This window comes from Siccibacter colletis, assembly GCF_000696575.1.
In the GTDB taxonomy this organism is placed as follows: Bacteria; Pseudomonadota; Gammaproteobacteria; order Enterobacterales; family Enterobacteriaceae; genus Siccibacter; species Siccibacter colletis.
Window position 1 is genome coordinate 1 of the sequence record NZ_JMSQ01000013.1, and the last position, 55,815, is coordinate 55,815.

The following is a 55,815-nucleotide window of genomic DNA, read 5'->3' on the forward strand; positions in this document are numbered from 1 at the left end:
CAAAGGAGGTTTCGCTAAATTAATATCGGTGAAGTATTGTGGATCGAATAACTCTTTTTTTGATTAATTGTGCGGTGGGGAAATGATATTATTTTTTAAATAATTATTTATTATGAGTTGAGTCTGTTATATACGTTTACCAGATAATATTAATTAAACATTTATCGGTTATTTATATATTATAAAAAATAAAGGGGCAAGGTTTAGTGTCTTTAAATAAATTCCTGGATGTTTCTGGGTCGCTGATTGCATTTTGTCATGTCGGTCATTAAGATCTTACGTAATAAGGTTTTACGCATACAGGGCTGGTTATTTTTTAGATTATATAAGGAGGATGTGTGGATAAACGGAAGCGCGAATCAGGCGTTTGAATATTTTTCCGTTTCCGGCATCCAGCGCTCTACCAGCGCCGCCGCCTGCTCGGGATAACGTTCATGAATATGACGAGCGATACGCTGTACCTCAGGAATTAATGCCTGGTCACGCAGCAGATCGGCGACTTTGAATTCGGCGTTACCGGTTTGACGAGTGCCGAGCAGCTCGCCGGGCCCGCGGATCTCCAAATCCTTCTGAGCGATAACGAATCCATCGTTACTGTCGCGCAAAACCTGCAGACGCATCTGGGCAGTTTTTGACAGCGGCGCTTTATAGAGCAGCACACAGTGGGACGCCACCGCGCCGCGGCCAACGCGCCCCCGTAACTGATGGAGCTGTGCCAGCCCCAGGCGCTCCGGGTTTTCGATGATCATCAGACTGGCGTTAGGTACGTCTACACCCACTTCAATCACCGTGGTGGCGATAAGCAGGTGAATCTCGCCCTGCTTAAATGCCTGCATCACCGCCTGTTTCTCCGTGGGTTTCATCCGGCCATGCACCAGCCCGACATTCAGCTGTGGCAGGGCGGTTTTCAGCTCTTCCCAGGTTGCTTCGGCGGCCTGCGCCTCTAACAGTTCGGATTCTTCAATCAGCGTGCAGACCCAGTACGCCTGACGTCCCTCTTCGCTGCAGGCGTGGCGCACGCGCTCGATGATGTCGCTGCGACGGGTATCGGGAATGGCAACGGTGGTCACCGGGGTACGGCCCGGGGGCAGTTCGTCGATCACGGAGGTATCAAGATCGGCGTAGGCCGTCATCGCCAGGGTGCGCGGAATGGGCGTCGCAGTCATGATCAGCTGGTGAGGATGGAATCCCTGCTGCTGACCCTTTTCGCGCAGCGCCAGGCGCTGATGCACGCCAAAGCGGTGCTGCTCATCAATAATCACCAGCGCCAGGCCATTAAACTGCACCTGCTCCTGGAAAATCGCGTGGGTGCCGACCACCATCTGCACCTGGCCGCTGGCAATCGCTTCCTGCTGAGCAATACGCGCTTTTCCTTTCTGCTTACCGGCCAGCCAGCCGACTTCCACGCCCAGCGGGGCAAACCAGCTGCGGAAGTTACTGGCGTGTTGCTCCGCCAGCAGTTCAGTCGGAGCCATCAGCGCCACCTGCTTGCCGTGGGCGATAGCACGCAGCGCGGCCAGCGCCGCCACCAGGGTTTTACCTGAGCCGACATCGCCCTGTACCAGACGCATCATCGGAATGTCGCGCGCCATATCCTGTTCAACTTCTGCCACCACGCGCTGTTGCGCCCCGGTGGGCCTGAACGGCAGGGAAGCCAGCAGCTGATTTTTCAGGTCGTCATGAAGGCCAAGCGGCAGCGCGTGGAACCGTTGCGCGCCGGCGCGCAGCGCCAGCATGCTCAGGTTGTGTGCCAGCAGTTCTTCGAGAATCAGGCGATGCTGAGCCGGATGTTTTCCGGTTTCCAGCTCCGTCAGCGTCAGGGTCGGCGGCGGGCGGTGCAGGGTACGCAGCGCCTCCGGCAGGCTCATCATGCCCTGTGCCAGCTCCGGCGGTAGCAGTTCGGTGATAGCGCAGGTATCCAGCAGATCCAGCGCCTGGTCAGTCAGCTTGCGTAACGTAGCCTGCCGCACGCCTTCTGTGGTCGGGTAAACCGGTGTCAGCGTTTCCTGCATCTCCGGCGTTGAGCTGTCGCCCTGAATACGGTACTCGGGATGGATCATCTCTGCGCCATACTTCCCGCGCCGGGCTTCGCCATAGGCCAGTACGCGACGACCCGTGGCGAGGCCATTTTTCATCGCGGCGTTGAAGTTGAAGAAGCGCATGGTCAGGATGCCGCTACCGTCGCTGATCTGGCAGGTCATCATGCGGCGTCCGGCAAAGGTGACGCTACTGTTCAGCACTTCACCCTCGACCGTGGCGTAAATGCCCGGCAGCAGATCGCCAATCGCATAGAGCTGAGTGCGATCTTCATAGCGCAACGGGAGATGAAGCAGAAGATCCTGCACGGTATGCAGGCCGATTTTCGCCAGCTTGCTGCTCTGACTGGCACCGACGCCGGTCAGCGAGCTTAGCGGGACGGCATCCAACAGGCGGCCGCGCATGGCTTAACCCGCAGACTGCATCGTTGACCACCACGCGGCATCGGCGACAATGTCGCCGTTATCATCCACGAGAGGGTAGGGCAGGCCTTTGCGCTTTGCCACACGGGCCAGCACCGGATAACCGCCTTCAAACAGCAGGCGCTGCTGCTCGGCGACGGGAAGGGTACTGTTTTCGCGCTGGTACATACCGGCGTTCTGACGCTGGCGCTGCGCTTCATAGAGAATAAGCGCCGAGGCCACCGAAACATTGAGCGACTGCACCATGCCGGTCATCGGGATGATGATATCCCGATCCGCCAGATCCAGCGCTTCGCGTGTGATCCCGGTTTTCTCCTGCCCCATCAAAATGCAGGTGGGGCGGGTGTAATCGATATCGCGGAAATCTACGGCGCGGTCAGAAAGGTGTGTGGCGAGGATCTGCATGCCGCGACCCTTAAGATGAGTAACCGCATCCCCAATAGTCCGGTGGGTTTTCACCTCCACCCAACTGTTACTGCCGGCGGCGGAAGAGGCCATGGTCCGCATCCGATGTCCCGGCCAGACGGCATGCACTTCGTGCACGCCGACGGCATCGGCGGTACGAACAATCGCGGAGACGTTATGAGGCTTATGAACCTGCTCCATGCAGACGGTCAGGTCGGGTTGCCGCCTGGCGAGCATCTCGCGGATCCGTGCGTAACGCTGAGCATTCATGCCGTCAGTTTCGGTTTCGGGTGACTTTAATGACATCCGGCATTACGCGGATTTTGCGCATAATGTTTGCCAGATGAACGCGCTCGCGCGCCGAGAGACGGATGAAGGCGCTGTATACGCGGCCATCTTTCTCTTCGGTATTGAGGCTGTGGATATTAGAACCTGCAGTGTTAATTGCCGCCGTCAGGTTCGCCAGCGCACCCTGGTGGTTGAACATATCCACCTTGATCTCGGTGATGAACTCCTGCTCGGTCTCTTTATCCCACTCTACCGCCATGAATTTCTCAGGTTCTTTCTGGTAGCCGCGAATGTTGCGGCACGATTCATGGTGGATAACCAGCCCTTTGCCTGGGCTGACGTGAGCGACAATCGGGTCGCCGGGGATAGGACGGCAGCACTTGGCAAACGTAATCAGCACGCCATCCGCGCCTTTGATTGGCAGATGGTTGGTGCCTGATGTGGTCGCAGGGATTTGCTGGCCGGTAACGCTGGCATCGCCCTGCGTCAGGTTTTTCGCCACCACCACGCTCATTGCGTTACCCAGGCCAATTTCCGCCAGCAGATCGTCAAGCGTCGCCAGCTTCATACGGTCCAGCTCACGCTGCACGTGCTCTGGAGGGATCTCAGCCAGTTTACGGCTGCCGCCCAGAGCATGGTTGAGCAGACGCCGCCCAAGGCTGACGGAGTCATCACGCTTAAGGTTTTTCAGCATCTGGCGGATTTTGGCGCGCGCTTTGGAGCTGACGACAAAGTTCAGCCATGCGGCGTTTGGACGCGCACCCGGCGCGGTGATGATTTCTACCGTCTGGCCGCTGGTGAGCGACTGCGACAGAGGATAGGGCTGACGATCGACGCGCGCGCCGACGCAGGCGTGCCCGATATCGGTATGCACCGCGTAAGCGAAGTCGACCGGCGTCGCGCCCGCAGGAAGTTCGACAATACGACCTTCCGGGGTGAAAACATAAATCTCATCCGGGAAGAGATCAGATTTAACGCTCTCGATAAATTCAAACGAGCTGCCCGCGCTTTGCTGCAGTTCAAGCAGGCTTTGCATCCAGCGCTGCGCGCGGATTTGCGCCGTAGTGCTGCTCTCGCCGTGCTCTTTATAAGCCCAGTGTGCTGCCACACCCATTTCAGCCATCTGGTCCATATCTTCAGTGCGGATCTGCACCTCGACCGGTACGCCATGCGGGCCAATCATGGAAGTATGAAGCGACTGATAGCCGTTCGCCTTCGGGATGGCGATGTAATCTTTCATCCGGCCCGGACGTGGTTTGTAGAGGCTGTGCATCTGGCCAAGTACGCGATAGCAGGTATCCACATCCTTCACGATCACGCGGAAGGCGTAGATATCCATGATCGAGTGAAAACGTTGCTCTTTAAGCACCATTTTGCAGTAGATAGAGTAGAGATGTTTTTCACGACCGCTGACGCGGCAGGGAATTCCCGCTTCCTGAAGACGCCCTTCGATTTCTGAAAGGATCTTCTGAATCATCTCTTTACGGTTGCCGCGCGCCGCTTTTACCACTTCTTTAATGACGCGGTAGCGGTTAGGGTGCAACGCCTCAAAGCCCAACTCTTCGAGTTCGGTTTTCAGGTGATGGATACCCAGGCGGTGAGCGAGCGGGCTGTAAATTTCCAGGGTCTCGCGTGCAATACGACGACGTTTATCCGGACGTAACGCGCCCAACGTGCGCATATTGTGGGTACGGTCGGCGAGCTTGATCAGAATGACGCGGATGTCCTGCACCATCGCCATGATCATCTTGCGAAAGTTTTCTGCCTGCGCCTCTTTCTTATCCTGGAACTTAAGCTTGTCGAGCTTGGACACCCCTTCTACCAGTTCGGCAACGCTTTTACCGAACAGTTGCTCCATATCCTGATATGTCGCCGGGGTGTCTTCAATCACGTCATGCAGTAGCGCGGCCATCAGCGTTTCGTAGTCGAGTTTCATCTCGGCCAGAATGCAGGCCACCGCTACCGGGTGCGTGATATAAGGTTCGCCACTTGAACGTGTCTGGCCCTCGTGAGCGTCACGTGCAACGAGATACGCTTGCTGGAGACGCTTAATCTGGTCTTCCGGCAAGTATTGTTGAATCAGCTGATTCAGGCTTTCAAACAGATACAAGGGCTACCCGCTGGTTATTAACGACGGCCTTCAGCAATCGCGGTGACAGCCTGCAGTTCTGCGGCTTCCTGCTCCTGCTGTTCCTGGCGCTCACGCACGTCAAGGATCTGGTTGTTGATCAGACCTTCTTCGATTTCACGCAGCGCGATCACCGTAGTTTTATCGTTTTCTTCCGCTACCAGCGGATCTTTACCGCCAACCTGCATCTGACGAGCGCGACGCGCGGCGACCAGCACCAGGTCAAAACGGTTACCAATTTTCTCAACAGCGTCCTGAACAGTTACGCGTGCCATAATTAAAATGCTCCACAGGTGAAGAAATGACTGGGCATGATACTGAAACTGGGTTCAGTCTGCCAATAGTTTGGTGATTAAAGCGTCATGGCGTTGCTTCTGACGACCCATGCGCAGGCGCTCAGCGCGAAGGATGATCTTCAGATCGGCCAGCGCCGTATCAAAGTCATCATTCACGATAAGGTAATCGTACTCGGCGTAATGGCTCATCTCCGCTACCGCCTGCGCCATACGTTTTGCAATAACCTCTTCGCTGTCCTGGCCACGACCACGCAGGCGGCGATCCAGTTCCTCTTTCGATGGCGGCAGGATAAAGATGCTCCGTGCCTGAGGCATTTTCTGACGAATTTGCTTCGCGCCCTGCCAGTCGATATCCAGGAAGACATCCACCCCGGTTGCCAGCACGGTTTCGATGGTTTGACGCGAGGTTCCGTAATAGTTACCGAACACCTCGGCGTGCTCCAGAAACGCGTCTTCCGCGATCATAGTGCGGAATTCATCATGGTTTACAAAGAAGTAGTGCTCGCCATGATTTTCACCGGGACGCGGACCGCGCGTGGTATGAGACACCGAAACCTGTGAGTCATACAGCGGTTGCGTCTTCAAAAACGCCTGAATAAGGCTGGACTTACCCGCTCCGCTGGGCGCGGAAATAATATAAAGCGTACCTTGAGCCATCTGTGTTTTACGTCAGTTGAAATGCCGAAAAGAGATGCGCGTATCTGTTGCGGTTATCCAAATGACGCGCTCAACGCGCAATCATTTATGGATAAAACCGTTCTACCCGCACTGCAAAGTATGGTGGAGATCACGACTTATTATACACACCGCCGCTTCGTGACGTAGCTTTTGTCATGACTTTTAACGCAATTGCGAAGCGCTTTCCCGCTGCGGGATAGCGTTGCAGCAAATTAAACAATCCTTCTGAAAGCGCCTCGCAGTTCACACCTTTCCCAATCGATCCCGAATAAACAACGCGTTATATCTGTGCGCATTAACAGGGAGGCTCGAATGATAAGGACTGTTATTGCATTAATACTCATGCTGTTAACTGCAGGGACTGGCGCTACTTGTCCGGCCTGGAAAAGCTCGCAGGCCAGACAGGAGATAAACCGTCTCTCAGCGCAGCTAAATAAATGGGATGAAGCTTACTGGCTGCGCGGGCAGAGCCTGGTAAGCGATGCCGTATACGACGACATGCGCGCACGATTACGTCAGTGGTCTGGGTGCTTTTCATCGCAGCGGGCAAACTTGCAGCCGGAAATACCTTCGCAGGGTAAGACTGCGCATCCAGTTTTTCATACTGGCGTTAAAAAACTGGAGAATAAAGAGGCGCTGACAAGATGGATGCATACGCATCGCGATCTTTGGGTCCAGCCTAAAGTAGATGGTGTTGCAGTAACACTGGTGTACCGGCACGGGAAACTGAGCCAGGCCATTAGCCGCGGCAACGGGCGTAGCGGTGAGGACTGGACTGAACGGGTGCGCGCTATTTCTGCTATCCCGCAGCACGTAAGCGGTGCGCTGGCTAACAGCGTATTGCAGGGAGAAATATTCTGGCAACGCCAGCAGCATGTGCAGAAACGGGACGGCGGCGCAGGCGCGCGGGCAAAAGTCGCGGGGGCGCTGATGCGTAAAGCTAATACCGCATTGCTTCGAGAGTTTAACGTCTTCATCTGGGCATGGCCGGGTGGACCTGTCGATATGCAGGCTCGTCTCGAAGCGCTGGATAAAAATGGATTCTCGCTTACGCGACAGTGGACGACCGCGGTTCAACACGCCGATGAAGTCGCTATTCTGCGAGATCGCTGGCTGGCCGAGCCGTTGCCTTTCGTCACCGATGGTGTGATCGTACGCAGCGGGCGTGAACCCCCTCCAGCCAGCTGGGTTCCTGGCGAAGGTAATTGGGTCGTCGCGTGGAAGTATCCGCCAGCCGAGCATATTACCGACGTGAAGCAGATCCATTTTACCGTGGGGCGGACCGGGAAAATTGCCGCCGTTGCGGAGCTGGAGCCTGTAAAAATCGATGACAAGAACGTGTCTCGTGTGAGTATCGGGTCGGTAGATCGCTGGCGCAGACTGGATCTGTTAGCGGGAGACAGAGTGGTGATACGCATGGCCGGTTTGGGTATTCCCCATATAGAGCGGGTCGTCTGGCGTATGGCGCAGCGCAACAGACCTGTGCTACCCGCAGCGGATCAGTTTCATCCATTGAGCTGCTTTTTTGTAATAAGCACATGTCGCGAACAGTTCCTTGCACGTTTGCGCTGGCTTAGTCACGGAACGGTACTGGATATTCATGGTGTGAGCGAAGCGACCTGGCTGCAATTACATCAGGCCCATCGATTTGAACACCTGTTTTCCTGGATGGCACTGACGCCAGAAATGCTTGCTACTACCCCAGGATTTTCTGAAACCCGCGCCCGTATGGTTTGGCATCGTTTTTCTCTGACGCGACGCAAGCCCTTCCGGCAATGGCTAAAAGCGATGAGCTTTCCTTTACCTGATATGACTCTTGAAGCAATGCCAGATCAACACTGGTGGCATGTCCGCAATCGTAATGAGCTGAGCTGGCAACGTTTGCCGGGTGTGGGCAAAGCGCGGGCTAAAAAGCTGGTAGCTTTTGCCCGTCACCCGGATATTACGCGGCTTACAGACTGGCTGGCCGCGCAGGGTATCGATGGTTTCGCTGAACCTCAGTGAGTGCTGTGACGATAGTGGAAAACAGGGAGTCCGAGGCGAAAGCGTAGCGCCAGCAGTCGGGCGGTGAAACCGAAGAGCAGCGTGGCGATAACCACAACATCATGGCTGGAGACATAATACTGGAGGGCGACATAGAGAACCGCAGAAGCAAAGGCGATACCGGCGTACAGCTCTTTCTGGAATACCAGCGGGATGCGCTTACAGAACATGTCGCGCAGTACGCCACCGAAGACGCCGGTGATCACCGCTGCGATAACCGCAATTACCGGGCCTTCGCCCATATCAAGAGCAACCTGTGCGCCAATGATGGAAAACACGACCAGGCCGAGGGCATCTAATATTAAAAAGAAGCGGCGCAGGTGGGGCATCACCGGCGCAAAAATGGTGGTTAGTACCGCAGCGGTAGCCACGATGATGACGTACTCAGGATGCGCTACCCAGCCGAGCGGATAGTGGCCGAGCAAAATATCCCTTACCGAGCCGCCGCCAAGCGCCGTTGCTGTGGCAATGATAATAACGCCGAAGGTGTCCATCCTGCGGCGACCGGCAGCCAGCGCACCCGTCATTGCCTCGGCGGTGATGCCAATCAGATAAAGAATATGTAGCAGCATGGATCCCCCTAAAAAAGGAGCAGGGTAGCGATTCACGGTGGTTATCACGACTGAGTTTTTCTAAATCGCAATAATTTGGATTAGTTTTACTTATGGGTGAACAATGTATTAACCTGATTATTAAGTAACAAAGTGAAAGTGGTTAGATAAAAAGAATAAATTTTATAAGGGCTAAAAAGAGAGGATTAGCGTCTCTGAGGCACCAGATAAGTAAAGCCCGCCGGGAGGCGGGCTTGAAACTAATTTCTGCCGGGATTTACTCAATATTCTGGATCTGCTCGCGCATCTGCTCAATAAGCACTTTTAGCTCGATAGCCGAATTGGTGACGTCGGCATTGATAGATTTAGAGGCCAGGGTGTTCGACTCACGATTGAATTCCTGCATCATGAAGTCGAGACGGCGGCCAACGGCTTCTTTCTTCCTCAGGATGTTATAGGTTTCTTTAACGTGCGCTTCCAGGCGATCCAGCTCTTCGGCTACGTCAATACGCTGTGCCATCAGCACAAGCTCTTGCTCAAGACGGTTATTTTCAAGCTGGACCTGCGCATCATCAAGCTTGCTGACGAGACGCTCGCGCTGCCACTGCATAATTTCCGGCATCCAGGCGCGCACTTTGGTGACTTCAGTGCTGACGCCTTCCAGGCGTTGCTCAATCAGGGACTTCAGAGCCTGACCTTCGGTTTCACGGGCGATAATGAAATCATCCATCGCACCATCGAATGCAGTGAGAATGTCTGCGGCAATCGCGTCCAGATCCTGCTCCTGGGCAGCCATTACGCCTGGCCAGCGCAGAATATCGACCGGGTTAATTTCACCCTCATCGCTCTGCATTTTTACCCAGTTAGCGGCGCCTACCAGCTGCTTCGCCAGTTTTTCATTAAGGATAAGCTCACCCTTTGCGCTGGCGTCCGGTTCAAAACGCAGGCTGCACTCCACTTTACCGCGCGTCAGACGAGTACGAATACGTTCGCGCACCACCGGTTCAAGGCTACGGAACTGTTCCGGCAGACGGAAATAGGTTTCCAGATAGCGTTGGTTTACGGAGCGCAACTCCCAGGCGGCGCTGCCCCACTCACCTTTGATTTCCCGGCGTGCATAGGCGGTCATACTGCGGATCATAGTCATACCCGTTGTGTAGATGAATTTGCGTGGATTATAGCCCCCGTGGCCTCACCATGATAGGAATAAGCTCGCGAAGCCCGTATAATGCGCAGCCACATTTGCCACAAGCCGGAGAATAACTCATGCGTCCATCAGGCCGTAGCGCTAATCAGGTGCGCCCCGTCACCCTGACCCGTCATTACACAAAACACGCTGAAGGTTCCGTGCTTGTTGAATTTGGTGAAACTAAAGTGCTGTGCACCGCTACCGTAGAAGAGAGCGTGCCGCGCTTTCTGAAAGGGCAGGGCCAGGGCTGGATCACCGCAGAATACGGCATGCTGCCGCGCTCTACCCACACCCGTAACGCGCGTGAAGCGGCCAAAGGTAAACAGGGCGGCCGTACCCTGGAAATCCAGCGCCTTATTGCCCGTTCACTGCGCGCAGCCGTCGATCTGAAAGCGCTGGGTGAGTTCACTATTACGCTCGATTGCGATGTCTTACAGGCTGACGGCGGTACTCGCACCGCCTCTATCACCGGTGCCTGCGTGGCGCTGGCTGATGCGTTGAATGGTCTGGTTGCGGCCGGCAAGCTGAAAGCGAACCCGATGAAGGGCATGGTGGCTGCAGTTTCCGTCGGCATCGTTAAGGGCGAAGCCGTTTGCGATCTGGAATATGTGGAAGATTCCGCCGCAGAAACCGACATGAACGTGGTGATGACCGAAGATGGTCGGATGATCGAGGTGCAGGGCACCGCCGAAGGCGAGCCCTTCAGTCACGAAGAGTTGCTTTCCCTGCTGGCGCTGGCGCGAGAGGGAATTGATTCCATTGTCGCGTCGCAGAAAGCGGCGTTAGAAAATTGATTTAAAGGCGACCGTAATGGTCGCTTTTTTTTGCTTAAAAAAGAGATGAGGAGCGAAGCCATGAAACCGTATCAGCGCCAGTTTATTGAATTTGCACTGAATAAGCAGGTGCTTAAGTTTGGCGAATTCACGCTGAAATCCGGGCGCAAGAGTCCGTACTTTTTTAATGCCGGGCTGTTCAACACCGGACGGGATCTGGCGCTGTTAGGCCGGTTTTATGCGGAAGCGCTGGTGGACTCCGGGATCGACTTCGACCTGCTGTTTGGCCCGGCTTATAAAGGCATCCCTATTGCGACCACGACGGCGGTAGCGCTGGCCGAACATCATGAGCGCGATGTGCCGTACTGCTTCAACCGCAAGGAAGCGAAAGATCACGGCGAAGGCGGCAGTGTGGTGGGGAGTCCGTTACAGGGGCGTATTATGCTGGTGGATGATGTGATCACTGCTGGCACCGCAATCCGTGAATCTATGGAGATTATTCAGGCCAATGGTGCAACCCTTGCCGGGGTGTTGATCTCCCTTGACCGCCAGGAACGCGGTCGGGCAGATATCTCTGCCATTCAGGAAGTGAAGCGTGATTATGGCTGTCAGGTTATTTCCATTATCACGCTGAAGGATCTGATCGCTTACCTCGAAGAGAAGCCGGAAATGGCCGACAGCCTGGCGGCGGTGCGTGACTATCGCGAGCAGTTTGGCGTATAGATGCTGGCCCGGCAGTCTCGCTGCCGGGTAATCTTTACAGCAACGCAGCACCCTGCGTATTTACATACAGCGAATATATAGATGTGCTGGACGCCATAAACAGGCGGTTGCGAGACGCTCCGCCGAAGCACAGGTTAGCGCAGCGCTCGGGCAGATGAATCATTCCCATGGCTTTGCCCTGAGTCGTAAAGACGCGCACGCCATCCAGCTCTTCGCTACCCATTCCCCATCCGCACCATAAGTTACCGTCAACATCGCAGGCAATACCGTCGGCAGTGCCGTTTCCGCAGTCGATGTGCACGCGTTTATTCTTCAGCGTGTTGCCCTCTACGTCCCAGGCGAGAATTAAGCGGTTCGGCGTCGCCCGGCTTTCAACGACATAAAGCGTCTTTTCGTCAGGTGAAAAACAGATGCCGTTAGGCCCTCTGACATCACCCGATACTACGCTCAGCTCGCGGCTTTCAGGATCAAGGCGATAGACGTTTTGCGGCAGCTCCGGAGCTGCTTTATGCCCTTCATAAAAACCAGCAATGCCAAAAGGCGGATCGGTAAACCAGATAGAGCCGTCAGATTTCACCGCAATATCGTTCGGCGAGTTGAAGGGTTTTCCATCGAATTTATCAGCCAGGATGGTGATGCTACCGTCATACTCCGTGCGGGTAATACGGCGGGTATCATGCTCGCAGCTAATCAGTCGGCCCTGACGATCGCGAGCGTGCCCGTTGGCAAAGCTGGATGGCTGGCGAAACACCCGGGTTTCGCCGGTAATTTCATCCCAGCGCATGATGGCGTTATTGGGGATATCGCTCCACAGCAACATTCGGCTATCGCCAAACCATACCGGGCCTTCTGCCCAACGAAAACCGGTGGCAATCTGTTCGACTTTCGCGCTGGAGAGAATATAGCCGCGGAAGCTGTCATCCAGCGCAACGATGCGCGGATCGGGATAACGGGGAGACGGCGTCCAGGCCGCATAACTTCTGGTACTGACCAACAGTGAAGCGGCGGCAATACCGCTCAGCTTTAATAGTTCTCGACGTGATGTTGCCATCAGGTCTCTCCTTATTGTGTAGGGTATTCGGCAAATTATTTTTTTAGTAAAACGAGCGTGCCTGAAGGAGAGTAGGAAATGTACCGGGCAGGAACATCTGGCAACTCAACGAATTCCGTTGGGCTTTTTCACAAATTGAAGATAAGAGAAGTGAGCAGCCGGTCTGGCTGCCTCAGAAGAATTACTGCAGCTGGGCGGCGAGCAGCGGCCAGCGCGTATCAAACTCATCGGTCGGGCTGTAGCGGAATTCACTGCGCACAAAACGCGACAGCATACCTTCGCAATAGGCCATCAGCTGGCTGGCCAGCAGCGTTTCGTCGCTGGTATAGCCTTCGCCTTCACGCATTTTGCGTTCGCGCAGCACCTGACGCAGCTGCACTTCGATGCGCTCGAAAAGCTGGTTGATACGGCCCTGCAGTCTCTCCTGTTCGAACATCAGAGCATGACCGGTAAGAATGCGTGTCAGGCCCGGGTTGCGTTCACCAAAACCGAGGATCAGCTGCACAATCAGGCGCACGCGCGCGGTCGTATCTTTTTCATCTTTCAGGATCAGGTTGATACGTGTAATGAGGCTGTCTTCGATAAATTCGATAAGGCTATCGAACATCCTGGTTTTGCTGGGAAAATGACGGTACAGCGCCGCCTCAGAAACGCCAACGGATGCCGCCAGCTTTGCGGTGGTAATGCGCTGGCTGCCATCACTGGATTCAAGCATCTGTGCCAGAGACTGAAGTATTTCCTCGCGACGATTCCGTTTCGCGGTTTGTTTTTCTGCCATGTTGTAAAATACCCCTGAAAATAAATACCTGTCAGGCTCGCACCACGTCACGGCCGCAAACCTAAGTTTGCGGCTATGTTATCGCGTAAATTATTCAGGTGATGCGATAAAAAAGGCGTTATTTACGCCCGGAATGCCCAAATCCGCCTTCGCCGCGATCGGTGGCGTCGAAGTCTTCTACCAGATTAAACTCAGCCTGCACGACCGGAACAAACACCATCTGTGCGATGCGCTCGCCCGGCTCAATCGTGAAGCTTTCCTGCCCGCGGTTCCAGACAGAGACCATCAGTTGCCCCTGATAGTCAGAGTCGATCAGGCCCACCAGGTTACCCAGTACGATGCCGTGCTTATGACCCAGGCCAGAGCGCGGCAGAATAACCGCCGCCAGTGAAGGATCGGCGATGTGGATTGCCAGACCCGTCGGCAGCAGGGTGGTTGCGCCCGGCGCGAGCTCCACTGCCGCATCAAGGCAGGCACGCAGGTCAAGACCAGCAGAACCAGAGGTGGCGTAGGTCGGCAACGGGAATTGCTGGCCTACGCGCGGGTCCAGAATCTTAACGTCGATTTTTTTCATCATAACGGGTAACGATCTCATCCAGTAATAAATGGCCAAGGAGTGCTTTCTGCTCGCGCGGTAAGACTTTATCTCCATCCTGCCAGAAAAGGTGCAACGCATTGCTGTCGCTGTTAAAACCCAACCCTGCCTGCGAGACATCGTTCGCGCAGATCAGATCGAGGTTTTTACGCACGCGTTTTTGCCGGGCGTATTCTTCCACATTATTTGTTTCGGCGGCAAACCCCACGACATAAGGGCGGTGCTCAGTAAGCGAGCCAACACCGGCGACGATATCGGGATTTTTGACCATCGTCAGGGTGATCTCATCGCCCTGCTTTTTAATTTTTTCGTTAGCGACAGTCGCGGCGCGGTAATCGGCCACAGCCGCACAGCCGATAAAAATATGCTGCTGCGCTACGCGAGCCTGTACCGCGGCTTCCATCTCCAGGGCTGTGGTCACATCCACGCGCTGAACCCCGGCGGGCGTTGCCAGGCTCACCGGCCCGGATACCAGCGTCACCGTCGCGCCGCGCGCTGCAGCTGCGGCTGCGATAGCGAAGCCCATCTTGCCGGAACTGTCATTGGTGATATAGCGCACCGGGTCGAGTCGTTCGCGGGTCGGGCCGGCGGTAATCATGATGTTCAGATGTTGCAGATCGTTTACAGCGGCAAAGTGCTTCGCGGCCAGATCAACGATGGCCAGAGGATCCAGCATGCGGCCAGGGCCGACATCCCCGCAGGCCTGGCTACCGCTGTCTGGCCCCCAAAGCAGCACGCCGCGAGATGCCAGCACCTCAAGGTTGTGTTGTGTCGCCGCAGCGCGATACATCTGCTGATTCATCGCCGGGGCTACGGCAATAGGCGCGGGTGTCGCCAGGCAGATCGTGGTGACAAGATCGTTTGCCATACCGGCCGCAACCCGGGCTATCAGGTCAGCCGTGGCGGGAGCGATGATCACCAGGTCAGCCCATTTTCCGAGTTCGATATGCCCCATTGCCGCTTCCGCCGCAGGGTCGAGCAGGCTGTCTGAAACCGGGTAACCCGAGACGGCCTGAAGGCTCAGCGGCGTAATGAAGGCTTTGGCTGCATCGGTCATCGCAACGCGCACCTCTGCGCCCCGCTCGCGCAGGCGGCGCACCAGCTCCGGCGCTTTATACGCTGCAATACCGCCGCTGACACCGAGAACGATTTTTTTACCCATTAACCCCATCATGATTGCTTCCCGTTGGATTTACCGCAGGGGGAACTTTACCACATTCAGGAGAAGGCGCGACGTGGCGGGCGTAACCACTTTGCGAGGCGCTACGCAGGAACCGCATGTCATTAGCGTGGTTCGTCAGCGGGTATGGCATTATCGCATCGGGTCAGTCCAGGGAGGCAAAATGAACAGAAAAACATTTCCGAGAGGCGGGCCGCGAGAGAAGTTACTGAAGCATGGCGTAAGCGAATTAACCGATGAAGAACTTCTGGCGCTTTTTCTCCGTATCGGCAGGCCAGGCATTCCGGTAATGCGGCTGGCATGCGATTTACTTAACCATTTTGGCTCGCTTTACTGGTTGCTGTCGGCGGATTACCGGCAGTTTGCGTCTGTCAGCGGTATTGGCGTCGCGACATATGCCCAGTTCAAAGCGATTGCCGAGCTGGCCCGCCGCTACAGCCACGCCGGCATGGCGCTTGAGGATGCGTCGCTGCTCGATACCAGTGCCACAAAAGCATTTCTACAAAGCCAGCTGGGTTGCGAGGAAAGGGAGGTATTTATGGTCATTTTTCTCGATAATCAGAACCATATGATTAAGGCGCAAAGAATGTTTTCCGGCACGCTACGCCATGTGGAAGTGCATCCACGCGAGATCGTCCGTGAGGCGATTAAAATAAACGCAGCGGCAGTTATCCTTTCTCATAACCATCCTTCAGGGCGGGCTGAACCGAGCGCTGCAGACAAAATGATTACCGAACGCGTAGTAAAAACGTGTAATATCATGGACATTCGCGTGCATGACCATATAGTTGTTGGCCGCGGCGAATGCGTTTCGTTTGCCGAGCGTGGGTGGATTTAGCACAGAACGCGCGATCCTGTGGGATCTTTATCTGTTCGGGACTTGAGCGTCGGGCCCCGGCAGCGTATACTACGCCACCTTTGAGAATCTCGGGTTTGGCATTTGGGCCTGGCAAAGCGGATTCACATTGAGAACCCGCCAGGGACCAGGCTTGTAGCCTGACGAGGCGCCAATACCCTATACGAAGCTCGAGCTAATTTGATTTTTGGAGAATAGACATGTCCCGAGTCTGCCAAGTTACTGGCAAGCGTCCGGTGACCGGTAATAACCGTTCCCACGCACTGAACGCGACTAAACGCCGTTTCCTGCCGAACCTGCACTCTCACCGTTTCTGGGTTGAGAGCGAAAAGCGTTTTGTTACTCTTCGTGTATCTGCTAAAGGTATGCGTATTATTGATAAAAAAGGCATTGATGTTGTTCTTTCTGAACTGCGTGCCCGTGGCGAGAAGTACTAAGGAGCTAAATCATGGCTAAAGGTATTCGCGAGAAAATCAAGCTGGTTTCTTCTGCTGGTACTGGTCACTTCTATACCACTACGAAGAACAAACGTACTAAGCCGGAAAAACTGGAACTGAAAAAGTTCGATCCAGTTGTTCGTCAGCACGTTATTTACAAAGAAGCTAAAATTAAATAATTTTAGATTCCTTGTACAAAAACCCCGCACTCGCGGGGTTTTTTGTTTTCTGCCAGCCCCCATATCATTCTCAGTCTGAAATAGTCCAACGCGAGAACATCTATGCCTGAATTACCTGAGGTGGAGACCAGTCGTCGCGGTATTGAGCCGCACCTGGTTGGCGAAACCATTCTTCACGCTGTGGTACGCAACGGCCGCCTGCGCTGGCCGGTATCTGATGAAATTCATGCCCTGAGCGATAAGCCGGTACTCAGCGTGCAACGGCGCGCCAAATATCTTCTGCTGGAGCTGCCGGACGGCTGGATTATTATCCACCTTGGCATGTCGGGCAGCCTGCGCGTGCTGCCGGAAGAGATGCCGGCGCAGAAGCACGACCATGTGGATTTGGTGATGAGTAACGGCAAAGTGCTGCGCTATACCGATCCACGCCGCTTTGGCGCCTGGCTCTGGACCCGTGAGCTGGAAGGTCATAATGTCCTGGCGCACCTGGGGCCGGAGCCGCTGAGCGAAGCGTTTACCGGCGACTACCTGCACCAGAAAAATGCGAAAAAGAAAACGGCGATTAAACCCTGGCTGATGGATAACAAGCTGGTGGTTGGGGTGGGGAATATCTATGCCAGCGAATCGCTGTTTGCGGCCGGTATCCATCCTGACCGGCTGGCCTCATCGCTGTCTGCGGCGGAGTGTGAACTGCTGGTACAGGCGATCAAAGCGGTACTGATCCGCTCCATCGAGCAGGGCGGCACTACGCTGCGCGATTTTCTCCAGAGCGATGGGAAGCCGGGTTATTTCGCCCAGCAGCTGCAGGTGTATGGACGGGAAGGGGAGCCGTGCCGGGTGTGTGCGACGCCGGTAGTGGCAAGTAAACACGGGCAGCGCAGCACCTACTATTGCCGCCGCTGCCAGCGCTGATTACTGGAGCTTTTCCAGCAGCGCCTGGTGAACCTGTGCCGGAAGAAAATGCGCGACATCGCCCTGATGACGCGCGACTTCTTTTACCAGGCTCGATGAAATAAACGACCACTCTTTCGACGGCATCAGGAATACGCTTTCCAGCTCCGGCATTAAATGGCGGTTCATGTGCGCGAGCTGCATTTCATATTCGAAATCCGCTACCGCCCGCAGACCGCGGATAAGAATGCTGGCGTTTTGAGTACGGGCAAAGTTTGCCATCAGATCGCTGAAGCCGACCACCTCGACCTGAGGCAGATGCGCAGTGGCGGCCTGCGACAGCGCAACGCGTTCTTCCAGGCTGAACATCGGCTTTTTACTCGGGCTGGCGGCAATCGCCATGATCACCGTATCAAACATTTCCGCTGCGCGGGTGATGATATCCAGATGTCCGTTGGTGATGGGATCAAAGGTTCCCGGGTAGATGGCGCGTCTGTGCATGGCGTACCTCAGTGCGTCTTCGGTGGAAGATAAGGCTCAAGCAACTGGAGCAGACGCTGCAGCGCGCCCTGATTCTGATATAGCACCTCGACGGCGTGGCGACCATGATAGTTGCGATAATCTTCGTCGTTGAGCAGCGATGCCACCGCTTTCACCAGCGAGGCTTCGTCCGTTACCGTAATCAGCCCGTTAGCTTCATCGAGGCGCGCACAAATATCTTTGAAGTTAAACGTGTGCGGACCCATCAGCACGGGAATAGCGTGTGCAGCCGGTTCAAGCGGATTATGACCGCCGCGTTCGACCAGCGAGCCGCCGACAAACGCCAGATCGGCAATGCCGTACAGCAGCATCAGTTCGCCCATCGTATCGCCAACCACCACCTGCGTACTGCCAGACGGCACTTCACCGGATGAGCGGGTGGTATAGCTGAGCCCGGCATCGCGCACCAGATTAATGGCATCCGGGAAACGTTCCGGATGACGCGGCACCAGAATCAGCAGCAGTTCAGGAAATTCTTTCAGCAGCGCCTGATGCGCAGCCACCACAATACTCTCTTCACCTTCGTGGGTGCTGGTTGCAATCCACACCGGGCGGTGCGGTGCCCACTGGCGACGCAGCGTTAACGCTTTGGATGCCAGCTGCGGCGTCACGGAAATATCAAACTTCAGACTGCCGGTGACCGTAAGCTGTGCGCGTTGTGCGCCGAGAACGATGAAACGCTCCCCGTCCTCTTCATTCTGCGCGGCAATCAGCGTGATACGGCGCAGCAGCGTACGCACAAATTTGCCTAATTTGGCGTAACCTGCGGCGGAACGCGCGGAAAGACGTGCATTGGCAATAACCAGGGGGATACGACGCTGATGCAGGGCGGCAACAAGGTTGGGCCACAGCTCGGTTTCCATAATCAACACCAGTTTCGGATCGATTTTATCGAGGAAACGAGCCAGCGCATCAGGCAGATCGTAGGGCAGATAAACGTGCTGAACATCGCTGCCGAAAGCTGACATCACGCGTTCTGACCCGGTTGGCGTCATGGTGGTCACGGTAATCGGCAATGAAGGGTAGCGATGACGCAGGGCGCGTACCAGCGGGATGGCAGCGAGCGTCTCGCCCACCGACACAGAGTGCAGCATTATCCCGCCCGCTTTAAGTTTCAGCGATGCCGGATAGTATCCGTAACGTTCGCCCCAGCGTTTGCGGTATGCCGGTGCTTTACGACCACGCACCCAGAGCCGTATCCAGATAACAGGCTGAATGAGATAGAGCAGTGCGGTGTAAAGCGATTGCAGCATGGGCATAGAGACTGGTTATGAATGTGAAAGGATTCTATGTATTTAGCAGGGGCTTTACCATTACTTTTACCTGACTTGAAGGGCGCAGGGTCAGGTATATGATGTAACCTGTTGTATTTAAACGTTATCTATTGATTTTTATAGGTAATTTTTAGAAATTCAACCCACAGTAGATTTTGTCTGCAGACAGAGCTTAAGAACAGTAAAAATAAACCGTAGCTAAACGCATGATAGATCGGCATTTTTGCATAAGCGCCGAAAAGCATTCAATTCGGATTGTCGGGCAACTGATGGTACAATCGTAGACAATATTTATTAAGGTGCCAGCGCGCCTGCTGCCACCGCCACGCCTGTTTCCGTGCACCGGATATGAACAACCAAGAGCTGATTGTGAATAAGCAATTTAAACGAATTCTCGTCATCAAAATGCGCTTTCATGGGGATATGTTGCTGACCACGCCGGTGATCAGCACGCTTAAACAGCGCTACCCCGATGCGAAGGTAGATGTGTTGTTGTATCAGGATACGATGCCCATTCTTTCTGAAAACCCGGAGATCAATGCGCTCCACGGGATCAAGAATCGCGGCACCGGAACGCGGGCGAAAATCGCCAATTTTGTGCATCTGCTGAAGACGTTACGGGCCAGCCATTACGATCTGGTCGTTAACCTGACTGACCAGTGGATTGTCGCGCTGCTGGTGCGAGGCCTGCAGGCTGAAACTAAAATCACGCAGGATTTTGCCCAACGTCAGTCGCGCTTCTGGAAAAACAGCTTCACCCATCTGGCACCCTATACGGGCGATCATGTGGTCGAGCGTAACCTGTCAGTGCTGCGTCCGCTGGGCATTAACGACTTTTACACTGACACCACCATGAGCTATCGCCCCGAGCATTGGGAAACCATGCGTGCCCGGCTGGATGCGCTAGAGGTGGGTGAACACTACGTAGTGATCCAGCCGACGGCTCGCCAGCTGTTTAAGTGCTGGGACGATGACAAATTTGCTCAGGTGATTGATGCCCTGCACGCGCGGGGTTATGAAGTGGTGCTGACTTCCGGTCCCGGCGCAGACGACTTAGCCTGCGTGAATAACATTGCTCGTCAGTGTCAGACCGCGCCCGTGACGGAACTTGCAGGGAAAACCAGCTTCCCGCAGCTCGCTGCGCTTATCGATCGTGCCGCGCTGTTTATCGGTGTCGATTCAGCGCCAATGCACATTGCCGCCGCGGTGAAAACGCCGATTATTTGTCTGTTCGGCGCCACTGACCATGTGTTCTGGCGGCCCTGGAGCGATAATGCCATCCAGTTCTGGGCCGGGAATTATCAGGCGATGCCGAAACGCGCTGAGCTCGACCGTAATAAAAAGTATCTGTCCGTCATTCCGGCCGCCGACGTGATCCAGGCAACCGAAACGCTGTTACCCGATACGTTTGCGCCGATCGGTTCTGCACAGAGCAACGCATCATGATTATTGCCTTTTGCCTGTTTAAATACTTCCCCTTCGGCGGCTTGCAGCGCGACTTTATGCGCGTGGCGCGCACCATCGCGGCACGCGGGCACCAGGTGCGGGTCTATGCCCAGTCCTGGGAGGGCGAATGCCCGGCCGAGTTTGAGCTGATCCTGCTGCCGGTGAAGTCCCGCACCAACCACGGACGCAACGCCGAGTATTACGCACAGGTGCAGGCGCACCTGAAATCGCATCCGGTCGCGCGCGTGGTGGGCTTCAACAAAATGCCCGGCCTCGACGTCTACTATGCTGCCGACGTCTGCTATGCCGAAAAAGTGGCGAAAGAGAAGGGCTTCTTTTATCGCCTGACATCACGCTACAAACATTTTGCTGCCTTTGAACGCGCCACCTTCGAGAAAGAGGCGAAAACGCAACTTCTGATGCTGACCGACCGGCAGATTGCTGATTTCCAGAAGCATTATCATACCGAGCCGGAGCGCTTTCATATTTTGCCGCCGGGCATTTACCCGGACCGCAAATACGATCAGCAGATCCCCGACAGCCGCCGCATCTATCGCGAGAAAAATGGCATTGCCCAGGACGCCTTTTTTATTCTGCAGGTCGGCTCGGACTTCAGCCGTAAAGGCGTTGACCGCACGATTGAAGCGATGGCAGCGCTGCCGGTTGAGCAGCGGAACCGTAGCGTGCTGCTGGTTGTTGGGCAGGACAAACCGGGCCGCTTCGCCGCGCTGGCGGAAAAGCGCGGCATCGGTAAACAGGTGCAGTTTTTTAAAGGTCGCAACGACGTCGCCGAGTTAATGGCTGCGGCAGACGTGCTGATGCATCCGGCATATCAGGAAGCCGCCGGCATTGTGCTGCTGGAGGCATTAACCGCTGGTTTGCCGGTGATTACTACGGACGTCTGCGGTTACGCGCCGCACATTGCCCGGTCAGGCGCAGGCGTGGTCATTCCTGAGCCGTACAATCAGCGAACGCTCAACGCGACGCTGGCTGGCTGCCACTCAGCGCAGCTCAAGGAATGGGGCACGCTGGCACGTCACTATGCTGACCGCGAAGATCTCTACAGCCTGCCGGAAAAGGCAGCCGATATTATTTTAGGTGGCACCCATGGTTGAACTGAAAGAGCCACTCGCCACGCGCTGGCGTGGAAAAGACGCGTTTGCGGAAGTGGAAAAACTGCACGGCGACGTGTTTCGCGCGCTGGAGACCCGCCGCACGCTGCGTTTTGAAGTGGATGGCAAAGGCTATTTCCTGAAGCTGCACTACGGCACCACGCTGAAAGAAGTGGTGAAAAACCTGCTGTCGCTGCGTATGCCGGTGCTGGGTGCCGATCGCGAGTGGAATGCCATTCACCGACTGAAAGCGCTGGGCGTGGATACCATGACCGGTATCGGCTTCGGTGAGAAAGGCTGGAACCCGATTCGCCGTACGTCATTTATCATCACCGAAGATTTGGCCCCGACCATCAGCCTGGAAGATTACTGCGCCGACTGGGCAATAACGCCTCCGGAACCGGCGCTTAAACGCATGATCATTCGCCGCGTGGCGACCATGGTGCGTGAGATGCACCGCGGCGGCGTAAATCATCGCGACTGCTACCTCTGCCACTTCCTGCTGCACCTGCCGTTCGAGAGTGACGAGTCAATGCTGAAAATTTCTGTGATTGACCTGCACCGTGCACAGATCCGTCAGCATGTACCGCAGCGCTGGCGCGATAAAGACTTGATTGGGCTGTACTTCTCCTCACTGAATATCGGCCTGACGCAGCGCGATATCTACCGCTTCCTGCGGATCTATTTTCAGCAGCCGCTGCGCACCATTCTGGCGCAGGAAGGGACGTTCTTTGCTAAAGCGGAAGCCAAAGCGGAACGTATTCGCGAGCGCACCGTGCGTCGTAAGTTGTGAAGCGAGAGTCGAGGATGAAGAAAATAGCGTTTGTCGGCGAGGCGGTGTCTGGTTTTGGCGGCATGGAGACGGTAATCGGAAACGTCATTCAGGCGTTTCGGGCAGATACGCCGTCGGTAATGAGCAAGATGTTCTTTTTCTGCCGCAAAGACCAGATGGATAAAGGCTGGCTGAACGGCATCGATGCGGCCTACTCCTTTTCCAGTAATAAGCTCGGCTTTTTGCGTCGGGCTAAACATATCCGCGCTTTCGCTCGCTGGCTGCAGCAGGAACAGCCGGATGTGGTTATCTGTATTGATCTCATCTCTTGCCTGCTGGCGAACCGCGCGCGCATTAAAAGCGGGCTGACGTTCCCCATTTTTGCCTGGCCGCACTTCTCGCTTGATCATAAGAAGCATGCTGAATATGTCACCTGGGCCGATTATCACCTGGCGATCAGCAGCGGCATCAAGCAGCAGATGATGGCCCGCGGCGTACCGGAATCCCGTATCAACGTCATTTTTAATCCGGTCGCCCCCAAAGACACCATCATCCCAATGCCGGCCCCGGGTGACGTGCCGACGTTCCTGTATGTGGGGCGCATGAAGTTTGAAGGGCAGAAGCGGATTAAAGATCTGCTTGATGGTCTGGCCGCGCTGGAAGGGCCGTGGAAATTACACGTCATTGGTGACGGCTCCGATTTTGCACAGTGCCAGCGCTACGGCCGCGAGAAAGGAATCGATGAGCGCATAACCTGGCATGGCTGGCAGGCAGATCCGTGGGCACTGGTGCGCAATGAGATCAAAACGGTATCGGCGCTGCTGCTAACGTCATCATTCGAAGGGTTTCCAATGACGCTGCTGGAGGCGATGTCCTGGGGCATTTACTGTATCAGCTCGGATTGTATGTCTGGCCCGGCAGATATGATTAGTGACAGCCAAAACGGCCGTCTCTATCCGCCAGGCGATGTCACGGCATTGACCGCTGTGCTGCAGCAGTTTATTAGCGCCCCGCCTGAGGTAAATCCGGTCGCGATCCAGCAATCCATTCATCGCTTTTATACTGACGTCTACTTTGACAAGGTAAAAGCTATCCTGCATCACGCCACCGAGAAGAGTGTTCAATGAGCCAGCAATATTTCAATGACAGCGATGTGATTAAGTCGGTAATGGATTTTAACTATACCGGCGATTGCACGGCTGAACCTTTTATCATTGCTTACGGCATCGATAAAAACTTTCTCTATGGTTGCGGGATATCCATTGCCTCTATCCTGCTGACAAACCCCGGCGTGCCGCTTGAGTTTCACGTTTTCACTGATTTTTTCAGCGATGAAGATCGCAGCCGCTTCGAGGCGTTAGCAAAACAGTACGGCACGCGCATTGTGGTCAGCATGATTGACTGCGAGAAGCTTAAATCGCTGCCAAGCACCCGAAACTGGACCTACGCGACCTATTTCCGTTTCATTATTGCTGACCACTTTGCGGGTAAAACCCAAAAAGTGCTTTATCTTGACGCGGACATTGCCTGCCAGGGCAGCATTCAGGAGTTGGTTGATCTGCGTTTTACCGACGAGGAAATTGCCGCGGTGGTCGTAGAAGGGAATACCAACTGGTGGCAAAAACGCGCCGTCAGCCTTGATACGCCTGGACTGAAAAACGGCTATTTCAATGCCGGTTTTTTGCTGATGAATATCGAGAAATGGGCCGAAGAAGGTATTTCCGTTAAGGCTATCAACATGTTACGTGACCCGGCCGTGGTGAGTAAAATTACCCACCTCGATCAGGACGTGCTGAATATGCTACTGGTAGGGAAAGCCCGCTACCTGGATAAAAAATTCAATACGCAGTTCAGCATCAACTATGAACTGAAAGAGCAGGTGGTTAATCCGGTTGATGATTCCACGGTATTCATACATTACATCGGGCCAACTAAACCCTGGCACGTCTGGGCAACTTATCCGGTTTCCCACGCGTTTTTAAACGCGAAGCAGCACTCGCCGTGGCAGCGCGATGCACTGCTCAGCCCGGCAAATGCTAATCAGTGGCGCTATGCTGCTAAACATTACTTTAAACAGAAAAAATATCTCGCTGGTGTGTCCGGCTATCTCAACTATTTCATGCATAAAGTGAAATAGGCCGGGGGCATCAGCCGCAGGGCAATTCATGATTTATAAAACTAAAACCAAAGATTTTGTCGTCTACGTCAAAGATAACGATGCCTTTTTCAAAGGCATCTTTAATGACTTTTTGCACTATCGCCTCAATATCCTCAAGGTGTTCAGAAGCATCGAAGACACTAAAGTCGTGCTGATAGATACCCCACGCGGTAAGTACGTTCTGAAGGTATTCGCGCCAAAAGATAAAAAATTTGAGCGCGTGGCCAAGTCGTTCGTTAAGGGTGATTACTACTACACGCTGTTAAAACAAACCGACCGCGTGATTAGTGAAGGGCTGCGTTTCCCGAACGATTTCTATCTACTGGCCGAGCGTAAAATTTTTAACTATGCCAGTTTGTTCGTGATGATTATCGAGTACGTCGAAGGGGTTGAGTTAGGCGATCTGGATGAGCTTAATGACGACGTGCGTGCTGAAATTGCGGATAAAATGCAGCAGTTGCATCAGCATAATATGATTTCCGGCGACCCCCACAAGGGCAATTTTATTCTGTCTGCCGACGGGATCCGCATTATCGATCTTTCCGGTAAAACCCCGAACGCCAATCGTAAGGCAAAAGACCGCATCGATATGGAGCGTCATCTGGGCATTGAGAATGAACTCAAAGACCTCGGTTACTATTCCGTGGTGTATAAAAAGCGCATGCGCCTGAAGATCAAGCGCATCAAGCAGCGCCTGAAGCTCAGCAAATAATCGTAACCAGGGTAATGAATGAGTATGGCAGAGAACACTATTTATATTACTGAGGCGGAGATCGGGACGCTCATCGGGCAAAAAACGTCCCCCGATGCCATCATTTTTCTTTCCGGACCAACATCATTAAAAACGCCGCTGTCGGTGCTCAAAGCGAATGATGTCATCACTGTAAATGGCTCTGCCCGCTACTTGCTGGATAACGGGGTTGCCCCCTTTATTTACGTGCTTACCGACTCACGCTTCCTGATCCAGCGTCGCGATGACTTTTACGAATTTTCAAAAAGCAGTCGCTTTACTATCGTCAACCGCGATGTCTACGAAGATGCTTCTGAAGAAGATAAACGCTATCTGGAGCAGCACTGCTTTATTATTCGGTCGTTATACAAGCGTGAAAAGGGCGGCGTATTTAAAAAGCTGAGTCTGCACTGGCAGGCGTCACGTAATCCACATATTCATGTACGCGTACCGCTTTCTAAACGCAAGCGGCTGGTGGGCTTTAGTACTCGTATTAGCGATGGGTACTGCTCCTGCCATACTATTGCGTTTACCGCGCTGCAAATTGCCTATTCACTGCATTATGAGCGTATAGTTTTCTCCGGGCTCGATCTTACCGGGGCCTGCACGCGCTTTTATGATGAAAGTAATAACCCGATGCCTTCGGAGCTGAGTAAAGATTTAAGGAAGATTCTGCCGTTTTTCGCGTTTGCGCAGGAAGTGGTGGGAGATTTAAACGTATATAACTTGTCGGATGATACGGCAGTGGATTACCGTATCATTCCGCACATAACACCGGATGTGTTATCAGGTTATATTCCTGCCTGAAGAAAGCTGCGGTTGCGTTAATGCAACCGCACGCTTATCAAAGCTGTTTTTGCTTCGCTCGCAGCGCCAGCGCAAAACCCAGTAATACACCAAGGTTGGATATATTTACTGTTTCAAAAGCGCCCCTGACAAAGAAGTCCCCTGCAAGTATCAATCCAAGCGTCAGCCAGGCCGCTTTTATTACGTCATCAGTACGTTTATATCCGCTGACGCACGCTTTCCCCACAGAAATCAATAAATACCAAAGTGCAGCCAGGCCGAAAATCCCACCGGCGAACCATGCTGCAAGCGTGAGATTATGCGGACCAATTGAAACCCTTGCAATCCACTGAGGGTAATCATCAACTCTGTCGTTATAAACGCGATAGAAAATTTCATCGCCGTAGCCATATCCTTTAATCGGATTTTCTTTAATTAAATCTAAAGCAGACCCCTGCGTTCCATTGCCATACCGATTGCTACTGTCAGTCTGCTGTAGTTTCGAGAAGAACTTAGTGAAATGCTCCGGGGATTTTTGATGACCTACAGCAACAAACAGAGAGAAAATAACCACAGCTAAAAGTGGGAGTTTCCACTCGCGGTTAATTATTGCCCATAAACAAGAGGTTAACGCAATAGCCAGCCATGTTCCTCTTTGCATGGTCCCAATGATTATCAAACCAAGTATTAACGCGAGTGCAGTAAAGACCAGTTTGTGTTTACTTTTCCATAAAAAAAGCAGCGCGGGCATCATGAATATAACGGCATCAGACTTATATTTATGATTGAATGTTGTTAAAGGCAGATGACCATTTTTATACTCCTCCAGATATTGCCATGCATCTGCAACCGCAAGAGGTAATATTGCAACGATTAGTGCATAAATGAAGGTGCGCGCTATATCTTTTGCCGACTCTTTATGCAATACAACGGCTATGGAAAGCGCAATCGCAATAACCTTTTCAAAAACCGCGTTACCAGCTTTGCCTATAGAGTAGTGAACATCGAAAGAAATGACTATTCCATACACTACAGATGCAACAAAGATGAGAGTAGCTAATGTGATATTATTTTTTAACGTTACAAAAAACTCAGCTTTATATTTATACAGATAGACAATCGCAGTTATAAACAGCAATGCCGATACAATATGCTTATAACGCGTCACGCCGTCTAAAAAATACAAAATAATATAAAGGCTAACTAATCCCCGGTTCCACAATGACTGCCAGTTCTGCTCCCGCTGCTGGCTCAATTGATCTAAAACCATTCTTTCTCCAAACGACTTCAAGTGCATCATCTTAATGTATTGCTATTCAGAGCTTCTAAAACAGTACTGGCGTGAAGATCTGCCAGTTGTTTTGACGGTGAACAACACGCAACCTGGTTCTTCCCGTAACCGCCAATCAAACCCGGATCCGTCGGGCCATAGAGTGTGATATTCGGGCGATCCAGCGCAGCCGTCAGATGGCTTAAGCCGGTATCAACCGAGACCACGAATTTTGCACCTGCCAGCACGCGTGCTACCTGTTCAAGGCTCATGCGCGGCAGAACGTCCACATATTTAAACCCTTCAGCCAGCCGCCGGGCGCGCGCTTCTTCATGGGGTGCGCCCCAGGGCAACTTGATGCGCAAACCGCTGTCAGCAAGCAGCGCAATAAGCTCACGCCAGTGCGCTTCCGGCCAGTGCTTGTCATCCCGGGTGGTGGCATGCAGGAATACGGCATAGGGCACGCCGTTATCATCGGCAGCGTTCAGGAAATGCTGAGCGATAGCGTAATCACCCTGCGCGTCAGGGCGCAGATAGCCGAGGCTTTTGGCAAACAGCTCACGGGTGCGTTCCACGGCGTGCTGCGCTTTGGGAATGGCGTGGCGGCGATTATAAAACAGGCTGGCCAGCGGCTCGCGCGCGCTGTGCCAGTCCATACCGTGCTTTACACCCTCTGCCAGTCGCGTCACCAGCGCAGCGCTCTTCACCAGCCCCTGGGCATCAATCACCGCATCATACTTCACCGCGCGCAACGCCGCGCGAAACGCCTGACGCTCTGCCTTTACCGGCGCGGAGAACCACGCTTTACGCCAGCGGCGGACCGCCACCGGCAGCACGCGTTCGACCGCCGGATGCCACGATGGGATCTGCGCAAACCCCTCTTCAACCACCCAGTCAAAACGAATCCCCGGGATCGCCTGCATGGCATCGGTCAGGGCAGGCAGCGTATGGAGCACGTCGCCCATCGACGACGTTTTAACAATCAATACCCGCATCGTCTACGCTTCCTGCTCAAGCAACAGCGGATTCAGTTCTTCCAGAACGCGCTGCGGGGTAATGTCGATAAGACTCTGGTGATAGCCTTCGGCGGCATCGCCTTTACGCACCTTGTGATAGCCGGTAATCAGGCGGATTACCCGCGCTTTATGCGACAGCGGCGGTGTAAAGTCCGGGCTGCTTGGCCCGTAAAGGGCGACCAGCGGGCGCTCCAGCGCAGCGGCAACGTGCATCAGGCCGGAATCGTTGGTGACCATTGCGTCGCAGGCGGCGATCAGCACGACAGCCTGCTCCAGCGCGGTTTCCCCTGCCAGATTGCGGCACCACGCCTGCTGCTCTGTGGTCAGCGCGGCGAGGATTTCGTTGCCGGCATCGTGATCTTTCGCCGAGCCGAACAGCACAACCTGATAGCCTTCATCAATAAGTTCAGCGGCCAGGGCGGCGTAATGATAGTGTGGCCAGCGTTTTGCCGGACCGAACTCTGCGCCAGGGCAGAAGCCGATCAGGCGACGTTCGTCGGAAAGTCCAAAGGTTTTACGCATCTGGACGCACTCATCCGCGCTGACCTGCAGTTTCGGCCAAAGCAGCGGCTGCGGCAGATCTTTCGCGCTCTGCATTACCCCTTTGTCATACGCCAGCGCCACATAGCGCTCAACCATCAGCGGCCAGGCCTGTTTGTCGAGCGGGCGCGCATCGTTGAGCAAGCCATAACGCATCTCGCCGCGCCAGCCGGTGCGCACCGGGATCCCGGCGAAGAAGGGAATTAACGCGGATTTGAACGAGCCGGGTAGCACATACGCGCGGTCATAGTGGCGATCGCGCAGGCTGCGGCCGAGACGGCGACGCTCGCCGAGCGCCAGCGCTCCGTGGCCCAGCGGCATTGGGATCGCCTCGTTCACTTCCGGCATACGCGCCAGCAGCGGACGGCACCACGCGGGTGCCATTACGTCAATCACGGCCTGAGGAAAGCGCGCCCGGAGCGTGCGATAGAGACTTTGCGACATCATCATGTCGCCCACCCATGACGGGCCAATCACCAGAATCTTCATGCGCTGTGCTTACGCGTCACGGTTCAGCCAGGCCATGTACTCCGCCACGCCTTCGGCGACGGTTTTAAACGGCTTATCGTAACCCGCCGCGCGCAGTTTCGTGGTATCTGCCTGGGTGAACGCCTGATAGCGGCCTTTCAGTTTTTCCGGGAACGGAATGTATTCGAGGGTGCCTTTCTGGTGGAAGGCCAGCGCGGCGTCTGCGACCGCCTGGAAGGACTCGGCGCGACCGGTACCGCAGTTGAAGATGCCGGATACGCCGTTCTGCCAGAACCACAGGTTTACCGCCGCCACATCGCCGACATAGATGAAGTCGCGCTTAAAGCCGTCGCTGCCTTCAAACAGTTTCGGGCTTTCGCCATTATTCAGCTGGGTGTTGAGGTGGAACGCGACGCTCGCCATGCTGCCTTTGTGGCCTTCGCGCGGCCCGTAGACGTTAAAGTAGCGGAAGCCGACGATCTGGGAATTGGCTTCCGGCAGGATCTGGCGCACGTACTCGTCAAACAGGAACTTGGAGTAGCCGTAAACATTGAGCGGCTGCTCATATTCGCGGGATTCGATAAAGTCGCTGGTGCGGCCGCCGTAGGTTGCCGCTGAAGAGGCGTAAAGGAACGGAATTTCACGCTCCAGGCAGTAGTGCAGCACCTCTTTGGAGTACTGATAGTTGTTATCCATCATGTACTTGCCGTCCCACTCGGTGGTGGAGGAGCAGGCACCTTCATGGAAGATCGCTTCGATGTCGCCGAACTCTTCACCCGCCATTACCTGAATTAAGAAATCTTCTTTATCCATGTAATCAGCAATATTCAAATCCACCAGGTTGACGAATTTGGTGCCGTCTTTGAGGTTATCTACCACCAGAATGTCGGTGATACCCATATCATTCAGAGACTTAACAATGTTGCTGCCGATGAAGCCGGCACCGCCGGTAACAATGATCATAAGCGTAACCTTCAATACATGACGACCTGAGACGATCTCAGGCACTACTGTTTCTTATCATACCATTTCCCTGTTTTATTGACCCTCACAATGTCAGGCAGGTTCCTTTGCCTCGTGATTTATGCTGCAAAAACGAGAATCTGTGAATCGTCATCTCGTATCAGGTTCTACCTTCAGGTAATAATACGTGCCGAAATTTGCCAGTCTGGAGAATCGCAATGCGAGGGGATTTTTACCAACAGTTGTCTGCCGACCTTGATACTGCAAGAGCGGAAGGGTTGTTTAAAGAAGAGCGCATTATCACATCGGCGCAGCAGGCCGATATCACGGTGGCGGATGGCAGCCACGTTATCAATTTCTGCGCCAATAACTATCTCGGTCTGGCGAACCATCCGGAGCTGATCGCCGCGGCGAAAGCAGGAATGGGCAGTCACGGTTTTGGCATGGCCTCTGTACGCTTTATCTGCGGCACCCAGGACAGCCACAAGCAGCTGGAACAGAAGCTGGCTGAGTTTCTCGGCATGGAAGACGCGATTCTCTACTCCTCGTGCTTCGATGCGAACGGCGGGCTGTTTGAGACTCTGCTCGGCCCGGAAGATGCAATTATCTCCGATGCCCTGAACCATGCCTCGATCATTGACGGCGTGCGCCTGTGTAAGGCGAAGCGTTATCGCTATGCCAACAACGATATGCAGGAGCTGGAAGCGCGTCTGAAAGAAGCTCGTGAAGCCGGTGCGCGTCACGTGATGATCGCTACCGACGGCGTGTTCTCGATGGATGGCGTGATCGCCAACCTGAAAGGCGTCTGCGATCTGGCGGACCAGTACGATGCGCTGGTGATGGTCGATGACTCCCACGCCGTGGGCTTCGTTGGTGAAAACGGTCGCGGCACCCATGAATACTGCGAGGTGATGGGCCGGGTCGATATTATCACCGGTACGCTCGGTAAAGCGCTGGGCGGGGCGTCTGGCGGCTATACCGCCGGGCGTAAAGAAGTGGTGGAGTGGCTGCGTCAGCGCTCGCGTCCGTATCTCTTCTCTAACTCGCTGGCACCGGCTATCGTCGCCGCGTCTATCAAGGTGCTGGAGATGCTGGCGTCCGGCGCGGAACTGCGCACCCGCCTGTGGGATAACGCGCGCCTGTTCCGTGAAAAAATGTCAGCCGCAGGTTTTACGCTCGCCGGTGCCGATCACGCCATTATTCCGGTAATGCTGGGCGATGCTGCCGTCGCGCAGCAGTTTGCGCGCGAGTTGCAGAAAGAGGGAATTTACGTTACCGGGTTCTTCTACCCGGTGGTGCCGAAAGGCCAGGCGCGTATTCGCACCCAGATGTCGGCAGCGCATACGCCTGAACAGATTGAACGTGCAGTCGATGCGTTTATCCGCATCGGTAAACAGTTAAATGTGATTGCCTGAGGGCGTGGAATGAAAGCATTAGCGAAACTGAAAGCGGAAGAAGGCATCTGGATGACCGATGCGCCGAAACCGGAAGTCGGGCATAACGATCTGCTGATTAAAATCCGCAAGTCCGCCATCTGCGGCACGGATGTGCATATCTATAACTGGGATGAATGGTCTCAGAAAACCATTCCGGTGCCGATGGTGGTCGGACACGAATACGTGGGCGAAGTGGTCGGCATTGGTCAGGAAGTGAAAGGCTTTGCCATTGGCGATCGCGTTTCCGGTGAAGGCCATATCACCTGCGGCCACTGTCGCAACTGCCGCGGCGGACGTACTCACCTGTGCCGCAACACCGTGGGCGTGGGTGTTAACCGTCCGGGCAGCTTTGCCGAATATCTGGTGATCCCGGCGTTCAACGCCTTCAAAATTCCTGACAATATTTCCGACGATCTGGCTGCGATTTTTGACCCGTTCGGCAATGCGGTACATACCGCGCTCTCCTTCGACCTGGTCGGGGAAGACGTGCTGGTGGCGGGTGCAGGCCCAATTGGCATTATGGCGGCGGCGGTGGCAAAACACGTCGGCGCGCGTAATGTGGTGATCACTGACGTCAACGAATACCGCCTTGAACTGGCGCGTAAAATGGGCGTCACCCGTGCGGTTAACGTGGCGCATGAAAATCTGCATGATGTGATGAACGAGCTGGGCATGACCGAAGGCTTTGACGTTGGGCTGGAGATGTCCGGCGCGCCGCCAGCGTTCCGCACCATGCTGGATACCATGAACCACGGCGGGCGTATCGCGCTGTTGGGTATTCCGCCGTCGGATATGGCCATTGACTGGAATAAAGTCATCTTCAAGGGGCTGTTTATCAAAGGGATTTATGGCCGCGAGATGTTTGAAACCTGGTACAAAATGGCTGCGCTTATTCAGTCCGGATTGGATCTGACGCCGCTAATCACGCACCACTTCCCGATTGATGACTTCCAGAAGGGGTTCGATGCCATGCGCTCGGGCCAGTCTGGGAAAGTTATTCTTAACTGGAATTAACAAAAAGGGCCGGCTTCCGGCCCTTTTGCTATTTATAGTAACGAGTTAGCACAGCGTTTTATCTCGAATTTATCTCGAATAGTTTATGCAATTATTCCAGGGCTTTTCTGATAATTAAATAAAAAAGAGTAATCTTAATTTCGAGGGGTAATTCGTAAATTATTGTCAATGTCATAAATATTACTTAATTGCGCTTTACTCTGATGGAGAGGCCTTCTGGCAGGCTTTATGATGAGTCATAACGCGTGATGTCATCAGCAGGTTTTAATTATTAGTGGGCGTTATTTAATTAATGCGGAGCGTTGCGTGAGAAATAAATCCTCAGACGACAAAACTTTCTCACTTAATAATTCTCTAAGGTTAAGCAGATAAAACATAACGTCATCAAACTGGTAAAACCGGATAATAAATATTTATGAATGATAGCCCGAAACTCAGTGTCATTATTCCACTGTACAACGCTGCGGAACACTTCCCGGCCTGCATGGATTCTTTGCTTGCGCAAACCTGGACGGCGCTTGAAATCATCATCGTAAACGACGGATCGACCGATAATTCAGCCGAAATAGCACAGGCTTACGCCGACGCTCATCCGAATATCCGCGTGCTCCACCAGGCGAATGCCGGTGCATCGGTCGCCCGCAACCGCGGGCTGGACGTAGCGACCGGAGAATACGTGGCCTTTGTCGACGCCGACGATCTGCTCTATCCGCGCATGTATGAAACTCTGATGGGCATGGCGCTGCAAGACGATCTCGATGTAGCACAGTGCAATGCCGACTGGAGCGATCGCACTTCCGGTCATACCTGGCTCTCAATCCCTACAGACCGTCTTACGTCCACTGGCGTACTGACCGGGCCGGAGTGGCTACGTAAAGCGCTGGCGACGCGCCGCTGGACGCACGTAGTATGGATGGGGGTTTATCGCCTGAGCCTTATTCGTGAGCTGAACCTGAAATTCGTTCCCGGCCTGCACCATCAGGATATTGTCTGGACGACAGAATTTATGTTTAACGCCCGTCGCGCGCGTTATACCCAGGAGGCGTATTATAAATATTTCCTCCACAATCAGTCCGTTAGTCGTTTAAAGCGTCAGGGCGCGAAGAACGCACATTATCAGCGTCACTATATTAAAATCACCCGCCTGTTAGATAAGCTGAATAATGATTACGCCGCTAAGATCCCCATTTATCCAGAGTTCCGCGAGCAGGTTACTCGCGAGGCACTGCGCGTTTGCCACGCGGTGCGCAAAGAAAAGGATCCAGACATCAAACAGGTTATTATTGCCGATATTTTCTCGTCGGGAATGTATAAGCGCATGATGAAAAACGTACGCAGCCTGAAACTGGGTTATCAGGCCGTACTCTGGTCATATCGTCTCAATAGCTGGCGCGATAAGCGTATCGCTGCCCGGCGCACCGCGCGACGCCCGATCCGCGTACGCTAAAACGACAAACGGCCCCGCCGGGCCGTTTTTTTTTGCTACGTGCATTAGCTCTGTTTGTTACCCCAGCCTTTCCACTGGTGCTCCAGGTATTTCACCAGCGCACTCTGTCCAATGCTTTCACTTAGCACCGCAAAGAAACGTCCGGCATAGACCGGCTCCAGCGGCTGCTTCGGCTTGCAAAGCTGTACCCCTTTGAACGGATTACGCGGTGTGGGCTGCGGCGTCTGCGCCGGCGGTTGCCGGTTTGGCGTTGAGGTATCGACCTGCGGCTCGTTCAGCAGGCTGCTCGGCGCGACCAGCGTGATGTCAGCCGGCAGGTTATAAATCATCTGCTGCAACACGCGCACCGTGGAAGGGTGAGGGTGGCCGATCGCAATGGCCGAACCGTTACGCCGCGCCAGGGCGACAGCACGATTGAACTGCGCGCGAATATCCGCCTCGTTCTGGGTATCGTCGAGGAACACTTTGCGCTTGATGACCTTTACGCCGGTGCCTGCCGCCGCACGCATCGACTGGCTGTTGCCGATGGTCATGCTGTCGAGAAAGTAGAGGTTATAGCGGCTCAGACCCTGCATCACCTTCTGCATCCCAAACAGGCTGGACGTCATGGCGCTGCCCATATGGTTGTTCAACCCCACGGCATGCGGCACTTTCGCCACCGCGTCGCTGATGATGCGATCGATTTCGTTGCTGCTCATGTCCGGGCGCAGGGTATCTTTTTCCAGCGGCTGCTTACTGAGCGGTGCCATTGGCAAATGAATGAGTACTTCATGTCCGCCCTGGTGTGCTTTGGTCGCCATTTCATGGGCGTGGGGCGCATTGGGAAGCACGGCAACGGAAACGGCGGCGGGAAGGGCGAGAATATGATTTTCGTTCTGCGGGCGATAGCCGAAATCATCGATAACAATAGCGAGCTTGCCTGCAAAAACCGGAGGGATCAGCAGCACTGAACTGACGACGGCGACAAAAAGGTGACGAAAATGAGGCAAAACTTATCTTCCCAGCCATGGTTGCGGATTAACTGCCTGTCCCTGACGACGGATTTCGAAATAGAGTGATGGTCTACCCTGTCCACCGCTGCTACCGACAAGCGCGATTGGCTGGCCTGCGCGAACCTGAGTTCCAACGTTGACCAGCGCACTCTGGTTGTAACCGTAGAGGCTCATATCGCCTTTACCGTGTTCCACGACCACTACCAGCCCATACCCCTGCAGCCAGTCGGCGAGGATCACGCGTCCGTCAGCAATGGCTTTCACTTCCGTGCCCTCTGACGCACCGATTACAATCCCTTTCCAACGTAGCTCACCCTGGAGCTGTTCGCCATAACGATGCAGCAATGACCCCCGGACGGGCCAGTACGCCTGACCGCGCGGCGATCCGAGACCGCCGGTGCGCGACATAAGTGAGCGCTCGCTTTCAGTTGGCTTATAGGTAGTGCCTTTACGCGTCGCCTCTTTCTGACGATTACGTACTTTCTCCGCTTCCTGCGCTTCGCGTTGCGCCCGGGCTTTTGCCGCGGCTTCGGCGCGGGCAATACGATCCCGCAGACGCGATTCGTTGGCGCGCAGCTCACTCAGCTGTTGCTGGCCCTGCTGAATAGAGGATTCAAGGCTGGAAAGGGTTTTTCTGCGCTCGGCCCGCGCCTGCTCAAGCTTTGCCTGCTGCGCTTTTTGTTCGTAAAGCAGCGTTTGCTGTTGGGTTTGCTTCCCCTCCAGCTCGCGCTTTTGCGCGTCCACTTCTTCACGCGTCTGCTTCAGTTGGGCGATGGTTTCCTGGCGCGCTTCGTTGAGGTAACCGAAATAGGCCTGTAACCGTTGGCCGCGCTGGCTCTCTTCACCGCTGAGGATGAGCTGCAGGCCGGTGTGCTGGCCCTGACGAAACGCGGCATCAAGTTGGGCGGCGAGATTACTCTCCTGCACGGCTTTTTGCTTCTCAAGCTTCGCGACCGAGGCATTCAGCTCTGCCACCTGGGCATTAAGCTGTTTCAACGTTGCTTCGGTTTCCCGCAGCTGACGGCTGGCCGCTGCGATAGCCTGGTCCTGGGATTTGAGCTGTTCCTGTAGCTTTCCGCGCTGCTGCTGCTGCTGGCGGACGGCACGCTCTTTTTCCGCGATGTCCTGCTGAATAGATTTGAGCTGATCGCGATCGTCAGCGTGGGCGGGAATGGCGCACAGCAATACGCCAGCGCTGAGTGCGCTGGCGTAGATCAGAGGCCTGACGGAAAACCGGTTCGCTTTCGTGGCCCATGTTATTGATAAAATCGCCTTTCCCCTCATACGAGGGATTATTCCACGATGAACAGCGCCTTACCAGTCATCTCTTGCGGGATTTCCTCACCCATCAGGGCCAGCATGGTGGGTGCGATATCGGACAGCTTGCCGCCTTCCACCGCCCGAACGCCTTTCTCGCCAACATAGATCAGCGGAACCGGCAGGTTGGTGTGCGCAGTATGCGCCTGGCCGGTAGCCGGATCGCGCATCTGCTCGGCGTTGCCATGATCGGCGGTAATGAGTAACTGCCCACCAACCGACTGGACAGCATCAACCACCTGCGCGATGCAGGCATCCAGCGCCTCTACTGCTTTTACCGCTGCCTCCAGCACGCCGGTGTGACCTACCATATCGCCATTCGGATAGTTACAGATGATGGCGTCGTAGCTCCCACCCTTGATAGCGGCAACCAGTTTTTCCGTCAGTTCGGCCGAACTCATTTCCGGCTGCAGGTCGTAGGTCGCAACGTCAGGAGACTGGATCAGGATGCGGTCTTCGCCCGGGAACGAGGCTTCAACGCCGCCGTTAAAGAAGAAGGTGACGTGGGCATATTTCTCGGTTTCAGAAATACGCAGCTGGGTTTTGTTACGTTTCGCCATCCACTCGCCAAAGGTATTGACCAGCGCGGTGGGCGGATAGGCGCAGGAAGCGGCTATGTCTGCGGCGTATTCAGAAAGCATCACGAAGTCCGCCAGCTTCACCACTTTTTTACGCGCAAAGCCATCGAAGTCAGCGTTCACAAACGCGCGGGTAATTTGGCGTGCGCGGTCGGCGCGGAAGTTCATGAAAATCAGCACGTCGCCATCCTGCATGGCAGCGTCGGATTCGCCTGCAGCGCGCAGCACCGTCGGTTTGACGAACTCATCGTTTTCATCGCGCGCGTAGGCAGCATTCAGCGCCTCGATCGCGCTATCTGCGGTGAATGCGCCTTTCGCCTGGGTCAGCAGATCGTAAGCCAGCTCAACGCGATCCCAGCGGTTATCGCGGTCCATGGCGTAGTAGCGGCCGATCAGGGAAGCGATACGCCCTTTACCGAGCTGTGCGAATTTATCCGTAAAGCGCTGAAGCGACGATGCGGCGCTGCGCGGCGGCGTATCACGCCCGTCGAGGAACGCGTGCAGATAGATTTTCTCCGCGCCGCGCTCCGCAGCCAGTTCAACCATCGCCATGATGTGGTCTTCGTGGCTGTGAACGCCTCCAGCAGAGAGCAGGCCCATGATGTGAACGGCTTTACCCGTCGCCACGGCGCTATCTACCGCGCCCGTCAGCGCCGGATTACGGAAGAAAGTACCCTCTTTGATTTCAACATCGAGGCGGGTTAAATCCTGATACACGATGCGGCCTGCGCCGAGGTTAACGTGGCCGACCTCGGAGTTGCCCATCTGACGGTCCGGCAGACCGACTTCCAGCCCGGAGGCATCAATCAGCGTATGCATACGCGCGGCCCACAGCTGGTCCATCACCGGCGTTTTCGCCTGGGAAATTGCGTTATCCTGCTGCTCTTCCCGATAGCCGTAGCCATCGAGGATCACCAGCACCATAGGTTTTTTTGAAGCCGACATTGCACTACCTCTGCGCTCAAAAGGGAAAAAATTGGCGTAACTTTACTACAGCGCTTTTTGGCGCATAGCCGCAGGAGATCAAAGAAACGCGCCGCAGGGCAAGGTGCCCAACAAAGGACAGCGTAATTTTTCGTAACGCGCCGCAGAAAATGCATATCCTGTCGCTCTTTGGCTGTAATTAACACAACGCGCAGGTATACTCCTCACCTGGTTTTTTCACTTAGTCGGGAGTCATTACCCCCCATGCAAGAAATTATGCAATTCGTTGGCCGTCATCCCATACTTAGTATCGCGTGGATTGCGTTACTGGCGGCGGTGATTTACACCACATTCAAAGGCCTCACCTCTAAGGTGAAGACCATCACCCGTGGTGAAGCAACGCACCTGATTAACAAAGAAGACGCCGTTGTGGTTGATATTCGCCAGCGTGACGACTTCCGCAAGGGCCATATCGCCAGCGCCATCAACCTGCTGCCGAACGATATTAAAAACGGTAGCCTGGGCGAGCTTGAGAAGCACAAAGCCAACCCCATTATTGTTGTTGATGCCAGCGGTATGTCCGCGAACGACGCGGCAACGGCGCTGCATAAAGCCGGTTTCGAGCGCGTATCCGTGCTGAAAGAAGGCGTTGCCGGCTGGAGTAGTGAAAACCTGCCGCTGGTTCGCGGCAAGTAATAAAACAACAGAGGTACAGTCATGGCCAATATTGAAATCTATACCAAAGTCACCTGCCCTTACTGCCACCGTGCGAAAGCGCTGCTGGACAGCAAAGGCGTGACGTACGAAGAGTTCCGCATTGACGGTGACGCTTCAAAACGGGAAGAGATGATTAAACGTAGTGGCCGTACGACGGTGCCGCAGATTTTCATTGATGCGCAGCACATTGGCGGTTGCGATGACTTACATGCGCTGGATGCGCGTGGCGGGCTCGATCCACTGCTGCGATAAAACCGGCCGTCAGGCACTTTTAAGGATATAAATAAAGGGTTTACCTATGTCAGAACAAAACAGCACAGAGATGGCGTTCCAGATTCAGCGTGTCTATACCAAGGATATCTCTTTCGAAGCACCGAACGCTCCGCAGGTGTTCCAGAAGGACTGGCAGCCGGAAGTAAAACTGGACCTGGATACCGCGTCCAACCAGCTTGGAGAAGACGTTTACGAAGTCATGCTGCGCGTGACCGTGACGGCGACCGTTGAAGGTGATACCGCATTCCTGTGCGAAGTGCAGCAGGCTGGCATCTTTACCGTTGGCGGTATCGAAGGTACCCAGCTGGCGCACTGCCTGGGTGCGTACTGCCCGAACATTCTGTTCCCGTATGCCCGTGAATGCATCACTAACCTGGTATCACGCGGCACCTTCCCGCAGCTGAACCTTGCGCCGGTTAACTTTGATGCGCTGTTCATGAACTATCTGCAACAGCAATCAGGCGAAGGTGTGCAAGAACATCAGGATGCCTGATGAACGCCATTAACGCTTCAATGACAGTCATCGGTGCCGGCTCGTACGGCACCGCTCTTGCCATTACCCTGGCAAGAAATGGTCACCAGGTCGTACTCTGGGGCCACTCTCCTGAACATATCGCTACGCTGCAGGCCGATCGCTGTAACGCCGCGTTTCTCCCTGACGTTCCGTTTCCTGACTCTCTCCATCTGGAAAGCTCGCTTGCTACCGCGCTGGCTGCCAGCCGCGATATTCTGGTGGTGGTGCCGAGTCATGTGTTCGGTAAGGTGCTGCAGCAGATTAAACCACTGATGCGCCCCGATGCCCGCATCGTCTGGGCGACCAAAGGGCTTGAGGCTGAGACCGGCCGTCTGCTGCAGGACGTCGCGCGTGAAGTTCTGGGCGACGCTATTCCGCTGGCGGTCATTTCCGGACCGACGTTTGCTAAAGAACTTGCCGCCGGGCTGCCAACCGCCATTGCACTGGCCGCGACCGACAACACCTTTGCCGAGGATCTGCAGCAGCTGCTGCACTGCGGTAAAAGCTTCCGCGTGTACAGCAACCCCGATTTTATCGGCGTTCAGCTGGGCGGCGCGGTGAAAAACGTTATCGCTATCGGTGCCGGTATGTCTGATGGCATCGGTTTTGGCGCGAACGCGCGTACCGCGTTGATTACCCGCGGTCTTGCCGAGATGTCGCGTCTGGGCAGCGCTCTGGGTGCCGATCCCACTACCTTCATGGGGATGGCGGGTCTTGGCGATCTGGTACTTACCTGTACCGACAACCAGTCCCGCAACCGCCGCTTTGGCATGAGGCTGGGGCAGGGGATGGACGTGGACACTGCTCAGCAGGAAATCGGCCAGGTGGTTGAAGGCTATCGCAATACCAAAGAGGTTCGGGAGCTGGCGGCGCGTTACGGTGTCGAAATGCCAATAACCGAGGAAATTTATCAGGTATTGTATTGCGGAAAAAACGCGCGCGAGGCAGCATTAACGCTGCTTGGCCGAACACGTAAGGATGAGCGCAGCGCACAGTAACGCGCGCTTCTGCTTGTCGCCGCGCTAAACCAGGCGGCGCACGTCGTCGTCATAACCCGTAGTGCTCGCGTACCGGTAACCTGAGATTACCGGGCGCTCTGATTTTTTCTGGAGAAAGCAATGCCGTGTGAAGAACTGGATCTGGTCTGGAACAATATCAAAGCCGAAGCGCGTGCGCTGGCGGATTGTGAGCCCATGCTGGCCAGTTTTTACCATGCGACGTTGCTCAAACATGAAAACCTCGGCAGTGCACTGAGCTACATGCTGGCAAATAAACTCGCTTCACCCATCATGCCAGCCATCGCCATTCGCGAAGTAGTTGAAGAAGCCTATGCTGCCGATCCGGAGATGATTGCCTCGGCGGCCTGCGATATTCAGGCGGTGCGCACCCGCGACCCGGCGGTGGATAAATACTCCACGCCGTTGCTTTATCTGAAAGGGTTCCACGCGTTGCAGGCGCATCGCATTGGTCACTGGCTGTGGGCAGAAGGACGTCAGGCGCTGGCAATTTTCCTGCAAAACCAGGTGTCGGTGTCGTTCCAGGTCGATATTCATCCGGCGGCGACTATTGGCCGTGGGATCCTGCTCGATCATGCCACCGGCATTGTGATCGGCGAAACGGCGGTGGTGGAAGACGATGTCTCTATACTGCAGTCGGTAACCCTGGGCGGAACCGGTAAAACCAGCGGCGATCGCCATCCTAAAATTCGCGAAGGGGTGTTGATTGGTGCCGGTGCGAAAATTCTCGGCAACATCGAAGTTGGGCGCGGGGCGAAGATTGGCGCGGGTTCCGTGGTGCTGCAACCGGTACCGCCGCATACCACGGCAGCTGGCGTTCCGGCGCGCATCGTTGGTAAACCGGAAAGCGATAAACCCTCGATGGATATGGATCAGCACTTCAACGGTATCAACCACGGCTTCGAGTACGGCGACGGGATTTAAGCTTTTTCGCGCACCATGTTGCTTATCGCTGCGCTGGCCTACAGGCTGTCTCTCAACACCGCGCCGGCATATCCGAGCTGGCGCCACGCCTCATATACCACCACCGATACCGCATTTGACAGGTTCATGCTGCGGCTGTCCGGCATCATCGGAATACGGATCTTCTGTTGCGCGGGCAGCACATCCAGAATCGATGCGGGCAGTCCACGCGTCTCCGGGCCAAACAGTAAATAATCACCTGCCTGATACGACACCGCGCTGTGCGCCGGCGTGCCTTTGGTTGTCAGGGCAAAGAGGCGCTGCGGATCTTCTGCCTCAAGAAACGCCTGATAGTTTTTATGGCGGGTCACGGCGGTAAATTCATGATAATCCAGCCCGGCGCGGCGCAGACGCTTATCGTCCCAGGTAAATCCCAGCGGCTCAATCAGGTGCAGGCGAAACCCGGTATTGGCGCACAGGCGGATAATGTTGCCGGTATTCGGCGGGATTTCAGGTTCAAACAAGACGATATTCAGCATACGACCCCCATTTTGAGGGGCGCAGAATAGCAGAATTAGCGAGCAGGACAAACCAGACGCAGCGCCTCTGTAACAGAGGCGCTGCGGGTCAGGAGCGGCGGTAGAGCGGTAGCCAGATGGTCAGACGCAGGCCGCCGAGCGGGCTGTCATCTGCTTTTACCCAGCCCCGATGTTGCTGAACAGCGGTTTCGACAATCGCCAGGCCAAGCCCCGTACCACCTGACTCGCGATCGCGCGCTTCGTCGGTGCGGTAGAACGGACGGAAGATCTGTTCGCGATCGGTCTGGCTGACGCCTGGGCCGTCGTCATCAACGTTGATGGTGACGCCATCTTTATCCACCGAGAAGCTCACCGAGATTTTGGTGTGCGAGTAGCGCAGAGCGTTACGTACGATGTTTTCCAGCGCGCTTTCCAGCGCATTCGGGTTGCCGTACAGCAGCCAGGGTCCGGGCGGATAGGCGACTTCAAACGATTTGCCCATCTGCTCGGCTTCGAAGGCGGCGTTATCCAGCACCTCGCTCCAGAGCTGATTCGCTTTCATCGTTTCGCTCACCAGCGCGTTTTTTTGCTGGTTGCGCGACATCACCAGCAGATCGTTGATCATGCTGTCGAGACGCTGCGCTTCAGTTTCGATACGCTCCAGCTCTTTGCTCTCACCGCTGCGGCGGCGCAGCAGCGCGGTTCCCAGTTGCAGGCGGGTGAGCGGCGTACGCAGCTCATGCGAGATGTCAGACAGCAGCCGCTGTTGAGTGGTCATCATGCGTTCCAGGGCAGTCACCATCTGGTTAAAGCTCGCGCCGGCAGCCTTAAATTCCTGCGCGCCAGATTCCAGCTCCGGATGCTGGCGCAGGTTACCCTGGGCCACTTCATCCGCCGCATTTTTTAGCTTGCGCGCCGGGCGTGCGAGGCTCCATGCCAGCCACAGCAGCAGCGGTGAACTGACCAGCATAGTGACGATCAGCAGCAGCAGCGGGCGGTCAAACAGCAGGTTGATGAAATCAGACTGGGAACTGCTGGCAGGGCGAATCAGGTAAAGCTGATAGTAATCTTCCCCGTCGCGCACGGTGAACGGGCCGACCAGCTCAACGCGGCCATACTTTTTCTTCTGGGGATGATCGGAGTTGTCAGACTGGCCGATAAAGTTGCGGATGATCTGCATCTCGTTGCGTTCGGCACCAATCACGCGGCCTTCGCTGGTGACCAGCAGCAGACGCTGGCCCGGCGGCGCCCACTTGTCAATGGCGCGGAACAGCCTGCGCCACCACATCAGATCATTCGGCGGATCGCTTGCCAGCTCCGCCTGAACGTGTTGCTCAATCATAATGCCCTGACGCTGCTCGCTTTCGAGCAGCTCAGTCATCTGGCGGGAGTCGAGCTTGGGTAACATCAGAACCAGCATCAACACCAGCGCCAGCGTCAGCCAGAAGATCGCAAATATTCGTGCGGTCAGGCTGCCTGTCATGAAGCGGAGACCATCAGATAGCCACGGCCACGCAGGGTTTTAAACCACGGGTGCCCATCTTTACGCTCCGGCAGTTTGCGGCGCAGATTGGAGATATGCATGTCGATAGCGCGATCGAACGGCGTCAGGCGTTTGCCCAGCACTTCCTGGCTCAGATGTTCACGCGATACCACCTGGCCGAGATGCTGCGCCAGCAGATACAGCAGGGTGAACTCAGTGCCGGTCAGTTCAAGGGTTTTGCCTTCAAAACTGGCCTCCTGACGGCCCGGATTGAGGCTTAACGCGTCAACTTCGAGCGTCGGTGAGCCGTTGTCGCTGTTCTGCTGCTGCTCACTCCAGTTGGAGCGGCGCAGAATCGCGCGGATACGCGCTACCAGCTCGCGATCGTTAAAGGGTTTAGGCAGATAGTCATCCGCGCCGAGTTCGAGGCCCAGCACGCGATCCAGCTCGCTTCCGCGGGCAGTTAGCATGATGACGGGGGTCTGGTGTGTCTGGCGAAGCTCTTTAAGGGTATCAATGCCGTTTTTCTTCGGCATCATCACGTCGAGCAAAAGCAGGTCGATGCTGTCATCCAGGAGGCCGAGCGCCTGCTCGCCATCATGGGCAACCAGGACGTTAAAACCTTCCATGTCGAGCAGTTCCTTTAACAGGGAAGTCAGCTCTCGGTCATCATCAACTAACAGGATTTTATTCATTGTTAATACCTCCGAGGCAGAAATTACGTCATCAAGGCTCGCTAATCCATGACTTTACGTTGTTTTACACCCCCTGACGCATGTTTGCAGCCTGAATCGTAGACTGTCTCTCGTTGATTCGCAGCACAGATGATTTGGGAGCAAGTGATGCGCAAAGTTACCGCTGCCGTCATGGCTTCAACGCTGGCATTGAGTACGCTTAGCCACGCAGCTGATGCCCTTCTCGGCGATAACTGGCACCCGGTAGACGGGGCGGCGCCGCGCAACAGCATCCAGAGCCATATGTTCGACGGCATTCAGTTAACCGAGCAGCAGCGTCAACAGCTGCGCGATCTGATGCAGCAGGCCCGGCACGAAAGCCCGCCTGTTAATGTTAGCGAAATGGAGACAATGCATCGCCTTGTCACCGCAGAAAATTTTGATGAACACGCTGTGCGTGCTCAGGCCGAAAAAATGGCTCAGGAACAGGTGACTCGTCAGGTTGAGATGGCGAAGGTCCGTAACCAGATGTTCCGCCTGTTAACGCCCGAGCAGCAGGCCGTGTTAAATGATAAACATGACCAGCGCATGAAAGAGCTTCGCGAGGTAGCGCAAATGCAGCGCTCGTCATCGATGCAGATTTACAGCAGTAACCAGCGTTCCCAGTAACAACCCTGTTTTCCTTGCCATAGACACCATCCCTGTCTTCCCCCTCATGATGAGGGGGCTTTTTTTTGCCTGAATATTTCTGCTTGCCAGAATAACGGTGCATGCCCCAGCTCATAACCCCGAAGCCATTTATCAAACGCGGCGAATAACGCTCGTTATTCCGCTGTGCTTGCCTGTTCAAAAAAGCGGCCACGGCGTGACGGGAAAAAATAAGCCGTATCAGGCGCGACGTATCTTCTTTCTTAATGGAAATTTCAGCATCGGGACGGCGTGCCAGTGAGAAAATTAATATAAAGCGCTCATTTATCCTTCATGAATGGCAGCGGAACGGCGTCAACTACCATATATGTCTAATTGAAACAGCAAGATATCGCTGTACCCTGCAACGGCCTGGCTACCGCGTCTCACATCTTCAACGTTGATCTGTTATCACGTTTAGTACAGGCATCGACAAATTTATACACACGCTTATTGTGATTTTCGTCACGTTGTCTGGCTTTTGCACAAGGAAGGTTATTTCCATGAATTGGTATCTCGACGTCTTAAAAAAATACGCCACGTTCAGCGGCCGCGCACGTCGTAAAGAGTACTGGATGTTTACTCTGATCTCTTTCATCGTCTCCATCGCGCTGAGCATCATTGGCGCTATGCTTAATTTCCCGGCGATCGGCTACATTTACTCGCTGGCGGTGCTGCTGCCTTGCCTGGGTGTGATGGCGCGCCGTCTGCACGATACAGGCCGCTCCGGCTGGTGGATCCTGCTGATGTTTATTCCGATTATCGGTGCCATCGCGCTGCTGATCTTTTTCTGCCAGGACAGCGAAAAACAGACCAACGCTTTTGGCCCGAACCCAAAAGCCTTTGCGTAATGGCATAGCGCTGTAAAACCAGTAAAGGGGGCATGCTGTCCCCTTTAATTTTCCTTCTGATTTCCTCCCCATCGTGTTTCGATTAATCCTCTTCGTTTCATATTCACGCCTGAATCGTCGGTAATTACCCGTAGAAGCGGCTGTATTTCCTGCAATTGTCGGGGCGCAATCCGTTATAATCTGGCTATGCCTTTGCAGGAGCCTTTATGAATCAGAACTATGGGCGACTGGTCACGCGCGCGGCTATAGCGGCCACGGCAATGGCCACGATGCTGCTGATCGTTAAAATCTTTGCCTGGTGGTATACCGGTTCCGTCAGCATCCTGGCGGCGCTGGTGGATTCCCTGGTAGACATCGCCGCCTCGCTGACCAACCTGCTGGTGGTGCGCTACTCGCTGCAGCCCGCCGATGACGAGCACACTTTCGGGCACGGTAAAGCGGAATCCCTTGCTGCGCTGGCGCAGAGCATGTTTATCTCCGGGTCGGCGCTGTTCCTGTTTCTCACCAGCATTCAGCATATTGTTCGCCCCTCGCCGATGAACGAGCCGGGCATCGGCATGGTGGTAACGCTGATTGCGCTGGTCTGTACATTGGCGTTAGTGGCGTTCCAGCGCTGGGTGGTGCGGCGGACGCAAAGCCAGGCGGTAAGGGCGGATATGCTTCATTATCAGTCTGATGTTATGATGAACGGCGCAATTCTGATCGCGCTGGCGCTCTCGTGGTATGGATGGCACCGGGCGGATGCACTGTTCGCATTCGGCATCGGCATTTATATTCTCTTCAGCGCGCTTCGTATGGGATACGAGGCCGTGCAGTCGCTGCTGGACAGGGCATTACCGGATGCCGAGCGGCAGGCGATTGTCGATATTGTTACCTCGTGGCCGGGCGTCAGAGGGGCACATGATTTCCGTACTCGCCAGTCAGGGCCGACACGCTTTATTCAACTCCATCTGGAAATGGACGATACGTTACCGCTGGTTCAGGCGCATCTGGTGGCTGAACAGGTGGAGCAGGCGATCCTGCAGCGTTTTCCAGGATCGGATGTCATCATTCATCAGGACCCCTGTTCGGTGGTTCCGTATGAAAAAGCAGCGCAAATTGAGCTTTAGTTGGGCACGGTAAACAGTGAGGCAGGCAACATTTTATTGCATAATTTACCCAATATTCGCCTGACCTGAATCAATTCAGCTGAAAACGGTTGATATACTATTTGCAGCAATTGTTCAGACCGCCCGGCATAAGGGTGAGCGCTCCCGTGACAGAATTTATTTTTGCATTCCTACGTTCAGAGGTAGTCCATGATTAAGAAAATCGGTGTGTTGACAAGTGGCGGTGATGCGCCTGGCATGAATGCCGCGATTCGCGGTGTGGTGCGTGCTGCGTTAACCGAAGGCCTTGAAGTTTTTGGTATCTATGATGGCTATCTCGGTCTGTATGAAGATCGCATGATCCAGCTCGACCGCTACAGCGTGTCGGACATGATTAACCGCGGCGGCACCTTCCTCGGCTCTGCGCGCTTCCCGGAATTCCGCGAAGACCGCGTGCGTGCGGTCGCCATCGAGAACATGAAGAAGCGCGGAATTGATGCGCTGGTCGTCATCGGCGGCGATGGCTCCTACATGGGGGCAAAGCGTCTGACCGAGATGGGCTTCCCGTGCATCGGTCTGCCGGGCACCATCGATAACGACGTGGCGGGTACCGACTACACCATCGGTTATTTCACCGCGCTGCACACCGTGGTAGAAGCGATTGACCGCCTGCGCGACACCTCGTCATCACACCAGCGTATCTCTATCGTTGAAGTGATGGGCCGTTACTGCGGCGACCTGACCCTGGCGGCGGCGATTGCCGGTGGCTGTGAGTTCATCGTGCTGCCGGAAGTGGAGTTTAACCGCGAAGATCTGGTTGCCGAGATCAAAGCGGGTATCGCGAAAGGTAAGAAGCATGCCATCGTCGCCATCACCGAGCACATCTGTGACATCGACGAGCTGGCGAAGTACATCGAAGACGAAACCAAACGCGAAACCCGCGCCACGGTGCTGGGCCACATCCAGCGCGGCGGCTCACCGGTGCCGTACGACCGTATCCTCGCGTCCCGCATGGGCGCCTACTCCATCGAGCTGCTGCTGCAGGGCTACGGCGGGCGCTGCGTTGGTATCCAGAATGAAAAAATGGTGCATCACGACATCATCGACGCTATTGAAAACATGAAGCGTCCGTTCAAAGGTGACTGGCTCGATTGCGCGAAAAAACTCTACTAAGTCAGTCAATTATCAGCCGGGGAAACCCGGCTTTTTTACATCCGTTATATTCTCTAAAGTTATAGCCAATCTTTTTTTATTCTTTAATCATCATCACGCTTTCTGGCAGGCTGCTCGCATTACAACACAATATTAAGAGAGCATGCGGATGAACAAACTGGGAGTGGGCTTAACGTTACTGTTGGCATCGACAAGCGTGCTGGCAAAAGATATTCAGCTGCTGAACGTGTCATACGATCCAACGCGCGAACTGTACGACCAGTACAACAAGGCGTTTAGCGCCCACTGGAAAAAAGAGACCGGGGATAACGTGGTGATCCGCCAGTCGCATGGCGGCTCCGGCAAGCAGGCGACGTCAGTTATCAACGGCATCGAAGCCGATGTGGTGACGCTGGCGCTGGCCTATGACGTTGACGCGATTGCCGAACGTGGCCGCATCGATAAAAACTGGATCAAACGCCTGCCGGATAACTCCGCGCCATACACCTCCACCATCGTATTCCTGGTGCGCAAAGGCAACCCGAAACAGATCCACGACTGGAACGATCTGGTTAAACCTGGCGTGTCGGTGATTACGCCGAACCCGAAAAGCTCCGGCGGTGCGCGCTGGAACTACCTGGCTGCGTGGGGTTATGCCCTGCACCAGAACAACGGCGATCAGGCAAAAGCGCAGGATTTCGTGAAGGCACTGTATAAGAACGTGGAAGTGCTGGATTCTGGCGCGCGTGGCTCTACCAACACCTTCGTTGAGCGCGGGATCGGCGACGTGCTGATCGCCTGGGAAAACGAAGCGCTGCTGGCGGCCAACGAGCTGGGTAAGGACAAGTTTGAAATCGTCACCCCGAGCGAGTCGATCCTCGCCGAGCCGACCGTCTCGGTCGTGGATAAGGTTGTAGAGAAGAAGGGCACGCAGCAGGTTGCGGAGGCCTACCTGAAGTATCTCTACACGCCTGAAGGCCAGGAGATCGCCGCGAAGAATTTCTACCGTCCGCGTGATGCGCAGGTCGCAGCGAAGTATGAAAAGACCTTCCCTCAACTGAAGCTGTTCACCATCGATGACGTCTTCGGCGGCTGGACCAAAGCTCAGAAAGAGCACTTCTCCAGCGGCGGTACCTTCGACCAGATCAGCAAGCGCTAAGCGTAAGCAGCCCTGTTGGCTGATACTTGTCAGCATGTAGGGGGGATGTTGTAGGGCGGGTAAGCCTGTGCACCCGCCGCTGCTACGCATCCAAAGGTGGGTGCGCTACGCTTACCCACCCTACGTGCTGAGCGTGCGTGGTGAAGCGGCCCTGCGGGTTGATACTTGTCCGCATGTAGGGGGGATGTTGTAGGGCGGGTAAGCCTGCGCACCCGCCGTTGCTACGCATCCAAAGGTGGGTGCGCTACGCTTACCCACCCTACGTGCTGAGCGTGCGTGGTAAAGCGGCCCTGCGGGGCCGTTTTTTATTTGTGTAGTAAAATACGTTACGCTTCCGGTTCGGTTTGTTTCAGGGAATGGATGATGAAACGTGTTCTTTATACAGTAGTGGGGTTGTTGTTGGTCGTGGTTGCCGCAGTGGCGGGATGGCTGTGGCATGTCGCCAGCAATTCGGATGCGCTGCGTCAGATTACACTGGAGCAGTGCGTGCCAGGGCAGCGCGATCGCCAACAGCCCGCGCCCTGCGCGGAGGTGAAGCTGCACGGCGGCTATGTGGTATTTAAAGATCGCAACGGCCCGCTGCAGTACCTGTTAATGCCGTCCTGGAAAATCAACGGCATCGAAAGCCCGGACGTGCTCAGCCCCCACACCGCCAATTTCTTCTGGCAGGCCTGGCAGGCGCGACGCTACCTGAGCGAGAAAAACGGTGCGCCACTGCCGGAGAGCGCGATTTCACTGACCATTAACTCCCGTCTCGGACGTAGCCAGAACCACCTGCATATCCATATCTCCTGCCTGCGCCCGGACGTGCGCGAGCAGCTCGACAACAGCGCTGGCACCATCAGCACCCAGTGGTTACCCCTGCCGGGCGGCATTAACGGGCATGAATATCTGGCGCGGCGCGTGACCGAAAGCGAGCTGGCCCAGCGTAGCCCGTTTATCATGCTGGCAGAAGAAGTTGAAAATGCGCGCGAGCATATGGGGCGTTATGGCCTCGCGGTAGTGCGTCAGAATGACGGCAGCTTTGTGCTGCTGGCAACCGAGCGTAGCCTCGTGTCGTTTAACCTCGCGTCGGCGGAAGAGATTCAGGATCACGACTGCGCCATTCTGCAACATCCCCACCAACCGTAACGTTTACAGATAACAGGGCGCGCCGTAGACTCGATGAAATTTTCTACAGGAGACAGGTATGTCGCTCTGGTTATCTCACCCGCTATGGCTGCCAGGCCTGATCGTTCTTATCACCATCGTTCTCTGGGCTACGTCATTACTGCCTGAGTTTGTCACCGCGCTGCTGTTTTTCACCGTGGCGATGATGGCGAAAATCGCTCCGCCGGAAATCATCTTCGGTGGTTTTGCCTCCTCGGCGTTCTGGCTGGTGTTCAGCGGCTTCGTGCTGGGCGTCGCGATCCGTAAGACCGGATTAGCCGATCGCGCGGCACGGGCGATGTCAGCCCGTCTTACGGATTCCTGGCTGCTGATGGTGGCAAGCGTGGTGCTGCTGAGCTATGCCCTGGCGTTTGTCATGCCTTCCAATATGGGGCGTATCGCCTTACTGATGCCGGTGGTAGCCGCGATGGCGCATCGCGCCGGCATCGCAGAGGGTACACGCGCGTGGTTCGGCCTGGCACTGGCAGTGGGGTTCGGCACGTTCCAGCTGTCGGCAACGATTCTGCCCGCCAACGTCCCGAATCTGGTGATGAGCGGCGCGGCGGAAGGGTCGTTTGGCATTCACCTCAACTATCTGCCCTATCTGCTGCTGCACACCCCGGTGCTGGGGCTGCTTAAGGGCGCGATCCTGATTGGCCTGATCTGCTGGTTGTTCCCCGGTAAGCCGACGCCGCCGCGCGAGCTGCCGGTCGCAGAGCCGATGAGCGGAGCCGAGCTGCGCCTTAGCGCGATGCTGGTGGTGGTGCTGGGTCTGTGGGTGACCGAGAGCCTGCACGGCATCGGCCCGGCGTGGGTCGGGCTGGCGGCCGCGGTAGTAACGCTCCTGCCACGGGTCGGGTTTATTACCGGCGACGAGTTCGCCACCGGCGTCAATATCCGCACCTGCATCTACGTCGCCGGTATTCTTGGCCTGGCGACCACGGTGACCCATACCGGCATTGGTCGGGCGGTGGGTGAAGCGCTGCTGGCGGTAATGCCGCTGGATGCAGAGAAGCCCTTCACCAGCTTCGTGGCCCTGACCGGCATCACGTCGGCGCTGAATTTCATCATGACCGCCAACGGCGTGCCAGCGCTCTATACCACGCTGGCGGAGAGCTTCTCGCAGGCGACCGGCTTCCCGCTGCTGTCGACCATCATGATTCAGGTGCTGGGGTACTCCACGCCGCTGCTGCCGTACCAGGCGTCGCCGATTGTGGTGGCGATGGCGCTGGGCGGCGTACCGGCCAGAGCAGGGATGAAGCTGTGTCTGGCGTTAGCGCTGGTGACCTTTGTCGTGTTGCTGCCGCTGGATTACGGCTGGTTCAGGCTGCTGGGACGACTATAAAAAAAGCCCGGTCGCGCAAAGGCGTACCGGGCCTGATACAGGGCAGCGATGCGCTGCCCTCTGCAACATACGATTAGGCGTTTTTCGCTTCGGCTGCCGCTTTAACAATTACCGCGAAGGCGTCGGCCTTCAGGGAGGCGCCGCCAACCAGCGCGCCGTCGATGTCCGGCTGGGTGAACAGCTCAGCAGCGTTTGCCGCGTTTACGGAGCCGCCGTACTGAATGATGACCTGTTCAGCGATTTTCGCATCGGCTTTAGCGATGTGATCGCGAATGAATTTGTGTACCGCCTGAGCCTGCGCCGGGGTAGCGGATTTGCCGGTACCGATGGCCCATACTGGCTCGTAGGCGATAACCGCGCCTTCGAACGCTGCTGCGCCCTGCGTTTTCAGCACGGCATCAATCTGACGTGCGCACACTTCTTCGGTTTTACCCGCTTCGTTTTCCGCTTCGGTTTCACCGATGCACAGAACCGGGATCAGACCCTGTTCTTTCAGCACGGCAAATTTCTTCGCGATGAACTCATCGGATTCCGCGTGGTAAGTACGACGCTCTGAGTGACCGATAATGATGTATTTAGCACCGATATCTTTCAGCATCTCAGCAGAGGTTTCGCCGGTAAACGCACCGGACAGGTTTACGTCAACGTTCTGCGCGCCCAGCACGATGTGGCTGCCTGCAACGGCGTGTTTCGCCTGATCCAGGTACAGCGCCGGCGGTGCAATAGAGACGCCGCAGCCCGTCACGCCAGACAGCTCGTTACGCAGGCCAGCGATCAGTTCGTTGACCATGTGGCGGCTGCCGTTGAGTTTCCAGTTACCCATCACAAGAGGATGTCGCATTTTAATTCTCCACGCGGTGAAGCGGATTAAGGAATATCGCTGCCTGTCTGGCAGCATGGACTGTCATTCAGTATAGAGATTTGCGCCGTCGAAGGCTTTGCTTTTTGTCATTTATTGTTAGCGTCGCTCGCGTCAGATAACGCCAGCTTAATCGGTTCAACGGCGAGAGTTAGCCCCTTTTCGCCGTTATCTGCCACCACATAGCGGATCGCGCCTTCTGACTTCTGGTAATAGCGCTTCGACTTACTTTCACTGAGCAGGGTAGTAAGGCGTTCCATGCTCTGTTTTTCCGTGATGCCGGGCGTGAAGGCCCTCAGCAATGCTGCCATCCACGCCATCGCTTTGGCTTTCGCCGCTTTCTGCTCCGGCCCCTGAATCGGCAGCCAGGTGATCTGCATACTTTTGATTTTCAGCGTGCCGCGCTCCAGCGCCGTAGAGGCGTAGAGATTTTCATTAATCTTGGTCGCCGCCCGGGTGAGGGTAATTTTGTCGCGGCTGGAGACAATGGCGCGAAATTCGTTCAGCGTCATGCCGGGGTTATCGGCATTAAACTTCTCGCGAAACTGGGTGATAGTCAGATCGAAGGTGGGTGAACCGGGCAGCAGGTAGGGCGCCGTGGGCGCTACCACCGGCTCCTCCGCCAGGGCCGTCTGACACAGCGTAACAGGTAGTAAAAACAGCAATAGCGTGAGTAATACGTGGTTCATTAACAGCCGCTCCCGGTAACTCAGGGTATCGATTAAAACGGTATCAGGCTGGCTTGTCAAAACCTGGCGTTCACGGTGTACACTACGCGGCATCGTGGTAATCAGGGTGGACACATGACTCTCCAGCAGTGGTTATTTTCAATAAAAGGGCGTATCGGACGCCGTGATTTCTGGATCTGGATGGCGCTGTGGGTGGTAGCGATGCTGCTGCTGTTCGTGCTGGCGGACCGGGAATGGGTCACCAGCCAGAGCGCGGCATTTATGCTGGTGTGCCTGCTGTGGCCCACCGCGGCGGTGGTGGTGAAGCGGCTGCACGATCGCGGGCGCTCAGGGCTCTGGGCGCTGCTGATGATCCTCGCCTGGATGCTGTTCGCCGGCAACTGGGTAATGCTGGAAGGCCTCTGGCGCTGGGGCGTCGGGACGCTGGTGCCGACCATCATCATGGTGCTGATTATTCTCGACCTGGGCGCGTTTCCCGGCACCCCAGGTGAGAACAAGTACGGCAACGCGACCCTTGAGGTGAAATACCGCTGAGTTACCAGTAGTGCTCCGCCGTCATATGGCCCGGACGGCGGCGCAGGTGCTTTGTCATCTGACGATTCTCTTTCAGCAGCTGCTGGGTGTCGCGCACCATCTGCGGATTGCCACACAGCATGACGTGGCTGTTCTCTGTAGTCATCGTCAGGCCCACCGCCTGTTCCAGCTCGCCGCTGTCAATCAGCGCCGGCACGCGCCCGGTCAGCGAACCTGACACCGTTTCGCGGCTCACCACGGTCTGGATGCGCAGTTTCCCGGCATAACGCTCCTGGAGCTCCAGCATTAACGGCAGATAGCTCAGATCTGCCGCATAGCGCACCGCGTGCACCAGCACCAGATGGTTGAAACGCTCCAGGCCAACGCCCTCTTGCAAAATCGACAGGTAAGGCCCGATAGCGGTGCCGGTAGCCAGCATCCACAGGGTATCGCAGTCCGGCACTTCATCCAGCACGAAGAACCCGGCCGCGTCGCTGACCACCATCAACTCGTCGCCCGGCTGCATGGCATGCAGACGTGGACTCAGCTTGCCCTCCGGGACGTTCACCAGGTAGAACTCCAGGTTTTCATTACCAGGCGCGTTCACATAAGAGTAAGCACGCTGCACGCGCTCCCCGTCGATCTCAAGGCCCAGCTTGGTAAACTGCCCGGCGGTGAAGGGTTTGATCGGGGCGTGAACCGTGAGGCTGAAAAGCGAATCGGTCCAGTGCTGAATCTGTGTGACTTTACCTGTTACCCAGTCTGCCATGTTCCACTCCTGTCTTTGCTTTGCATTATCTTCGCCAGGTCGGTACGGCATTTCCAGCCCGGGCGGGCCGGAAAGCTCAATCAGACAAATTTTTCAGAGGATGTGAGCCTGCACGTTGACGTCTTTGCGGTCGAGATAGTGAATCGACTGGATGCGGCGAATGGTGCGTGATTTACCGCGAATCAGCAGCGTCTCGGTGGTGGCGATGTTGCCTTTGCGCGTGATGCCGTCCAGCAGATCGCCTTTGGTGATCCCGGTGGCGGAGAAGATCACGTTATCGTTACGCGCCATCTCTTCGAGGCGCAGCACCTTATCGGCTTCGATACCCATCGCTTTGCAGCGTTCCAGCTCGGTTTCACCGATACGACGGTTCTCCTCGCTGTCGCCCTTCACCTGATGACGCGCCAGCAGTCGGCCCTGCATATCGCCATCCAGCGCACGGATCACCGCGGCCGACACCACGCCTTCCGGCGCGCCGCCGATGCCGTAGAGCACGTCCACTTCGCTGTCCGGCATGCAGGTGAGGATGGAAGCCGCCACATCGCCATCGGGGATAGCAAACACGCGCACCCCGAGCTGCTGCATCTCGCTGATCACCGCATCGTGACGCGGTTTTGCGAGAATGGTCACCGTCAGCTCGCTCAGCGACTTATCGAGCGCACGGGCAATGTTACGCAGGTTATCGGCGAGCGGCAGACTGAGGTCGATGACGCCTTTCGCGCCCGGTCCGACAATCAGCTTTTCCATGTACATGTCCGGCGCGTTGAGGAAGGTGCCTTTATCGCCCACCGCCAGCACCGCCAGCGCGTTCGCCTGGCCCATTGCCGTCATGCGCGTGCCTTCGATCGGATCAACGGCGATATCCACCGCATCACCTTTCCCGGTACCGACCTGCTCGCCGATATAGAGCATCGGCGCTTCATCGATCTCGCCTTCACCAATGACGATACGTCCGTCGATATCGATCTGATTCAGCACGATACGCATGGCGTGTACCGCTGCGCCGTCGGCGGTGTTTTTATCACCGCGGCCCAGCCATTTGTAGCCGGCAAGGGCAGCGGCTTCGGTTACCCGGGAAAATTCGATGGCAAGTTCTCGTTTCATAACAGGCTCGTACAGTCAAAAGGAGTTGTGCGAAGTTTACCACAGAGTGGCGGAGGCAGTTTGCTGCGG

The 55,815-nt window shown here is 55.4% G+C and carries 57 protein-coding genes; 30 read left to right on the forward strand and 27 right to left on the reverse strand.

Annotation, left to right across the window (positions count from 1 at the left end; all coding sequences use genetic code 11):
* Positions 1–359 precede the first annotated feature (359 nt).
* The 5 genes from recG to gmk are packed head-to-tail and all read right to left on the reverse strand — an operon-like array spanning position 360 to position 6,233.
* Positions 360–2,441: an ATP-dependent DNA helicase RecG gene (gene recG / locus ET34_RS0114530; RefSeq protein ID WP_031523232.1), complete on the reverse strand. Its 2,082-nt coding sequence runs from the start codon at positions 2,439–2,441 to the stop codon at positions 360–362.
* A 3-nt stretch (positions 2,442–2,444) separates the two neighbouring features.
* Complete coding sequence (gene trmH, locus ET34_RS22845; protein ID WP_031523234.1) at positions 2,445–3,134, reverse strand: tRNA (guanosine(18)-2'-O)-methyltransferase TrmH; 690 nt, start codon at positions 3,132–3,134, stop codon at positions 2,445–2,447.
* 4 nt (positions 3,135–3,138) lie between these two features.
* Entirely contained in the window at positions 3,139–5,262 is a 2,124-nt protein-coding gene (spoT, locus tag ET34_RS0114540) for a bifunctional GTP diphosphokinase/guanosine-3',5'-bis pyrophosphate 3'-pyrophosphohydrolase (RefSeq protein ID WP_031523236.1), read from the reverse strand.
* Between the two features lie 17 nt (positions 5,263–5,279).
* Entirely contained in the window at positions 5,280–5,555 is a 276-nt protein-coding gene (gene rpoZ / locus ET34_RS0114545) for a DNA-directed RNA polymerase subunit omega (protein WP_031523238.1), read from the reverse strand.
* 54 nt (positions 5,556–5,609) lie between these two features.
* Complete coding sequence (gmk, locus tag ET34_RS0114550; RefSeq protein ID WP_031523240.1) at positions 5,610–6,233, reverse strand: guanylate kinase; 624 nt, start codon at positions 6,231–6,233, stop codon at positions 5,610–5,612.
* A gap of 333 nt (positions 6,234–6,566) precedes the next feature.
* Between gmk and ligB the strand changes: the two genes are divergently transcribed.
* Complete coding sequence (ligB, locus tag ET34_RS0114555; RefSeq protein ID WP_031523242.1) at positions 6,567–8,258, forward strand: NAD-dependent DNA ligase LigB; 1,692 nt, start codon at positions 6,567–6,569, stop codon at positions 8,256–8,258.
* Here the strand turns inward: ligB and ET34_RS0114560 are convergent.
* Entirely contained in the window at positions 8,252–8,869 is a 618-nt protein-coding gene (locus ET34_RS0114560) for a trimeric intracellular cation channel family protein (protein ID WP_031523244.1), read from the reverse strand. The genes ligB and ET34_RS0114560 overlap by 7 nt on opposite strands.
* A gap of 256 nt (positions 8,870–9,125) precedes the next feature.
* Entirely contained in the window at positions 9,126–9,989 is an 864-nt protein-coding gene (locus ET34_RS0114565) for a YicC/YloC family endoribonuclease (RefSeq protein ID WP_031523246.1), read from the reverse strand.
* A 125-nt stretch (positions 9,990–10,114) separates the two neighbouring features.
* Here ET34_RS0114565 and rph point away from each other — a divergent pair, with 125 nt between their 5' ends.
* Both rph and pyrE read left to right on the forward strand, forming a co-directional pair.
* Positions 10,115–10,831: a ribonuclease PH gene (rph, locus tag ET34_RS0114570; RefSeq protein WP_031523247.1), complete on the forward strand. Its 717-nt coding sequence runs from the start codon at positions 10,115–10,117 to the stop codon at positions 10,829–10,831.
* Positions 10,832–10,891: 60 nt separating this feature from the next.
* On the forward strand, positions 10,892–11,533 hold the full coding sequence (pyrE, locus tag ET34_RS0114575; protein WP_031523249.1) for an orotate phosphoribosyltransferase: 642 nt from the start codon (positions 10,892–10,894) through the stop codon (positions 11,531–11,533).
* A 34-nt stretch (positions 11,534–11,567) separates the two neighbouring features.
* On the opposite strand, the gene ET34_RS0114580 is transcribed toward pyrE, so the two are convergent.
* From ET34_RS0114580 to coaBC, 4 genes are all read right to left on the reverse strand, one after another.
* Positions 11,568–12,584: an SMP-30/gluconolactonase/LRE family protein gene (locus ET34_RS0114580; RefSeq protein ID WP_031523251.1), complete on the reverse strand. Its 1,017-nt coding sequence runs from the start codon at positions 12,582–12,584 to the stop codon at positions 11,568–11,570.
* 181 nt (positions 12,585–12,765) lie between these two features.
* The gene (gene slmA / locus ET34_RS0114585; RefSeq protein WP_031523253.1) at positions 12,766–13,362 is read right to left on the reverse strand and encodes a nucleoid occlusion factor SlmA; all 597 of its coding nucleotides are present in this window, start codon (positions 13,360–13,362) and stop codon (positions 12,766–12,768) included.
* Positions 13,363–13,480: 118 nt separating this feature from the next.
* Complete coding sequence (gene dut / locus ET34_RS0114590) at positions 13,481–13,939, reverse strand: dUTP diphosphatase (protein ID WP_031523255.1); 459 nt, start codon at positions 13,937–13,939, stop codon at positions 13,481–13,483.
* The gene (coaBC, locus tag ET34_RS0114595; RefSeq protein ID WP_031523256.1) at positions 13,917–15,128 is read right to left on the reverse strand and encodes a bifunctional phosphopantothenoylcysteine decarboxylase/phosphopantothenate--cysteine ligase CoaBC; all 1,212 of its coding nucleotides are present in this window, start codon (positions 15,126–15,128) and stop codon (positions 13,917–13,919) included. Before coaBC ends, dut begins: the two co-directional genes overlap by 23 nt.
* 172 nt (positions 15,129–15,300) lie before the next feature.
* On the opposite strand from coaBC, the gene radC reads away from it, so the two are divergent.
* From radC to mutM, 4 genes are all read left to right on the forward strand, one after another.
* Positions 15,301–15,975, forward strand: coding sequence for a RadC family protein (gene radC / locus ET34_RS0114600; RefSeq protein WP_031523258.1), 675 nt, complete (start codon positions 15,301–15,303; stop codon positions 15,973–15,975).
* 218 nt (positions 15,976–16,193) lie between these two features.
* Positions 16,194–16,430, forward strand: coding sequence for a 50S ribosomal protein L28 (rpmB, locus tag ET34_RS0114605; protein ID WP_031523259.1), 237 nt, complete (start codon positions 16,194–16,196; stop codon positions 16,428–16,430).
* Positions 16,431–16,441: 11 nt separating this feature from the next.
* Positions 16,442–16,609, forward strand: coding sequence for a 50S ribosomal protein L33 (gene rpmG / locus ET34_RS0114610; RefSeq protein WP_001051798.1), 168 nt, complete (start codon positions 16,442–16,444; stop codon positions 16,607–16,609).
* 102 nt (positions 16,610–16,711) lie between these two features.
* A complete protein-coding gene (gene mutM / locus ET34_RS0114615; RefSeq protein WP_031523261.1) occupies positions 16,712–17,521 on the forward strand; it encodes a bifunctional DNA-formamidopyrimidine glycosylase/DNA-(apurinic or apyrimidinic site) lyase in 810 nt (269 codons plus the stop codon).
* Here the strand turns inward: mutM and coaD are convergent, their stop codons facing one another.
* Together coaD and waaA are read right to left on the reverse strand one after the other, a co-directional pair.
* On the reverse strand, positions 17,522–18,001 hold the full coding sequence (gene coaD, locus ET34_RS0114620) for a pantetheine-phosphate adenylyltransferase (RefSeq protein WP_031523263.1): 480 nt from the start codon (positions 17,999–18,001) through the stop codon (positions 17,522–17,524).
* 8 nt (positions 18,002–18,009) lie between these two features.
* The gene (waaA, locus tag ET34_RS0114625) at positions 18,010–19,293 is read right to left on the reverse strand and encodes a lipid IV(A) 3-deoxy-D-manno-octulosonic acid transferase (protein WP_031523265.1); all 1,284 of its coding nucleotides are present in this window, start codon (positions 19,291–19,293) and stop codon (positions 18,010–18,012) included.
* 390 nt (positions 19,294–19,683) lie between these two features.
* Here waaA and rfaQ point away from each other — a divergent pair, with 390 nt between their 5' ends.
* From rfaQ to waaZ, 7 genes are read left to right on the forward strand one after another with little or no spacing between them, the layout of a single operon-like run.
* Positions 19,684–20,760 (forward strand): lipopolysaccharide core heptosyltransferase RfaQ, encoded by a 1,077-nt coding sequence (gene rfaQ / locus ET34_RS0114630; protein WP_031523266.1) that lies wholly within the window; start codon positions 19,684–19,686, stop codon positions 20,758–20,760.
* Positions 20,757–21,875: a glycosyltransferase family 4 protein gene (locus tag ET34_RS0114635; protein ID WP_031523268.1), complete on the forward strand. Its 1,119-nt coding sequence runs from the start codon at positions 20,757–20,759 to the stop codon at positions 21,873–21,875. Before rfaQ ends, ET34_RS0114635 begins: the two co-directional genes overlap by 4 nt.
* On the forward strand, positions 21,868–22,665 hold the full coding sequence (gene rfaP, locus ET34_RS0114640) for a lipopolysaccharide core heptose(I) kinase RfaP (protein ID WP_031523270.1): 798 nt from the start codon (positions 21,868–21,870) through the stop codon (positions 22,663–22,665). The genes ET34_RS0114635 and rfaP overlap by 8 nt, the downstream gene beginning before the upstream one ends.
* A gap of 14 nt (positions 22,666–22,679) precedes the next feature.
* Positions 22,680–23,771: a lipopolysaccharide 1,6-galactosyltransferase gene (gene waaB, locus ET34_RS0114645; RefSeq protein WP_031523272.1), complete on the forward strand. Its 1,092-nt coding sequence runs from the start codon at positions 22,680–22,682 to the stop codon at positions 23,769–23,771.
* Positions 23,768–24,781, forward strand: a complete 1,014-nt coding sequence (gene waaO, locus ET34_RS0114650) for a lipopolysaccharide 3-alpha-galactosyltransferase (protein ID WP_031523274.1) — start codon at positions 23,768–23,770, stop codon at positions 24,779–24,781. The genes waaB and waaO overlap by 4 nt, the downstream gene beginning before the upstream one ends.
* Before the next feature lie 28 nt (positions 24,782–24,809).
* Entirely contained in the window at positions 24,810–25,514 is a 705-nt protein-coding gene (rfaY, locus tag ET34_RS0114655; RefSeq protein WP_031523276.1) for a lipopolysaccharide core heptose(II) kinase RfaY, read from the forward strand.
* Positions 25,515–25,538: 24 nt separating this feature from the next.
* Positions 25,539–26,339, forward strand: coding sequence for a 3-deoxy-D-manno-oct-2-ulosonate III transferase WaaZ (waaZ, locus tag ET34_RS0114660; protein WP_031523278.1), 801 nt, complete (start codon positions 25,539–25,541; stop codon positions 26,337–26,339).
* Between the two features lie 37 nt (positions 26,340–26,376).
* Here waaZ and rfaL read toward each other — a convergent pair whose 3' ends face one another.
* The 4 genes from rfaL to rfaD are packed head-to-tail and all read right to left on the reverse strand — an operon-like array spanning position 26,377 to position 30,575.
* Positions 26,377–27,588 carry an O-antigen ligase RfaL gene (gene rfaL / locus ET34_RS0114665; protein WP_031523279.1) on the reverse strand — a complete coding sequence of 404 codons (1,212 nt, stop codon included), beginning with the start codon at positions 27,586–27,588 and terminating at the stop codon, positions 26,377–26,379.
* Between the two features lie 26 nt (positions 27,589–27,614).
* Complete coding sequence (rfaC, locus tag ET34_RS0114670; RefSeq protein ID WP_031523281.1) at positions 27,615–28,583, reverse strand: lipopolysaccharide heptosyltransferase RfaC; 969 nt, start codon at positions 28,581–28,583, stop codon at positions 27,615–27,617.
* Between the two features lie 3 nt (positions 28,584–28,586).
* Entirely contained in the window at positions 28,587–29,633 is a 1,047-nt protein-coding gene (gene rfaF, locus ET34_RS0114675) for an ADP-heptose--LPS heptosyltransferase RfaF (RefSeq protein ID WP_031523282.1), read from the reverse strand.
* A gap of 9 nt (positions 29,634–29,642) precedes the next feature.
* Positions 29,643–30,575, reverse strand: coding sequence for an ADP-glyceromanno-heptose 6-epimerase (gene rfaD, locus ET34_RS0114680; RefSeq protein ID WP_031523284.1), 933 nt, complete (start codon positions 30,573–30,575; stop codon positions 29,643–29,645).
* 218 nt (positions 30,576–30,793) lie between these two features.
* Here rfaD and kbl point away from each other — a divergent pair, with 218 nt between their 5' ends.
* The 3 genes from kbl to ET34_RS0114695 all read left to right on the forward strand — a co-directional run bounded on the left by kbl (position 30,794) and on the right by ET34_RS0114695 (position 34,472).
* Entirely contained in the window at positions 30,794–31,990 is a 1,197-nt protein-coding gene (kbl, locus tag ET34_RS0114685) for a glycine C-acetyltransferase (protein ID WP_031523286.1), read from the forward strand.
* A 9-nt stretch (positions 31,991–31,999) separates the two neighbouring features.
* A complete protein-coding gene (tdh, locus tag ET34_RS0114690; protein WP_031523287.1) occupies positions 32,000–33,025 on the forward strand; it encodes an L-threonine 3-dehydrogenase in 1,026 nt (341 codons plus the stop codon).
* A gap of 415 nt (positions 33,026–33,440) precedes the next feature.
* Positions 33,441–34,472 carry a glycosyltransferase gene (locus ET34_RS0114695; RefSeq protein WP_031523289.1) on the forward strand — a complete coding sequence of 344 codons (1,032 nt, stop codon included), beginning with the start codon at positions 33,441–33,443 and terminating at the stop codon, positions 34,470–34,472.
* A gap of 44 nt (positions 34,473–34,516) precedes the next feature.
* Here ET34_RS0114695 and ET34_RS0114700 read toward each other — a convergent pair whose 3' ends face one another.
* The 3 genes from ET34_RS0114700 to gpmM are packed head-to-tail and all read right to left on the reverse strand — an operon-like array spanning position 34,517 to position 38,304.
* Positions 34,517–35,461, reverse strand: coding sequence for a divergent polysaccharide deacetylase family protein (locus tag ET34_RS0114700; protein WP_031523291.1), 945 nt, complete (start codon positions 35,459–35,461; stop codon positions 34,517–34,519).
* Positions 35,462–35,464: 3 nt separating this feature from the next.
* The gene (envC, locus tag ET34_RS0114705) at positions 35,465–36,724 is read right to left on the reverse strand and encodes a murein hydrolase activator EnvC (RefSeq protein ID WP_236633876.1); all 1,260 of its coding nucleotides are present in this window, start codon (positions 36,722–36,724) and stop codon (positions 35,465–35,467) included.
* A gap of 32 nt (positions 36,725–36,756) precedes the next feature.
* Entirely contained in the window at positions 36,757–38,304 is a 1,548-nt protein-coding gene (gene gpmM, locus ET34_RS0114710) for a 2,3-bisphosphoglycerate-independent phosphoglycerate mutase (protein ID WP_031523294.1), read from the reverse strand.
* Positions 38,305–38,547: 243 nt separating this feature from the next.
* Between gpmM and ET34_RS0114715 the strand changes: the two genes are divergently transcribed.
* The 5 genes from ET34_RS0114715 (at position 38,548) to cysE (ending at position 41,727) form a co-directional block, all read left to right on the forward strand.
* A complete protein-coding gene (locus tag ET34_RS0114715; RefSeq protein WP_031523296.1) occupies positions 38,548–38,979 on the forward strand; it encodes a rhodanese-like domain-containing protein in 432 nt (143 codons plus the stop codon).
* A 21-nt stretch (positions 38,980–39,000) separates the two neighbouring features.
* Positions 39,001–39,252, forward strand: coding sequence for a glutaredoxin 3 (gene grxC / locus ET34_RS0114720; RefSeq protein WP_031523298.1), 252 nt, complete (start codon positions 39,001–39,003; stop codon positions 39,250–39,252).
* 46 nt (positions 39,253–39,298) lie between these two features.
* A complete protein-coding gene (secB, locus tag ET34_RS0114725) occupies positions 39,299–39,766 on the forward strand; it encodes a protein-export chaperone SecB (RefSeq protein WP_031523300.1) in 468 nt (155 codons plus the stop codon).
* Positions 39,766–40,785, forward strand: a complete 1,020-nt coding sequence (gene gpsA / locus ET34_RS0114730; protein WP_031523302.1) for an NAD(P)H-dependent glycerol-3-phosphate dehydrogenase — start codon at positions 39,766–39,768, stop codon at positions 40,783–40,785. Before secB ends, gpsA begins: the two co-directional genes overlap by 1 nt.
* Before the next feature lie 120 nt (positions 40,786–40,905).
* Positions 40,906–41,727 carry a serine O-acetyltransferase gene (gene cysE / locus ET34_RS0114735; protein WP_031523304.1) on the forward strand — a complete coding sequence of 274 codons (822 nt, stop codon included), beginning with the start codon at positions 40,906–40,908 and terminating at the stop codon, positions 41,725–41,727.
* Between the two features lie 38 nt (positions 41,728–41,765).
* Here cysE and trmL read toward each other — a convergent pair whose 3' ends face one another.
* The 3 genes from trmL to cpxR form a co-directional block, all read right to left on the reverse strand.
* Entirely contained in the window at positions 41,766–42,245 is a 480-nt protein-coding gene (gene trmL, locus ET34_RS0114740) for a tRNA (uridine(34)/cytosine(34)/5-carboxymethylaminomethyluridine(34)-2'-O)-methyltransferase TrmL (protein ID WP_031523306.1), read from the reverse strand.
* An 88-nt stretch (positions 42,246–42,333) separates the two neighbouring features.
* Positions 42,334–43,707, reverse strand: a complete 1,374-nt coding sequence (gene cpxA / locus ET34_RS0114745) for an envelope stress sensor histidine kinase CpxA (RefSeq protein WP_031523308.1) — start codon at positions 43,705–43,707, stop codon at positions 42,334–42,336.
* Positions 43,704–44,402, reverse strand: coding sequence for an envelope stress response regulator transcription factor CpxR (gene cpxR, locus ET34_RS0114750; protein ID WP_031523310.1), 699 nt, complete (start codon positions 44,400–44,402; stop codon positions 43,704–43,706). Before cpxR ends, cpxA begins: the two co-directional genes overlap by 4 nt.
* 147 nt (positions 44,403–44,549) lie before the next feature.
* Here cpxR and cpxP point away from each other — a divergent pair, with 147 nt between their 5' ends.
* From cpxP to ET34_RS0114785, 7 genes are all read left to right on the forward strand, one after another.
* Complete coding sequence (gene cpxP, locus ET34_RS0114755) at positions 44,550–45,050, forward strand: cell-envelope stress modulator CpxP (protein ID WP_031523313.1); 501 nt, start codon at positions 44,550–44,552, stop codon at positions 45,048–45,050.
* 521 nt (positions 45,051–45,571) lie between these two features.
* The gene (locus ET34_RS0114760) at positions 45,572–45,919 is read left to right on the forward strand and encodes a DUF805 domain-containing protein (RefSeq protein ID WP_031523314.1); all 348 of its coding nucleotides are present in this window, start codon (positions 45,572–45,574) and stop codon (positions 45,917–45,919) included.
* A gap of 206 nt (positions 45,920–46,125) precedes the next feature.
* On the forward strand, positions 46,126–47,028 hold the full coding sequence (fieF, locus tag ET34_RS0114765; protein ID WP_031523316.1) for a CDF family cation-efflux transporter FieF: 903 nt from the start codon (positions 46,126–46,128) through the stop codon (positions 47,026–47,028).
* 189 nt (positions 47,029–47,217) lie between these two features.
* Entirely contained in the window at positions 47,218–48,180 is a 963-nt protein-coding gene (gene pfkA, locus ET34_RS0114770; protein ID WP_031523318.1) for a 6-phosphofructokinase, read from the forward strand.
* Between the two features lie 148 nt (positions 48,181–48,328).
* Positions 48,329–49,318 (forward strand): sulfate ABC transporter substrate-binding protein, encoded by a 990-nt coding sequence (locus tag ET34_RS0114775; protein ID WP_031523320.1) that lies wholly within the window; start codon positions 48,329–48,331, stop codon positions 49,316–49,318.
* Between the two features lie 363 nt (positions 49,319–49,681).
* Positions 49,682–50,449 carry a CDP-diacylglycerol diphosphatase gene (locus ET34_RS0114780; protein WP_031523322.1) on the forward strand — a complete coding sequence of 256 codons (768 nt, stop codon included), beginning with the start codon at positions 49,682–49,684 and terminating at the stop codon, positions 50,447–50,449.
* A gap of 58 nt (positions 50,450–50,507) precedes the next feature.
* Complete coding sequence (locus ET34_RS0114785) at positions 50,508–51,812, forward strand: SLC13 family permease (RefSeq protein WP_031523324.1); 1,305 nt, start codon at positions 50,508–50,510, stop codon at positions 51,810–51,812.
* A gap of 73 nt (positions 51,813–51,885) precedes the next feature.
* Here the strand turns inward: ET34_RS0114785 and tpiA are convergent, their stop codons facing one another.
* Both tpiA and ET34_RS0114795 read right to left on the reverse strand, forming a co-directional pair.
* Complete coding sequence (tpiA, locus tag ET34_RS0114790; protein WP_031523326.1) at positions 51,886–52,653, reverse strand: triose-phosphate isomerase; 768 nt, start codon at positions 52,651–52,653, stop codon at positions 51,886–51,888.
* A 107-nt stretch (positions 52,654–52,760) separates the two neighbouring features.
* On the reverse strand, positions 52,761–53,360 hold the full coding sequence (locus ET34_RS0114795; protein ID WP_031523328.1) for a DUF1454 family protein: 600 nt from the start codon (positions 53,358–53,360) through the stop codon (positions 52,761–52,763).
* A gap of 114 nt (positions 53,361–53,474) precedes the next feature.
* Between ET34_RS0114795 and ET34_RS0114800 the strand changes: the two genes are divergently transcribed.
* Positions 53,475–53,894: a DUF805 domain-containing protein gene (locus ET34_RS0114800; RefSeq protein WP_031523330.1), complete on the forward strand. Its 420-nt coding sequence runs from the start codon at positions 53,475–53,477 to the stop codon at positions 53,892–53,894.
* Between the two features lies 1 nt (position 53,895).
* Here the strand turns inward: ET34_RS0114800 and fpr are convergent, their stop codons facing one another.
* Both fpr and glpX read right to left on the reverse strand, forming a co-directional pair.
* Entirely contained in the window at positions 53,896–54,642 is a 747-nt protein-coding gene (gene fpr, locus ET34_RS0114805) for a ferredoxin--NADP(+) reductase (RefSeq protein ID WP_031523331.1), read from the reverse strand.
* Positions 54,643–54,735: 93 nt separating this feature from the next.
* A complete protein-coding gene (gene glpX, locus ET34_RS0114810; RefSeq protein ID WP_031523332.1) occupies positions 54,736–55,746 on the reverse strand; it encodes a class II fructose-bisphosphatase in 1,011 nt (336 codons plus the stop codon).
* Positions 55,747–55,815 lie beyond the last annotated feature (69 nt).

Bases quoted from the DNA above. Each gene is read 5' to 3' on its own strand.
- recG (WP_031523232.1), bottom strand. From the start codon at position 2,441: ATGCGCGGCCGCCTGTTGGATGCCGTCCCGCTAAGCTCGCTGACCGGC.
- trmH (WP_031523234.1), bottom strand. From the start codon at position 3,134: ATGAATGCTCAGCGTTACGCACGGATCCGCGAGATGCTCGCCAGGCGG.
- rpoZ (WP_031523238.1), bottom strand. From the start codon at position 5,555: ATGGCACGCGTAACTGTTCAGGACGCTGTTGAGAAAATTGGTAACCGT.
- gmk (WP_031523240.1), bottom strand. From the start codon at position 6,233: ATGGCTCAAGGTACGCTTTATATTATTTCCGCGCCCAGCGGAGCGGGT.
- ligB (WP_031523242.1), top strand. From the start codon at position 6,567: ATGATAAGGACTGTTATTGCATTAATACTCATGCTGTTAACTGCAGGG.
- ET34_RS0114560 (WP_031523244.1), bottom strand. From the start codon at position 8,869: ATGCTGCTACATATTCTTTATCTGATTGGCATCACCGCCGAGGCAATG.
- ET34_RS0114565 (WP_031523246.1), bottom strand. From the start codon at position 9,989: ATGATCCGCAGTATGACCGCCTATGCACGCCGGGAAATCAAAGGTGAG.
- rph (WP_031523247.1), top strand. From the start codon at position 10,115: ATGCGTCCATCAGGCCGTAGCGCTAATCAGGTGCGCCCCGTCACCCTG.
- pyrE (WP_031523249.1), top strand. From the start codon at position 10,892: ATGAAACCGTATCAGCGCCAGTTTATTGAATTTGCACTGAATAAGCAG.
- ET34_RS0114580 (WP_031523251.1), bottom strand. From the start codon at position 12,584: ATGGCAACATCACGTCGAGAACTATTAAAGCTGAGCGGTATTGCCGCC.
- slmA (WP_031523253.1), bottom strand. From the start codon at position 13,362: ATGGCAGAAAAACAAACCGCGAAACGGAATCGTCGCGAGGAAATACTT.
- dut (WP_031523255.1), bottom strand. From the start codon at position 13,939: ATGATGAAAAAAATCGACGTTAAGATTCTGGACCCGCGCGTAGGCCAG.
- coaBC (WP_031523256.1), bottom strand. From the start codon at position 15,128: ATGGGGTTAATGGGTAAAAAAATCGTTCTCGGTGTCAGCGGCGGTATT.
- radC (WP_031523258.1), top strand. From the start codon at position 15,301: ATGAACAGAAAAACATTTCCGAGAGGCGGGCCGCGAGAGAAGTTACTG.
- rpmB (WP_031523259.1), top strand. From the start codon at position 16,194: ATGTCCCGAGTCTGCCAAGTTACTGGCAAGCGTCCGGTGACCGGTAAT.
- rpmG (WP_001051798.1), top strand. From the start codon at position 16,442: ATGGCTAAAGGTATTCGCGAGAAAATCAAGCTGGTTTCTTCTGCTGGT.
- mutM (WP_031523261.1), top strand. From the start codon at position 16,712: ATGCCTGAATTACCTGAGGTGGAGACCAGTCGTCGCGGTATTGAGCCG.
- coaD (WP_031523263.1), bottom strand. From the start codon at position 18,001: ATGCACAGACGCGCCATCTACCCGGGAACCTTTGATCCCATCACCAAC.
- waaA (WP_031523265.1), bottom strand. From the start codon at position 19,293: ATGCTGCAATCGCTTTACACCGCACTGCTCTATCTCATTCAGCCTGTT.
- ET34_RS0114635 (WP_031523268.1), top strand. From the start codon at position 20,757: ATGATTATTGCCTTTTGCCTGTTTAAATACTTCCCCTTCGGCGGCTTG.
- rfaP (WP_031523270.1), top strand. From the start codon at position 21,868: ATGGTTGAACTGAAAGAGCCACTCGCCACGCGCTGGCGTGGAAAAGAC.
- waaB (WP_031523272.1), top strand. From the start codon at position 22,680: ATGAAGAAAATAGCGTTTGTCGGCGAGGCGGTGTCTGGTTTTGGCGGC.
- waaO (WP_031523274.1), top strand. From the start codon at position 23,768: ATGAGCCAGCAATATTTCAATGACAGCGATGTGATTAAGTCGGTAATG.
- rfaY (WP_031523276.1), top strand. From the start codon at position 24,810: ATGATTTATAAAACTAAAACCAAAGATTTTGTCGTCTACGTCAAAGAT.
- waaZ (WP_031523278.1), top strand. From the start codon at position 25,539: ATGGCAGAGAACACTATTTATATTACTGAGGCGGAGATCGGGACGCTC.
- rfaL (WP_031523279.1), bottom strand. From the start codon at position 27,588: ATGGTTTTAGATCAATTGAGCCAGCAGCGGGAGCAGAACTGGCAGTCA.
- rfaC (WP_031523281.1), bottom strand. From the start codon at position 28,583: ATGCGGGTATTGATTGTTAAAACGTCGTCGATGGGCGACGTGCTCCAT.
- rfaF (WP_031523282.1), bottom strand. From the start codon at position 29,633: ATGAAGATTCTGGTGATTGGCCCGTCATGGGTGGGCGACATGATGATG.
- rfaD (WP_031523284.1), bottom strand. From the start codon at position 30,575: ATGATCATTGTTACCGGCGGTGCCGGCTTCATCGGCAGCAACATTGTT.
- kbl (WP_031523286.1), top strand. From the start codon at position 30,794: ATGCGAGGGGATTTTTACCAACAGTTGTCTGCCGACCTTGATACTGCA.
- tdh (WP_031523287.1), top strand. From the start codon at position 32,000: ATGAAAGCATTAGCGAAACTGAAAGCGGAAGAAGGCATCTGGATGACC.
- ET34_RS0114695 (WP_031523289.1), top strand. From the start codon at position 33,441: ATGAATGATAGCCCGAAACTCAGTGTCATTATTCCACTGTACAACGCT.
- gpmM (WP_031523294.1), bottom strand. From the start codon at position 38,304: ATGTCGGCTTCAAAAAAACCTATGGTGCTGGTGATCCTCGATGGCTAC.
- ET34_RS0114715 (WP_031523296.1), top strand. From the start codon at position 38,548: ATGCAAGAAATTATGCAATTCGTTGGCCGTCATCCCATACTTAGTATC.
- grxC (WP_031523298.1), top strand. From the start codon at position 39,001: ATGGCCAATATTGAAATCTATACCAAAGTCACCTGCCCTTACTGCCAC.
- secB (WP_031523300.1), top strand. From the start codon at position 39,299: ATGTCAGAACAAAACAGCACAGAGATGGCGTTCCAGATTCAGCGTGTC.
- gpsA (WP_031523302.1), top strand. From the start codon at position 39,766: ATGAACGCCATTAACGCTTCAATGACAGTCATCGGTGCCGGCTCGTAC.
- cysE (WP_031523304.1), top strand. From the start codon at position 40,906: ATGCCGTGTGAAGAACTGGATCTGGTCTGGAACAATATCAAAGCCGAA.
- trmL (WP_031523306.1), bottom strand. From the start codon at position 42,245: ATGCTGAATATCGTCTTGTTTGAACCTGAAATCCCGCCGAATACCGGC.
- cpxA (WP_031523308.1), bottom strand. From the start codon at position 43,707: ATGACAGGCAGCCTGACCGCACGAATATTTGCGATCTTCTGGCTGACG.
- cpxR (WP_031523310.1), bottom strand. From the start codon at position 44,402: ATGAATAAAATCCTGTTAGTTGATGATGACCGAGAGCTGACTTCCCTG.
- cpxP (WP_031523313.1), top strand. From the start codon at position 44,550: ATGCGCAAAGTTACCGCTGCCGTCATGGCTTCAACGCTGGCATTGAGT.
- ET34_RS0114760 (WP_031523314.1), top strand. From the start codon at position 45,572: ATGAATTGGTATCTCGACGTCTTAAAAAAATACGCCACGTTCAGCGGC.
- fieF (WP_031523316.1), top strand. From the start codon at position 46,126: ATGAATCAGAACTATGGGCGACTGGTCACGCGCGCGGCTATAGCGGCC.
- pfkA (WP_031523318.1), top strand. From the start codon at position 47,218: ATGATTAAGAAAATCGGTGTGTTGACAAGTGGCGGTGATGCGCCTGGC.
- ET34_RS0114775 (WP_031523320.1), top strand. From the start codon at position 48,329: ATGAACAAACTGGGAGTGGGCTTAACGTTACTGTTGGCATCGACAAGC.
- ET34_RS0114780 (WP_031523322.1), top strand. From the start codon at position 49,682: ATGAAACGTGTTCTTTATACAGTAGTGGGGTTGTTGTTGGTCGTGGTT.
- ET34_RS0114785 (WP_031523324.1), top strand. From the start codon at position 50,508: ATGTCGCTCTGGTTATCTCACCCGCTATGGCTGCCAGGCCTGATCGTT.
- tpiA (WP_031523326.1), bottom strand. From the start codon at position 52,653: ATGCGACATCCTCTTGTGATGGGTAACTGGAAACTCAACGGCAGCCGC.
- ET34_RS0114795 (WP_031523328.1), bottom strand. From the start codon at position 53,360: ATGAACCACGTATTACTCACGCTATTGCTGTTTTTACTACCTGTTACG.
- ET34_RS0114800 (WP_031523330.1), top strand. From the start codon at position 53,475: ATGACTCTCCAGCAGTGGTTATTTTCAATAAAAGGGCGTATCGGACGC.
- fpr (WP_031523331.1), bottom strand. From the start codon at position 54,642: ATGGCAGACTGGGTAACAGGTAAAGTCACACAGATTCAGCACTGGACC.
- glpX (WP_031523332.1), bottom strand. From the start codon at position 55,746: ATGAAACGAGAACTTGCCATCGAATTTTCCCGGGTAACCGAAGCCGCT.